The sequence below is a fragment of the Thalassotalea euphylliae genome, from assembly GCF_003390335.1.
Lineage (GTDB): Bacteria > Pseudomonadota > Gammaproteobacteria > Enterobacterales > Alteromonadaceae > Thalassotalea_F > Thalassotalea_F euphylliae_B.
Genome location: NZ_QUOU01000001.1, coordinates 4,382,172 through 4,439,842, shown reverse-complemented (window position 1 = coordinate 4,439,842; position 57,671 = coordinate 4,382,172). Strand labels below are relative to the sequence as shown.

The window sequence follows — 57,671 nt, the reverse complement described above, 5'->3', positions numbered from 1 at the left end:
TATCTTAGTGCAGCAAATTCGCCGCGCCATTCAAATGTTTTTAACCTCAAGCGGCCACGAAAAAGTGGACTACTTAATTATCTCTGGCGGCACAGCGTTAGTTGAAGGGGTGCAAGAGTTATTAACGGAAGAGTTGGGGATTTACACCGTTGTCGCCAACCCATTTGAAGGGCTAGAACTCGGCGGTGATGTCAATGCGACTGAATTAGAACAAGTCGCGCCTCAATTGATGGTTGCAGCGGGATTAGCGTTAAGGAGTTTTACGCCGTGGCATATATAAACCTTCTGCCTTGGCGCGAAGAAGCGCAGCAGGCGAGAAAGAAAGAATTTGTCAGTATATTAGCCTTTGTCGGGCTTTTTATGTTTCTTATAGTCTTTGCGATCAGCAGTTACTATCAAGCCCAAATTGACGGGCAGGTTACTCGTAATCAGTTCTTAAAAAATGAAATTCAAATTCTCGACGTGCGCATTGCTGAGATTAAAACCTTAAATGAAAAGAAAGAGGCATTGCAAAAGCGTATCAGCGTCATCGAACAGCTGCAGCGCAGTCGTAATGTGGGTACTCAAGTACTGGATGAAATTGCCAAAATTATTCCTAACGGTATTTATCTCACTAAGTTAGAAAAACAAGGCAACATCATTCACCTAACGGGTAAAAGCGAATCAAACAACCACTTAGCCAACATGATTCGCGAAATTGAGTTATCCGATTTATTCACCGATGCAACGCCTGAGTCTATTATCACCGATGAAGAAGCAACCAAGTTGTTAAGTGATTTTAAAATGCGCGTTACCATTAGAGGTCTCGTTGGTAACCTTGATGCTGCGGTTGATAATGCATTTCAAGGAGGCAAGTAATGGAATTTGATTTTCGTAACTTTGCCGAACAGTTTGACAACCTTGAACTGGATAATATTGGCGAATGGCCTATTGCTGCCAAAATCGTACTGACGATTTTCACCGCTATCGTGGTTTCTGCCTTGTCGTATATTGCATTAGTTAGCGATAAAATCACTATGCTTGACCGCGTTCAAGCGGAAGAAATCACACTCAAGCAAGAGTATGAGTCTAAGTATCACGTGGCCGCAAACTTAGAGTTGTTCCAACAGCAAATGGTCGAGGCAGAGAGCATCTTCGCAAACCAGTTACGTAGTTTACCAGAAAGTCACGAAACGCCGGGTCTACTGGATGATATTACTTTTGTTGGTACGACCAGCGGTTTAGATTTTGTCAAACTCAATTGGCAACCGGAAATCACTAAAGAGATATATATTGAGTTACCAATTGATATTGAAGTGCTTGGTGCATACCACGAATTTGGTAGCTTTGTCAGTAAAATTGCTGGCTTACCGCGGATCGTAACGCTTCACGATTTCACCATTGATATCGCGCAAGTGAGTAATGAAACACTTAACTTGAAGCTGCAAGCGAAAACATATCGTTATCAGGAGGCCGGTCAATAATGAAAAGGTTAGCCTTACTCTCACTCTTGGTACTGACGGGGTGTTTTGATGACACCAGTGATTTAAAAATTCATATCGCTAAGGTCAAGGCCAATGCCAAAAGCTATATCGAGCCAATGCCTGAAGTGCCTACCTTTAACCACTTCAAATATGCAGCGGTAGATTTGAGAAGCCCTTTTGTCGCACCGCGACCAGAGGTTATTCAAGAAAAGCTTCAACAAATATCGGGTTGTTTGAGCCCAGATCCACGTCGACGTAAACAGCCACTAGAAAAGTTTGCGTTGGGTGACCTTGTGATGCGAGGCACACTCGGCGAAGGTGGTGTCACTTGGGCTTTAGTGGAAGCATCAGATAGTACGTTACATCGCGTATCGATAGGCAATTACGTTGGCTTATACAATGGCCGTATTACTCAAGTTGATAACGAAAGCGTAAAAGTGATTGAGTTGACTCCAGACGGCGCTGGCTGTTGGGTTGAACGTGAAACCGAAATCGAAATGATAGAACTGGACAGTCAAAGGTAAAGGAAGTAGTGATGCTATTTAATACAACAATAATTAATAAGGTTTTTGCCGTTGCTCAGCGGATAAAAATTGTTATTGCTATGTGCTTTTACCTCCTCTGTTCGACGGCTACTCACGCGTCAGACTTGATAGGTATTGCATACAACACCATTCACAATGATCAAATCGAAGTTGTATTTTCGTTCTCAGAGGAAATTCTCGGGCAACCTCCCGTAAAGACCTCGGTTAACCCTGCGACAATTGAAGTGAATTTCGGTAGCCCAACGTTTGACGATGATTACGCTGAAACGATTGTTGACCACGCAGGTGTTGAAACCATTGACATTAGTCGCGTTGATGGCGATATGGTCGCGACGATTAACTTAGACAAGCTTTCTGTCTTTGATGTTGCGATTGAAGGTGACCAATACGCCATTACGGTAACCTATGGCAAGGCCGCAGAAGTTGTAGAGCGGGTAGCACCAGCCGGCGAAGAATTCATTAACAAGGTACAAGCCATTGATTTCCGCCGTGGTGAAACCCAAGGCGAAGGTCAAGTGATTATTGAGCTTGGTGACAGCGTTGTTGCTGCTGACGTCTCGGATCAACTGGGCAAGGTCGTGGTGGAGTTCTACAACACGCAAATCTTTGAAGACATGCTTTACAAACTAGATGTGACGGATTTCGCCACCATAGTCACTGGCATAGAGACTTTCCGCGAAGGTCGCAATGCTAAACTGGCGATTGAAGTGGACGGTAACTTTACGTTTGAGCACGATCAGCAAGAAAATGTCTTCATAGTGAACGTTCGCAAGCAAGAAAAACCGGTGGGTTACTTAGGTGCAGAAGAAGACTTTAGCGGGCGTACCATTGCGCTTAACTTCCAAGACATTTCGGTGCGCACTGTGCTGCAAATTATTGCTGACTATAACGAGTTCAATTTGATTACCAGCGATACTGTCACAGGTAATATCACGCTGCGTTTAGACGGTGTGCCTTGGGATCAAGCTTTAGACATTATCTTAAAAGTGAAAGGTCTAGATAAACGTATGCAGGGTAATATCTTGATGGTTGCGCCAAGTGATGAACTAGCGGCGCGCGAAGCCAAGAACCTGCAAGCACAACAACAAGTTGAGGAACTTGCACCACTTTATTCAGAATACTTGCAAATTAACTATGCTAAAGCATCAGAGCTGGCGGGCTTAATTAAGAATAAAGAAAACAGTATTTTATCTTTGCGTGGCACAGTGTCAGTTGATGAGCGCACGAATACCTTGCTTGTTCGCGATACGGCCAAGAGCATTGAAGATATCAAGCGTATGATTGATATCTTAGACATTCCCGTTCGCCAAGTGGTGATTGAAGCGCGTATGGTTACAGTTACCGATGACATTAATGAGCAGTTAGGCATTCGCTGGGGGGTCACAGACACCGATGGCGAATACTCGACCGCGGGTAGCTTGACGGGTGCCAACTCTGCCGGTAACGGCGTGACGCCAGATATTGCTGATCGCTTGAACGTGAATCTACCTGTTGGTAACCCGGCTGGCAGTATTGCATTTCAAATTGCGCGTTTAGCAGATGGCACTATATTAGATTTAGAATTAAGTGCTTTAGAGCAAGAAAACAAAGGCGAAATCATCGCCAGCCCACGCATTACCACGGCAAACCAAAAAGAAGCCTTTATTGAGCAAGGTGTTGAAATTCCGTATCAAGAAGCCGCTTCAAGTGGTGCAACGTCGACCCAGTTCAAGAAAGCGGTATTAAGTTTGACGGTGACACCACAAATAACACCTGACGACAATATCATCTTAGATTTAGGGGTTACCCAAGATACCGTGTCTGATATTACCGCTGGCCAAGCGCCAGCAATTGACACACAGCGCATTGGTACGCAGGTTCTTGTTAAAAATGGTGAAACAATCGTATTAGGTGGTGTTTACCAGCAATCTATTATTAGTGCGGTATCTAAAGTGCCTGTACTTGGTGATATCCCGTATTTTGGTTGGATGTTTAGAAATACCAATAATTTCAATGAAAAGAAAGAGTTGTTGATATTCGTAACGCCGCGTATTGTCACAGAACACTTCTAAAAAGCCCTAATAAATCAAGTAAGTGGCGTAATTTTTAGTCACTTACTTGCATTCTCCCGCCAACAATTGCGATAATTACGCCCTTGAAATTTTTGAGAGGAGTTTCCTCTTACCTATTCACACTATTTTTTACGAGAATTAAGTAAGTCTAATGGCAGAAAAACGTAATATTTTCCTAGTAGGCCCGATGGGCGCTGGTAAAAGCACTATCGGTCGAGAATTAGCAGATAAGCTTCACTTAGAGTTTTTCGATTCAGATCAAGAAATTGAACGTCGTACAGGGGCTGACATCTCTTGGGTTTTTGACTTAGAAGGCGAAGAAGGCTTTCGTAAAAGAGAAGAAACTGTCATTGATGACCTTACTGAAATGCAAGGTATTGTGTTAGCGACTGGTGGCGGGTCTGTGATTAGCTCACAAGTGAGAAATCGTTTATCAGCGCGTGGTATTGTGGTTTATTTGGAAACGACCATTGATAAGCAAGTTGCACGTACACAGCGTGATCGTCGTCGTCCACTACTTCAAACATCGGAAGACCCTCGTGTTGTGTTAGAGAACTTGGCCGTTGAACGCAACCCTCTGTATGAAGAGATTGCTGATGTTATCGTTCAAACAGACGATCAAAGTGCCAAAGTTGTTGCCCACAAAATTGTTGAACGTTTAGATTTCTAATGACTTCCTTACGTGTTGAGCTGGGTGAGCGTAGTTACCCGATTTATATTGCGCCCGGACTTCTTGAGCAGAGCGGTTCACTTGCTCAACACATCAAATCAAAGCGCGTTTGTATCGTTTCTAACGATATAGTGTTTCCATTATACGGCCAGCAACTGCTGTCTGCGTTAAGCGACTTTCAAGTCGACTACCTAGTGTTACCTGATGGTGAGCAAGAAAAGAACCTTGCAAATTTTGATCGTATTATGAGTCATCTCTTAGAGCAGGGACACGGTCGTGACTCGACACTCATCGCACTGGGCGGTGGTGTTATTGGTGATATTACCGGCTTTGCGGCAGCTTGTTATCAACGGGGTGTTGACTTTATTCAAGTACCGACGACTTTGCTATCACAAGTCGATTCTTCAGTAGGCGGAAAAACCGCGATCAACCATCCGTTAGGTAAAAACATGGTCGGTGCTTTTTATCAGCCCAATGCCGTGCTAATTGATTTAACAACGTTACAGACATTACCGCCGCGCGAATTTGCAGCGGGTATGGCCGAAGTCATTAAATATGGTATTTTAGGCGACGCAGCGTTTTTCTCTTGGTTAGAAGAGCACAAAGTAGGCATCAAAGCGCAAGACCCTGAATTGTTGCAGCAAGTGATTGCTCGCTGCTGTCAATGTAAAGCCGATATTGTTGCCGAAGATGAGAAAGAAGCAGGCAAGCGAGCCTTGCTAAACCTTGGTCATACCTTTGGTCACGCTATCGAAGCAGAGCAAGGATATGGCGTTTGGTTACACGGTGAAGCAGTGGCCGCTGGTATGGTAATTGCTTCTTCACTTTCTGTAGAACGAGGCTTGCTATTAGCGTCAGAACTACGTCGCATTGAGCAGTTAATTGCTTACTTTGACTTACCGACAGCTTCTCCTGAGGACATGGGATTAGATGCCTATCTCAAGCACATGAAGCGAGATAAGAAAAATGTCGCTGGTCAACTGCGTTTTGTCCTCCCAACTGGCATTGGCCGTAGTGAGGTTGTGGGTGATGTGACGATTGAGGAGCTAAAGCAACTTTTGGATTAATAGATACCCATGCTATTTCAAAGTGCTTGTTTCAGTTGGAATTAGAAGTGGTTTAGGTAAGGCATTGATTGCAGAGAATGGTCGTTCCCTTGTCAAAATCAATAACGCAGCATAAATCGCTTATAAACCAACCCTTTGGGCGCTTCACAGGAACTCACTCTCAGCGTTGCAGCTTATTAAAAGGGAGTAACCATTCCTGCAAGCTGCGCCTTGATATTGAGCCCCTGTGATAGCGCTGAAGTCAAGCATCTTGAAGCAGCATGGGTATAATAACTGAGGTGATTCAGTTCGGATGGCTCCATGATGGCTTTAGCAACCAGTGACAACCCAACAACGGATAAGAATGTGATGTCAATTAGCACCAATGCTCGCATTGACTACATCTTAAAGTTTTCTCGCCACACCGTTGTTGTACTCGATGACCAGCAATCTGGTTTTGGCTCTATTGCTGGCACCTTTTTAGCCTCGCTTTCTGAACAAACCAACGCCGCACTTGTTCCTGTCTCTAGCAAACTCAATGACGTTCAGATTCGCGCTCGTATCAATGAACAGCTATTTCCGGGGGAGGCGTTTGACCCCGAAATATCGCTCACGCAAAGCGTTATTGAACACTATATTAATCAGCAACTCCCGATTGCCATTGTTATTGAACAGGCACACCACTTATCACTGCAAATTGTCCATGAATTAACACTGCTTTCGGAGCTTGCTAAAAAATCTGGTCGTGAAATTGCGGTTGTGCTGCTTGGTCAACCAGCGTTAGGTAAGTTAATCACAACCAACTACAGCTTGTTTAATAAAAAGCTTTCGATGATCTCAGCGGCCAACGGCCAGTTGTTGTCGGCCAATGCGGAGCTCTTTAAGTCACAAGTTACCTTTCTTGCGCTAACCCCTTTTAACAAGCTGGTAATCGCGCTCGTTGCGTTATTGGCGCTGACTTTTGTGACGCTTTATTTTCTCTATCAACGGGATGCTATGTCGTTCAGCAAGCTTGCTGAACCAACGACGACCTCTGCTGAGTCAAATCGCTCAACCCCCACGAAAGAGGCTAGCGAAACAAACGCGAGTGATGCAGATACTGTTGTGTTGGCGAATGGAAAAAGCTTATCAGATAGCAATGCCGATATAAGTGCAGTACCAGCAAGCCCTCAGGACATTCTGCAAGCCATTCTAGCAGAACAAAGCGTAGCACCTGAGCCAGCGGCTGCACCAGTTGACGTATTAACAGCACTTGCTGCTGTTGATGACAAGCCTGCTCAAGCGAGTTTTACTCAATCACACCCTACTCAGCAGGCTTTGCCTTCTGGTAGCGTCGCGGCAGCGGAAAAAGCTCAGGCGAGCGCAGCGAATATTGAGCATAGCGAGCGGGAAGTGAGCACCTTGCGCAATGAGTTTGCTGATGGCAATGAGCGCAATCGTTTAGCAACCGCAGCTCAAAAATCGTCACATCAATTTGATGTTTCTCAACAGGGCGTTGTCATTCAGTTTGCGAACTTAGCGCTACAGCAAGCGTTAAAAAGTGGCAAGCAACCCAGTGAATTGGCACGCTCATTTGCACAGCGCTATCAGCTCACTGATTACCAGTATTACACGCGTATGCTTAACAGCCAGCCTTATTTGGTCATTACCTCGAAGACCTATATACAGCGCGACCAAGCTGTGTTGGCGATGGCTGCGCTGGACGAAGCATTGCAGCAAGCTGGTATTTGGATCAAGTCGACGGCAACCGTGCAAAAGGAAATGGCGGCGGTGAGCCGTTAAGCCCAAAAAACATTGGTCTTGAGCGCCATTCGAGCTACAATCCCCAGTCGATTTAATGGTAGTAGTGGAATTGTTGGCTGAATGACCAATAAAAATAGAGCATTTTTAAAATGGGCAGGTGGCAAATATACCTTGTGTGATGTCATCAACAAAATGCTCCCCAAAGGCGAATGCTTAATTGAACCTTTTGTTGGTGCAGGGTCTGTTTTCTTAAATAGCAATTTTTCACGCTATATCTTAAACGATATCAACCGCGATTTGATTAATCTGTATCAAATTCTTAAAGATACGCCAGAGCAATATATTACTGACGCTGCTAAATTGTTTGTAGAGCAAAATAATCAGGCCGATGCTTATTATGACTTGCGCAAAACCTTTAATGAAACTGACGATATCTACCAGCGCTCACTGCTATTCCTTTATTTAAACCGCCATGGCTACAATGGTTTGTGTCGCTACAATAAGTCAGGCGGTTACAACGTGCCTTTTGGCAAGTACAAGAAGCCTTATTTTCCCGAAAAAGAACTCCAGCTTTTCGCTGAGAAAGCGCAACGAGCGACTTTTGTGTGTGAAAACTATCGGGATACTTTTGCCAGAGCCCAGCAAGGGGATGTCATTTATTGCGATCCACCGTATGTACCACTCAGTAAAACGGCGAGTTTTACGTCTTATGCTGGCAATGGCTTTGGCTTAGATGAGCAAGCTGATTTGGCGAATGCTGCCGAAGAAACGGTCGCACAAGTCAAAGGCTCTAGTGTCTTGATCAGTAATCACGACACCATTTGGACGCGTAAAATCTACGAACACGCACACCGCATCCGCAAATTAAATGTTGCGAGAACGATCAGCCAAAAAGCCAGTAATCGCAAGAAAGTCGGCGAGTTGATGGCATTGTACAAATAACCTCAGCTCTGGATAACTAATGCGCTTCTAGCAGCTATTTTTACTGCTACCAGCGTTAAATTTACTTGCAATAGACTAGCTATTGACGCGCAAATTTGCCTTGCTATCAGCAAAAATCTCTTGCTAGAAGATAACGATAAACACAAATATTTGAATTAATTATTCACTATTTCTTATCCAAACCTGAGGTTAAATAGCGCTAGTTGTTTTTTCGTGCTAGCTAATCCAGCGCTTCGCTTGCTGTCATACTCAGTGTTTCTTGGAACTAGGCGCGCTTAACTCGGCATTATTAAGGCGACCGCCAACACTAGCCCCATAACAAATAACACCACAGCAAATAGCCCAACAAGAATGAACTGAATTGGTTTTCCTTTGCTGAAATCTTGTTGATGATTTGTGCTACTTTGCACCCCAAAAAATGCAGCGCCAACACTTTTTAAGGTCTGCCACCAGGTTAATTTATCTTCACGATTTTCCATCTTGTCACTCACATCTGAGCGATGAGTTTGACGTTAAGTATGCAGAAGCGCTCAAAAAATGACAATAAGTGCCCTGAGAAGGCGGGAGTGTTAAGGGAGTTGGTTGGCACCTACATGAGTTTTTGTAGGTGCCTGAGAGATGCTTACTCTTTATCTTTGATTAAAAAGTAGTGCCCCAGCTAACAACGAATTTAGTATCGTCGTCACCAGAATCTTCATCTGCTCTAGAGACACTGAAGGTAAAGTCGCCTTTGCTAATATCGACTTGTAAGTGACCATAGTCGCTATCGCTGCCAGCGTCGAAATCATAGTAACCGTAGGTTAGGCCGACACTGTATTCCTTCGCGACTTCAAAACCGTAACCCACACTGTAGTAGATATCACCCGTGTCGAATAAAGAGCCGTCGTCCACTTGGCTGTTTACTGTGTAAGCAACGCCAAAGCTGAAATCTGCATAGCTACCATTAAAGTAAACTTCGCCAAAATCACCATCGTCCAGGTCTGCGTAGTGATACAGGATGTAGCCGACATCGTAGCCAAAATCGCCAGACTCACCGCCAAACCCTAAGTAAAAATCAGTTTCTGCGCCATTGCCGTCACCGAGCGAGCCAACCCAAGTACCAGCATAAAAGCCGCTATCATCGCTGTAATCAATACCACCTGATACAGATGCTGAATCAGCGCTTTGGCTGACACCACGCCACAAGTAGTTACTTGTGGCACCAATATTAGCCTCGACAGCTGCTTGTGCTTGATTCGGTACAAACATCATTGTTGCTAAACTCGAAGCAATCGCCATTCCCATTAGTACTTTTTTCATATGTATACTCTCTATGTTTTTATTGTTGTTGAAAGCAGTGCAAACCAAATGCCTAATTTGAGTAATTGCTTGAAAATTGAATTAAAGCATTTAAAAACATGGGTTTAAGTGTTTTTGTGAATCTCCTTTCATTTATTCTGGTTGACGCTGTTGCGCACAAATAGTGCAGCGCTAGTGAAAGAGTGTCCAAATGAGTGCATGAAAAGTATACGTTTGTGGTGGCTTTCACTTCAATAATGCACGCGCATTAGGTAAAGTAGCGCTGATTTTCTGCTAGGGTAAAAGTATGTCTTCATTTTTAATTGCACCGTCTATTCTCTCAGCTGATTTCGCCAGACTTGGTGATGATGTCGCCCGTGTACTTAGCGCTGGTGCTGATGTGGTTCATTTCGACGTGATGGACAATCATTACGTGCCTAATTTGACCTTTGGCCCTATGGTCTGCCAGTCACTTCGCGACTACGGCATCACTGCACCAATTGATGTGCACTTAATGGTGAAACCCGTTGATAGTTTAGTGCCAGCCTTTGCGAAAGCGGGTGCTGATATTATTACTTTTCATCCAGAAGCCAGCGATCACGTTGACCGCACCTTGCAGTTGATCAAAGACAATGGCTGTAAGGCCGGCCTTGTTTTGAACCCCGCAACGCCACTGAACGTGCTTGATCACGTTATGGAGCGATTAGATGTCATCTTGTTGATGTCTGTTAATCCGGGTTTTGGTGGGCAGTCTTTTATCCCGACGACATTAGACAAGTTGCGTTTGGTTAAGCAACGCATTATCGAAAGCGGACGTGATATACGATTAGAAATTGATGGTGGCGTAAAAGTCGATAATATCGCTGAGATTGCCGCTGCAGGTGCCGATATGTTCGTTGCAGGCTCGGCAATATTTTCACAGCCAGATTATCGCACTGTCATTGAACAGATGCGTGCAGAACTGGCTGCTGTCGAGCGAAAGTAAAAAGCTATCTGGCAGTAATGAGTCAGCAAGTCAAAGTAATTTAAGTTATAGAGAGCAAAATGAGTAAACCAATTGTATTAAGTGGCTGTCAGCCATCTGGCGAATTGACGATAGGCAACTACCTAGGCGCACTCAAGCAGTGGGTTGGTATGCAAGATGATCATGAGTGCTATTACATGCTTGTCGATCAGCATGCAATTACCGTTCGTCCTGACCCTGCTGCGCTTAGAAAGGCGACATTAGATGGCTTAGCTTTGTACCTTGCCTGTGGTGTTGATCCACAAAAGAGCACCATTTTTATTCAGTCGCACGTGCCAGAGCACGCACAGCTGAGCTGGGTACTAAATTGTTATACCCAAATGGGCGAGCTAAACCGGATGACCCAATACAAGGACAAGTCACAAAAGTCTGAAGCGAATATGAACTCTGGCTTGTTTACGTATCCAGTGTTAATGGCTGCTGATATTTTGCTTTACAATGCTGATCGCGTGCCTGTCGGCGATGATCAAAAGCAACACTTAGAGCTGGCTCGCGATGTCGCCACCCGCTTTAATAACTTATACGGTGATATCTTTACGGTACCTGATCCACATATTCCGGAATTTGGTGCCCGCATTATGAGTTTGCAAGATCCTCTCAAGAAAATGTCAAAATCAGACGACAATGCCAACAACTTTATTGGCTTGTTAGAAGACACTAAGAAAATCACTAAGAAAATCAAACGTGCCGTAACAGATTCTGACGAGCAAGCGCGTATTTACTTCGATGTTGCTGAAAAACCGGGTGTGTCTAACTTGCTGTCACTATTATCTTGTGCAACAGGTAAGTCAGTTGAAAGTTTAGTGCCAGAATACGAAGACAAAATGTATGGTCACCTTAAAGGTGATGTTGCTCAAGCTGTGGTTGCACTATTAGAGCCAATTCAAGCGCGTTACCAAGAATACCGCGAAGACCAAACATTCTTAAACCAAGTGATGCGTGACGGCGCTGAGAAAGCTTCTGCTCACGCAAGCAAAGTATTAACGAGTGTTTATGATGCAATAGGGTTTGTTGCTAAGCCTTAGCAGCGATAACAACCGTGCGATGTTACGGTTGTCGTGATAACAAAGCATTAAAAAAGCGAGTGAAGGTTGCCATTGAGATAACCTTACTCGCTTTTTTGTTTTACTACTTTTCTACTTTAATCCAAATTAGCTTCGCTAAATCAGGTATTAGGGCACCACTACTTTTGTGCTTTAAGTGATTGCTGCCGGGTTTTCTCAAATAATTTTTCAGCATCGGTTAAAAACTCATCAACGTCACTGCTGGCAGATAACAAGAAGTTTGGCGGCATAATCGTCGCGTCATATTGTGGCCGCGGATTAAATTCAGGTTGCTTACTAAAGTGAATGAGCGCGCTACCACCGAAGAAAATTAGGGTTAAACTGGCGGCTGTTGCAAGGCGGCGGCGATCGCTCATATGGAAGCCGATATAGCAATTTAGCCAAAACATGGTAAAGGCAACAGCAATGGGCAGTAGGTAAGTTAACCACGCAACAGGCCAATTACCTGAGGTGTTGAAGTTCACCAAGGCTTGCACTATGTCGGTTAACATCAGTAGCAAGAAAAACACAAAACAAGTGCCGATTTGGTGCAGTACTCTGGCATCGTTTTTGGTTAAGTGCGACACCATAGACACAAGTGCCGGCCAGATAGAAAAGACCAATGCCATACCAATAGCAGGTACCAAAAGCTGGGTAAAGTTAACTTCTTTTCCTTTATCCAAATAAGTTAACCAGCCAGAAGCTAAGGTAAACAGCATAATGCTGACAACGATAACCAATGGGTTACGAGCCAAGTTGATTAAAGTTTCAAACGCGCTAAAAGGTACACTAGCCGATACTGGGTGATCAGGAAACACCAAGCGTATTTGGCTGTTGCCCAGTGCAATAACGTCACCTGATTTTACGATATGACCATTGGCAACCGTTTTACTTTGTCCAAGAAAAGAGCCATTGAGGCTATCGTGATCGGTGACGATCCAATGCTCACCATCGTAGTTGATGGATAAATGTTGAGGGCAAACATGGGGGTCACTCACAATAATGTCATTGTTATAGGCTCTACCCACTTTTACTGAGCCGTTATTGTATTTGTGGCGACCAATTAACTTGTGCCCTTTACTCAGCTCTTCGACGATTATTTCCATGACACTGACTCCATAAACTGCTTGGTAAAGGCCAATGCCATTGCTTTTTCAACACCCGCAATGGTGAAGTGACTGATCAGCGCTTGGGTATTTTTATCCACTGATAGTCCCAAATAAAGTACGTCGTATAAGTCTGGAAACTTTTTGTAATTTCGTGTGCACAAAATACTTTTGTTGTTAATTAGGTTAGAAGACGGCATCACAATATCGTGATGACACGCGAACTCTGTGACATCGTCTTTGGTGGCTTTGTTATTCGCCGCCGCGCGAGCGATTTGTCGCTGATATAAGTGATAGAACTTCAAGTCACTAATTTTATTGGTTTCCATGTATTGAAATTGCATTTCAATACCGCCGGTAAAAAAGTTGTTGTCGATAAAGGTATCTTCATCCATCGCGCAATTGGCCATCGCCGAATAAATTAACGCGTCTTGCTTGTCGGCATTTGATTCCCCCCAACAACGAATAAAAGGGACATCAATGGTTGGAATAATGCCGTTGCCTAACATTTTTTTGTGCCATTTGCTGGTCAGTAATGTCTCTACCATGGCTTGCTGATTGGCGGTCAGTTGCTCCGCCATTTGTTGCTCTATCGTCTCAGGTGCCGCTTGTTGGTAGTCATGAAACAATTTGGCCAGCTTGTCATGCGGCACTAAAAAGCCAATCTGATTGCCTGAAGTTGCAACGTTTACACCCACGACTTGCTCTGTTTTATTGACCACAGGGCCACCACTCATCCCAGAATTCACTGAACCCGTAAAATGGATTTTATCAATAAATGACTCTTTCTTGAGGCCATTGTAAGTACCTGGCACGACAATCATGCCCAGATCGTGAGGGTTACCTAGTGAGAAAAGTTTTTCGCCTTTCGTTGGTGCTTGCTCGGCAATGGAAAAAAATGACATGGGCGCTGAAACTGCTCGTTTGACCAGCGCTAAATCATTGATCACATCAACACTGGCTAATGTTAGTTGCCCTTTATTTCCTTGGTGATCCAAATACTGAATTTGATACTTTTCTGGGTATTGTGCGTGGCCGGAAATAACATGGTAATTGGTCGCAATTAAGCCATCAGCTGTGATTTGAAAGCCCGAGCCGATAGTGGATTTTTCACCGCTCGCCTTATCAATCAGTCGAATTTGGTAGAGCGAGGGGGCAAGCTGTTTGAATATTGTGCCTGCCTGCTCAGCAGCGTACAGCTTAGTCAGAGAAAATAGCGGGCTGACAATAAACAGCAGTGTAATTAATACCTTCATTAATACTTCCGTTACTTAAAGATAGTCTCATTGTGCCAAGTATTTATAGTAACCAACAGCTTTTAAACGAAAAAAACGATAAATCACCGTTTTAGCCGCAAACGTGTTGTGGAGATTATTGAGCATACGAAGCAAACGCGAGTTTTGAGTCAAAGCCGCGGTAAATCGATGACTGCCATTTTTTACTCAGCTGATTAAACAAATATCAAATAAATGGTTGAAAAGCATACAGTTAATTGTCTGCATTCTTTACAGATGAAAATTTTTTGTTCAAATGTGCTTTTATAAGTGGTTGAAATTAAATGAAATGTTTTCTCTGGTATGACCTTTGCTGATTGTCGGTTGTCTTATCAAGCAGCAAGGAGCAGTAAATGCTTAAAAAACAAAAACTAGGACTCGCGTTTCTCTTTTCGTTTCTAACTTTTTCTCAGCATGTATCGGCATCGCTTATTCAAGGGTGGGGCGTTCAAGCGAACGCTGGTAGTGCAAGTAACTGCAGTGCAGGAAGTTGTACGAGTGCAAACGGCGGTAGATTCGCCGGGGAAAATGACGGTGGAGAGCATCAAACAACAGCAACATTGGAACATGACCTTTACGGTTACGGCAGAGCATATGCTGATTTATCCGGCTCTGGTTACTTGCCAACATTAAAAGTGTTTGCCAGTTCAGAGTTTGGCAGTCGTGGCACGGCCAATGCGTTTGGCGTACAGCGTTTTACTTATGAAGGCGCTGATAATCACACCATCGACTTAGATTACAATTTGCATGGTTCAATTACTGAGTTTAGTTCGCGTAATTATTTACAACTGCGTGCAGATGTTGGTGTATTAATTGGTGATAGCCTGGAATGGTACCCTGATTTTGCTTCGCTCTACTTTGAATTTGGTGGCGATTTAGAGCCTGGTGGCAACGACAGTGAATTTATATCTTCCGGTGCAGATGTCAATATGCCTGGCCGCTTGTCGTTTGATATTGATAATGGTCAGTCTTTTTATGTGATTACTTCGGTATCAGCTCGCGCTTATGGTGGTGAAGCAGATGGTTGGAATACACTGTCGCTTAGCTTTTTAGACACCTCGGGATTAACCGCAGCATCAGCTGGCTCACTTAATAATCAGTCCACAACCGCAGTGCCACTACCTGCCACTTGGTTAATGTTATTACTGCCATTGGCTATGCTGGTACGTCGCCAAAAATAAATACCGACTCGGCTTATCATTTTTAGGGTGGTGTTATTTCCACCCTAATTTATCCTCAAACTCACTGTCGAGTTTTTTGGCAAAGTCTTTCGCTTGAATGGCCACTTTTTCTAATTGCTTATCTTCTTCTGTTTGTGCCGTGTATGCCGGAACGGGTGTGGGGTAACCCGTATCGTCAACCGCCATAAAGGTGATAAAACAGCGATTAGTGACCGCTTGCTTACCTGTTTTTGGATCACCCGCTTTGACGACCACATAGATATGCATGCTCGATTTACCCGTGTGCACAATGCGCGCCGTAAGGCTAATTAACTGTCCCACTAAAATAGGGCGAATAAAGCGAATAGCATTTGCGGATACGGTGACGCAATAGTGCTTACTCCACTGTGCAGCACAAGCATAAGAAGCTTGGTCAATCCATTTCATCACCATTCCACCATGCACTTTTCCGCCAAAATTTACGTCGGTTGGTTCAGCGAGAAAACGAAATTCAACGGTGTTACTTGTTGTGTTATCAGTCGTCATAAATAGCCCTATTTATGCCTAATTTGGAGTCAATGATAGCCGATAATCTGCTAGTTGCGCGTTAATTGCAATGCTTACTCACGGTTACCCATAGGTATGACAGTCAGAGGACAACCATAAATGTTGTGTAAACAATTGTTCATACGCCAGTCATGAAGGCGCCACGTAACTGTCATTTTTCTCTCTTATATTCGGTTGGCTGCTGGGGCGAGATTCATAAAAACGTCTAAATAGGCCAACACATAGCCCCTAAAAGCAACTTCAAACATATAACAAACTTCAGAGGAACGAGATATGTACTCTCGATGGATGCTTCGCTCGCTAATAGCTTCGCTCTTAGCCACGAGCGCACACGCTGCCGTGCTACCAGAGATACAAAAATCAAGTGCGTGGTACAGCAATGCAGAGCAAGTGATCAATACCAAGCTTCAACAAAACACCAAAGACAAAGCGAAAAATGTCATTTTGTTCGTTGGTGATGGCATGGGGATTTCTACCTTAACGGCGGCGCGTATTTTACAAGGACAAATGGCTGGCCAATCAGGGGAAGAGGGCTACCTGTCATTCGAAACATTCCCCTATTCAGCACAAGTGAAAACCTACAATGTCGACGCACAAACACCGGATTCAGCAGGCACCATGACCGCAATGATTTCCGGGGTAAAAACGGATGTCGGTGTGATTGGTGTCGATGAAGACATCGAACGCGGTAATTGCGCGACGGTGAAAGGTAATGAACTGGTCAGTGCCGTTGAGCTTGCTGAAATTCGCGGCTTATCAACGGGGGTTATCTCTACGGCGCGAATTACCCATGCAACACCTGCGGCGACCTATGCAAAATCGGCAGACCGCAACTGGGAAGACGTATCAGATATGCCAGAGGCAGCCGCTGCTGGCGGCTGTGAAGATATTGCTTCACAGCTTGTTAATTTTGAAAAAAACCTAGAAATGCGTTTTCCCGGGATTGATGTCGATGGTATCGAAGTTGCCATGGGCGGCGGTCGTCGCCATTTCTTACCAAAAGACGCTGCCTTCAATAGTGCCGATGCCCGTAGTGAAGTCGAAGGTGATCGCACCGATAGTCGCGATCTCACGGCAGAGTGGCAAGCAACTTATGAACATGGTGCTTATGTGATGGACAAGGCGGGGTTTGATGCTATCGACCCTGCAACAGCGACCAAGGTACTTGGCTTGTTTAACGAATCACATATGCAATACGAAGCCGATCGCGCTAATGATATTGCCGGTGAGCCATCGTTGTCAGAAATGACGAGCAAAGCGATTGATATTTTGGATAACAACGACAAAGGTTACCTCTTAGTCGTGGAATCAGGTCGTATTGATCACGGTCATCACGCCGGTAATGCGTACAATGCCCTTAATGACACTGTTGAATTTGCTAAAGCGGTACAAGCGGCTGCCGATGCCACCAACCCAGAAGATACCTTAATTCTGGTAACTGCGGATCACAGCCATGTGTTTACCATCGCGGGATATCCTAAGCGCGGTAACCCCATTTTAGGCAAAGTTGTTGCTGTTGGGAGTGACGAGCCAAGCTTGGCTTCTGACGGTATGCCATACACGACACTGGGTTACACTAATGGCCGTGGTTTTGCTGATTTAGGCAGCGAAACTAACGCCGATGCAATTTACGGTATTGACCCCAATGCTGGTCGCAAAGACATTACTGCGGTTGACACTACTACGCCTGGTTTTCACCAAGAAACCACTATTCCACTGAGTTCAGAAACCCACGCCGGTGAAGATATTTCACTACATGCGAAAGGCCCTGGCGCGCATTTAGCGCAGGGCGTAGTTGAGCAAAACGTGGTCTTTCATTTAATCAATCAAGCACTTGGCTTGTTAAACGACTAGGAGTAGTGACATGAAAACTTTGAAACTTTTATCGTTGTCAATTTTGGTCGCCTTAGCAGGCTGTGATGGTGACGACGGCCGAGATGGTACAAACGGGGCTGATGGCGCCAATGGCTTAAATAGCTTAGTGGTGCAAACGCCTTTGGCTGTCGGCAACGCCAACTGTTTAAACGGTGGTGTGCAAATTGATTCTGGCTTAGATGATAACGGCAACAACACGCTTGAATCGGGTGAAGTTGACGCCACTGAGTTTGTCTGTTCACCAACAATTACCAACGTGACTGGCGGTGCAGCTGAGGTTACCAGCACAAATACCTGGTTTAGCCAAGCTAAGCGTCGAGTAGAAATCGCGCAAAGCCGCGCTGAGGCGATTGAAATAGCGAAGGGCCAAGCGAAAAACGTGATCTTATTTGTCGGTGACGGGTTGGGCATTTCAACCATTACGGCAGCGCGCATTATGGCGGGGCAGCAAGCAGGTTTAGATGGCGAAGAATACGAATTAAGTTTCGACAAATTCCCGTATTCAGGTTTTGCAAAAACCTACAATGTTGATGCACAAACTCCTGACTCGGCAGGTACTATGACCGCGATGATGTCTGGCGTGAAAACCGATGTCGGCGTAATTGGCGTCGCAGAGGGTGTCTCTCGTGGCGATTGTTCATCGGTATCAAGCCAAGAGTTGGTTACCGCACTGGAGATGGCTGAAATTGCGGGTAAATCAACGGGCGTTATTTCAACCGCGCGAATCACCCATGCAACGCCAGCAGCTACCTATGCCAAATCTGCCGATCGCAATTGGGAAGATGTGTCGGATATGCCAGCAGAGGCGGTGGCGGCAGGTTGCCAAGATATAGCTGCGCAATTAGTTAACTTTGAAACTAATCTCGAAGCACGTTTCGCCGGCTTAGATGTTGACGGTATTGAAGTGATGTTTGGCGGTGGTCGCCGTCACTTCCTGCCAAAAGACGCCGCGTTCAACACCGCCGATGCAGTCAGCAGTGTTGAGGGCGATCGCACCGATGGCCGCGATTTAACGGCTGAATGGCAGGCAAAATACACAGCGGGTCAGTATGTTATTGACCAAGCAGGGTTTGATGCGATCAATCCGGCAACCACTGAGCGCGTGCTTGGGTTATTTAACGAATCTCATATGCGTTATGAAGCAAACCGCAATGAAGACGCGTTAGGTGAGCCATCGTTAACACAAATGACCGCCAAAGCGATTGATATGTTAGCTAACAACGACGATGGTTTTTTCTTAATGGTTGAATCGGGGCGTATCGATCATGGTCACCATGCTGGCAGTGCTTACAATGCCTTAACGGATACCATTGAATTTGCCAAAGCGGTTGATGCCGCAGTAAAAGCAACAAACCCAGAAGACACTTTAATTATCGTCACGGCCGATCATAGCCATGTCTTTACCATTGCGGGTTATCCCAAGCGCGGTAACCCAATTCTAGGCAAAGTGGTGAGTGTTGGCAGTGAAGAGCCGAGCTTAGCGGCGGATGGCTTACCTTACACTACGGTTGGTTACACCAATGGCCGAGGCTTCAAAAATCTCGGTAACGAAACCAATGCTGATGTCGCCTACGGTATGGACATAGTCAACGACCGCCAAGACTTAACGACTGTGAGCACTGAGTCTTCGGGGTTCCATCAGGAAGCACTAATCCCGCTGAGCTCTGAAACGCACGCAGGCGAAGATGTTGGTGTCTATGCTATGGGGCCAGGCGCGCATTTAGTGACGGGGACAAACGAGCAAAGCTTGATTTTCCACGTGATGAATCACGCCGCTGACTTTGTAAATCAAGCTGACAGTGCGCTTGAATAAGCTGTCAGCTCGCTCAGCTATACAAAATTAATGTAAAAGCAAAATAAAAGGATACGGGAGGCGAGCTTCGCCTCCCGCAATTATTATGAATATCAAGAAAACCGTCACTCTTTGTTTGCTTGTCGCCAGTACTCAGCTAGCGGCATTTGCACACCAACAGTCAATCTCGAATGCTAGCCCAAAGCGCTGTCAGGCCGAGCAATTGATTGCTCATTATGAGCAGACATTTGGGGAGCACCATGAGCATGCGAACATAGCTACTCACAACCCTAACCATAATCACAATCAGGCTCAACAGCAAAAAAGCACAGTTCAACAGCTCACGTTATTGCGTAAAGGTAATCGCGTTGCTCATTACAACCCTGAACAAAAAGTCGCTAATATCTGGTACCTCAATCGCCACAAGCAACAACAACTGACACGTGTCTTTGAGCGATATCAGCAAGGTATTGAATATCAGGCAGATGAACTTAAAGCCCAACAGCAGTGGCATTATGTGCGTACGCTCGTTGATCACGCATTGCTTGCAAGTATGAGTCATCAAAAAGCCTCAGGTGCTGGCTGCCAGCGCCTCGAACACTATACGCTTGCTACGGCAACACATGAATTTCAACTGCAATGGTTACCAGCATTAGCACTGCCGCAATCATTAGTGGTCACAGATAAGCAGACGCATCAAACCAGCCGTTTACAGCTAGTGGATATTGAGTATGGTGATAAAGTTGTTGAGCAATTTACCGTGTGGGATGCGTTGCCAACCACTGACTATGCCGACGTTGGGGATAATGAAAACAATCCGTTTTTAGCGAAAATGATCAATCAGGGGTTTTCAGGTAGCCCAAATGCACACGCACATCACCACCATTAATAAGGTGGTGATGCACCGCTAAAATATACGTGCTTTTACTTGCTTTGGTGCAGGCTAGGGTATTACTGGGTTTTTGCGAGGTAGTAGCCAGGTTTGACCTCAGATTTCACACAGGTATGAATTGACCTGTTCGTGCCGAGCGTCTTTAGCGGACGACATTTTAGTTTTTGTGCTTTGACGCCATATTTTTCCACATACATTGCCGCTTCTTGGGAGGCGATTTTTAGAAATTTTGGATCTATGTTTTCATCTAGCCAATTGAGAGGTTTTTGCCAAGCTTTGGTTTTTTGCTCATTGGCAACGGTCAGCCAAGCATAACTTTTCAATAAGTCTTGTTGTGTCCCTTGGCTACTTAGATACATTACACCGACCATATATTGAGCTTTTTTATCCCCAAGTTTAGCCATCGCCTCTAAAGCAGGCAGGGCTTTTTCATAGTCTTTTTTCTTGTACAGCGAAATTGCCTGTTCGACATCTTTTTCATAATCTTCAATAGCGACTAGGTTACTATTATTTGACAGTGCGAAACTGACAGGCGCAGTGGCAAGTAGCACGGCAAGCGAGCCGCCAATAAGCACTTTACGCATTAATAAGGTTGTGTTTTGTCTAATACTCATCCTGATATCCTTGGTTGATGATCCATCTGCACCTAGTTTAACGAAGACCTTCGTTAACATGAATGTCGAAATGTAACAGGGTGTTTATTACTGTCATTCGAGTCATAAATATTGGTAAGATCCCAGCTATACCCCAAGATTTTTCGATTTTGTGAATGCGCTTTTCCATTGTTAAGCGGCTAACCGCTGCCATTACTTCAGCTACTTTTCTGAGCTTGTTTACTTCGCTAAATGTTTCGGCTAATGCAACATTTGCATTGGAGACTGAGCCAGAATTTGGTGTGCTTTCTGGCTTTAAAGGCAGTGAATTATGTACTGTCGCAGCCAATACACAATCTTATATCAAACACCACCCAGACGATGTCAAAGCGGTGCACGATGGCAGTGCAGTGATAGGCAATGATATGTCGCTAGCGCGCGTTAACGAGACACTGGCGTTTTTATGTGAAACCTATCGCAGTGACGTGCGAGCAGGGCGACAAAGCCGACTGCACAATAGCGAGTTTGTCAAAGCGAATTTCGAGTTTATTCGCTGGTTACCAGACAAAAAAAACGCTGATCGCATTGCGAGTAGCAGCACGAATAAGGTGAAAACACGACTGCTCAATGATATCCCAGCGCAGCAATTATTTGTAACCAAGTACTACGCTAAGCTGCTTGATGGCAGCAGCGTGCAAAGTGGCCGCTACGATCAGGCGCTTTATCAGCTACCGGATGATGAACAAGGGCTTTCGAAACGAGCGGCAGAGGCGAAAAAAGCTGAACTCACACGCTATCAGTTTACGCGACAACAAGTGATCGAAGGTGCGCTACTTAAAGGCAAGTTAGCCAAGCCTTTGGTTTGGGTTTCAGAAGAAGCCTTGCACGATGTGTTGTTGCAGGGCACAGGTGTGTTGCAAGTTGATGGTAAAACCCGTTATTTCAATGTGCATCGCAACAATGGTATTGCCTACGATTACCACATTGGAAAACGCGAACAAGCGCGCTATTGGTATTTTGCCGAAGTGCCAAGTATTTTGGGTTATGGTCAAGACTTGCCTGATAAAATCGCGATTAAACCACAGGTCAGTTTAGCGGGTAACGTCAAACAATTAGGGCTAGGTAAATTAATGTTACTGAGTTATCACACTGAGCGTAACGGTTTGCCGCCTAAACACGAAGCGCGTCTAGCTGTATTGGCCGACGAAGGAGGCGCGTTTGACGATAACTTGTTCCAACTCGATCTGCTCGCTGGTAATTATCGCGGCTGGCAAGATTATTATGCGGCGAATAAACACCTGCCTGATTATGCCGACGTCTGGATTTTATTGAAAAAACAATAACCGCAACTGGGTGTGACAGGCTTCACACTTGGGTGCAATGAAAATGCCTGTTTATATAAAACTTTTACTCACTTAATACGCTGGCTTACTTAATATTTTGGCTCGCTTGAACCTATGGCTCATTTAAAAATATGGCTCGTTTAAAACAAACATACGCTGCTAATGGCTTTTTTGGCATTGGCATTATGAATAATGTTGATGAAATTAACATTGGCACCCTTTGGCGCTCTGCTTATATTCTTGGCGCCTCATTTATTTTTACGGTTGACAAAAAATACAAGAAACAAACCACAGATGTGGTTAATGCTTGGCAAAAAATTCCACTTTATCATCATGATACTATTGAAGATTTACTTGCTAATTTACCGTACGACACTCCGCTTATTGGGGTCGAGTTAGACGAACAAGCTCACGATATTATTGGCTTTGAACATCCCCATCGTTGCGTTTATTTACTCGGTAATGAACAGTCGGGTCTACCTCCACAAGCGCTGGCTAAGTGTCATCGGTTGATTCAATTACCGGGTGATTACAGCTTAAATGTCTCGGTAGCAGGCAGTCTGGTGATGTATGACCGCCTTGCCAAGCTTGGCTAGTGTTACTTGGCTGGTGTTACAGTAAATTAGCGTTAGTCGAACAATCCCCCATCAGCATAAACGGAATTATCCATAAAGTTTAGCCAAGAGTTGGCGTGGAACAATCGCCATCTGATGCGCACGGCCAATGCTGCCGCTCAACTCAGGGACGAGTAGCTTTGGCGTGGTCTGCACTTTTGATAGTGAAGCCCATCATATGGGGCATTTTGATGACATTTTTTTATAGTGAAATATTATTGAGATCCAAGTGAAATAAATCCAAACATTTCATTCTAAATAAGATGATATTTATTCGCATTTGCATTTGTCTTTGTGCTAGTATGCTTTAAAAAATTTACATAATTTTACACATGAGCATTTTCTCTTCTATAACTAGTCAGGATGTGCTCAAAACTAACAACAAGGTTAATATAGAAAATGAAAAAGTCTCTTCTAACTACAGCTATTTTGGCTTCGTTAACGCTTTCTGCCTGTGGCGGTAGCAGCGGCGGGTCTGACAATACAGATCCAGTAACTCCTGCACCAACACCTAACACAGCACCAACTGATATCGCGATTGACAACAGCAGTGTTGATGAGAACTCAGCTGGCGCCGTTGTCGGTAAGCTTTCAGCAACTGACGCTGAAGGTGGCGCGATGACATTCACAGTAGACAGCGACATGTTCGCCGTTGATGGTGACGATTTGAAACTTGCTGCTGGCTACGCGGCTAACTACGAGCAGGCAAAAACAATGACAGTGAATGTTACTGTTGCCGATGCTGATGGCGAGACTTTTTCAAAAGACTTAACGGTTAATGTTAACGATGTATTAGACGCTTACAAATTTGACAGTAAGTTTGTCAGTGATGCATCAGGTGTTAACTACGGCGGCCAAACGGCTCGCCAAGCGCAAATCGCGCAGCTTAACTACTACATTGCCAATAGTTTACAAACCGACCTAGATGCCACTAATGGCCCATTAAGAACACGTCAAGACGTTATCAACAAGCTTTACTCTTTCTTCCATTTAGGCAAAGTTGGTGATGGTGTAGATACGTCAGCGACAGATGACTTAGGCCAAGCATACACGTTATATGATTACGACACTAACCAAGCCAATACGGGTGCTGGCTTACAAATTAGCTTTATCGACGATGCAGAGCAAGCAACAGTAGGTGCCATTTCAGGTAGTCATAAAGACTTACGTGGCAAGCTCGCGGGTAACGATGCGTCGCGCATGCACAAAGACTGGAACGATGGTTCAAGCTTTGTGGGTTGGACTGACGGTATGACACCAACCAAGCTAGTCGCTGAGTTCTTCAAGCAACTAGCGGATAACGCGGAAGTTCAGTTAAATGATGACCTTCGCCGTGATGAAGCAACGGGTGAAGTTGTGAATACGGTTTACATCAACACTGACGGTACTGACTTAAAGCAGCTTATCCAAAAATTCCTATTAATGGGTGTTAACTTCTCGCAAGGTACTGACGATTACTTAGACGAAGGTATCGGCCAAGATCGCGATAACACAGAAGCACGCAGCGCTGGCGCGACAGATTCGTTACTAGAGCACGGTTACGATGAAGGTTTCGGTTACTTCGGTGCGGCGCGTGATTACATCGAGTACTCAGATGACGAAATTGCGAAAAAAGGCGGTCGTGATGACTACCAAGGTAAGCACGACACTGATGAAAATGGCACGATTGATTTGCGCTCTGAGTACAACTTCAGTGCTTCAGTAAATGCCGCTAAGCGTGACCGCGGTTCAGTTGATAACTCGATGCCAACCGATTTCACCAAAGACGCGATGGAAGCGTTTATTGCCGCACGTGAAATTATGCGTACCAACACAACGATCAGCGACGAACAACAAACCATGATCGAAACGTACCGTGACCAAGCGGTGATGGCATGGGAAAAAGCAATCGCAGCGACTGTTGTTCACTACATTAATGACGTAACTGATGATCTAGAAAAATCAGGTACAGCGGATTACAACTCTGCTGATGTTGCTAAGCACTTCTCAGAAATGAAAGGTTTTGCGATTGGTTTACAATTTAACAAGCGTTCACCATTAACAGCTGCGCAGTTTGCTGAAATTCACAACTACATGGGTATCAAGCCAGTATTATTGCCTACCGGCTCGGCTGATATGACAGCGGTTAACGCTTACATTGCTGACTTAGACAAAGCTCGCGCTATTTTCCAAGCGGCTTATGAATTTGATGCTGAAAATGTTGAGAACTGGTAATTTAAAAAGTAATCAATAGGTTAAGCTAATTGAAGCCTTGGACTTTCGGGTCCAAGGCTTGTTTTGTTTTTATTGCCGGCAAATTTGTTAGATCTCAGTGGCGATAGAAACGAGTGGTAACATACAAAAAGGTAGACATATGTCGGTTAATACTAAACGCGCGTTATTACCTCTTGCCATCGCCAGTGCGCTTGTTTTAAGTGCTTGTGGCGAAAGCACCAGTAGTAATGCAGGCCCTGATTTTAATAGCGGTTCAACACCCGCGCCAACACCACCAACAACGCCACCTACGACACCGCCAACAACACCCACCCCGAGCTTTGAGCAGCGCGCTTTGTTAACAAACCTTGCGGACAACGTGATCAGCCCAACATTTGAGCAATTTGTGCAAGTCACTGGCGATCAAATGCAAGCCGTAGCCGGTTACTGTCAGCAGGAAATCGCAGCAGGACAGGGCAATGCAACGAGTGAGCAAGTCAATACGGCGCGAATGGCAGCACAAGCAAGTTGGCGTAGCAGCATGAATGTTTGGCAGCAAGCCGAGGTCATGCAAGTTGGGCCACTGATCGGCAACAGCGGATTTTTGCGTAATAAAATTTACGCTTGGCCACTGGCAAGTTCATGTAACGTTGATTTTGAAGTGATCAACTTCCGCACTGGTGAAATTAATGGACAGCCATACAACATCGCCAATCGCGCTGCCAGCCGCAGAGGCTTAGCGGCACTTGAGTATTTGCTGTTTAACGACAACCTAGACCACAGCTGTACCGTTGGTGCTCAGCCACAAGGTTGGAACAGCGAAACTGAGCAAGCGCGCAAAGAAGCACGTTGTTTATTCGCTGGTGAAGTGGCCAGAGACTTGAATACGAGCGCACAAGAACTTGTTGCTGCATGGGATGGCGACAATGGCTTTGCGGTTGAATTAAAGCAAGCAGGCTCCGCTGGCAATCAGTTCGGTACTGAACTTGAAGCCATTAATCGCATCAGCGACGCAATGTTCTACATCGACACGGCAAGCAAAGACAACAAGCTCGCTGCTCCGCTCGGCTTATTTGCCAATGTCTGTGGCGCAGAGGCTTGCCCAGAAGCGGTTGAATCCGTGTACGCCAATAATTCGCTAGACAATATTGAAAACAACTTGGTAGCTTTCCAAAAGCTATTAACTGGCGGTGAAGGCATTGGCTTTACTGACTTTTTAATTGATCAAGGTGATGCCGCGACGGCAACAACGATGACTGCGGACGTTGAAACGGCAATCAGTGATATTCAAGCGTATCAGCAAACGTTAGCGCAAACACTGACTGACAATGAAGCACAAGTGACAGCAAGCCACGCGCGCGTAAAAGCGGTAACTGACACGCTAAAAGTAGACTTTATCAACAGCTTAGCACTTGAACTACCAGTAACTTCTGCGGGAGATAACGATTAATCATGATGGCAACAATGACGTATAAAAAAGCGATAAGAAAAACGAGCCTAGCGCTCGCCATTGCTGCGGTTGTCTCGCCGGTATTTGCTGATGAGACACCAGATGATGAAAAGCCTGCTGAATATTACGAGCGCATTCAAATTTTAGGTAATGACAATAGCTTGCGGACCGAGCCAGGTTCAACCACGGTAATTGGTGAAGCTCAGTTAGAAAAATTCAAGTTCAACGATATTAACCGTGTACTTTACAGCGTACCTGGCGTAAATATTCGCGAAGAAGACGGTTTTGGTTTACGTCCTAACATTGGTTTTCGTGGCGCGACACCTGAGCGTAGCCAGAAAATTACGGTGATGGAAGACGGCATTCTGATCGGCCCAGCACCTTATTCAGCGCCAGCGGCATATTACTTCCCGATGATGAGTAAAGTGACCTCGGTCGAAGTGTCGAAAGGCCCCGCAGCCACTAAATATGGCCCAAATACTGTTGCCGGTGCGATTAACTTAGTTACCCGCCAAGTACCTCAGGCCAAAGAAGGCTCGATTGACTTAGCGGCGGGTAGCGACGGTTTTGGCCGCGCAAAAGCTTATTTTGGTAGCACGAATGGCGACTTTGGTTATGTGGTTGAAGGCGTGCATTTGCGCTCTGATGGCTACAAAGAGCTTGATGGTGGCGGTGATACCGGTTTTGAAAAAAACGATATCATGGTCAAGTTTAACTACGATCTTTCCGGCGGTGGTTACAGCCAAGTGGTTGAATTGAAGCTGGCTTATGCTGATGAAGAGTCAGACGAAACGTACTTGGGCTTAACCGACGCAGATTTTGCTAAGAACCCGAATCGACGTTACGCTGCCGACCAATTGGCATTGATGGACTGGGAACACAAGCAGTTTATGTTTACCCACTTTATCGGCAACGACACCTTTGATGTCACGACACGTGTTTATCACAACGATTTTGATCGCTCTTGGTTCAAACTGAATCGCTTCAAAGGTGGCTTAGTTAATCGCGACTTGCAAGAGATCTTAGCTAACCCTGAAGATGAAGTGAACGCTCGTTTTTATCAAATCTTGACTGGCGAGCAAGACTCAGTGCAGGAATTTGAAAAGCTATTAGTGGGGGATAACTATCGCGAATTTTACTCGCAAGGTATTCAATCTGAGCTTTACTACAACTTTGAACTAGCGGGCTATAAGCACCAACTGAACGCAGGTGTTCGCTTTCACAAAGACCAAATTCGTCGTCGTCACACCGAAGACGCATTCTTTATGCGCGCTGGCAATTTAGTCTCTGATGGTTCGCCACAAGTCGCTACAACCAGTAACCGCGAAACCAGTGAAGCACTGGCGGTATTTTTAAAAGATACCATTTACGTGAGTGACTTTGAGTTTACCTTAGGTATGCGCGGTGAGTTTATTGATTCTGAATATCAAAATGAAGCCGCGGGCCGTGAAGGTGACTACTTGAACAAAGATTCGAGAATTTGGTTGCCAAGTGCCAGCGTGTTCTACAAATACTCTAGCGAATTAGGTTTCTTTGCCGGTGTGCACGAAGGTTTTGTACCGACGCGCCCACAAGAAAGCCCGGAAGTGGATATTGAAAACAGCGTTAACTATGAAATTGGTACCCGTTTCCACAATGGCAACTCTCAGCTTGAAGCCGTTGTGTTTTTCAACGACTTCGACAGCCTAAAAGAAAGTTGTTCATTCTCAGCAGCATCAGCTTGTGGCGGTAACTTAGATGCCGAGTTTAACAGTGGTGAAGCCAGTGTTCTGGGGCTAGAGTTTGCGGCCTCACACACCTTTGCAACTGACTGGGGCTTTGATATTCCAACGTCTGTTACCTACACCTACACAGACGGTGAATTTGATACCAGTTTTGTTTCAGACTTCCCAATGTGGGGTACTGTTGAGGAAGGGGACGCACTACCTTACTTACCGGAAAATCAGCTAACGGTTAGCCTCGGCTTAGCCAGTAACGACTGGGAAGTGAGCTTAGTTGCCCGTTATATCGATGAGATGTTAGAAGCTTCTGGTGACGGTGTCGTGTTATCGGGGGTTACTACGGAATCCTTGACGGTTGTGGATATGTCCGCTAGCTACGACTTTGGTGATTATGGTAGTGTTTACTTAAAACTAGATAACGTATTTGATGAACAGGAAATTGTGAGTCGTCGCCCATTTGGTGCACGTCCAACAAAACCACAACAAGCGATTGTTGGCTATCAATATAGTTTCTAAACAAGCGCTCGCTTGAAGATGGCGCTATTAACTGTTTATCTTTTCATCGGTTGAAAGGTTGATGGTTTGACAGGTTGATAGTCTGAAAGCTAAATAGCGCCAAAGCTCAGCTCCTAGCACTATGCTAGGGGCTACATTTTTAACAATTAACCAACGTTTATTGTGGTTAATTTACGTATTGATACTGGCAAGGCGATAAAACAATAACAAGGAGCAAGCGCGTCAGTATTGGAATTGATAATGTTAGATTTTTTTCTCAGCAATTTTAAAGAATTATCTCTGTATGTGCTTGATGCCAACAAGCGCATTTATTGGGGCTATATTGCCTCTTCTATTGCCTTAGCTACGTTAGTATTCTGGCGTGTCAGTAAACAACGGCAAACGTCACCACTGGCCGAAACGCATTACAACGCTGAGCACCTTGCTGGCAAATCTGCGATTAGGCGCTTTTGGCATTTCCTCTTTCCCGCTTCCATTTATCTGAGCCAGTCGGCTAAAAACGACTACGCTTTGTTTGTTCTCAATAAACTACTTAAAGCGGCGTTATTTCCGCTCGTTGTTATCACCATGGTGCCGATTGCGCTGGGCATATCGTCAGCACTGGAAAGTGTGTTTGGCGTTATTGAACATATTCAGCTCTCTGCCGCCACCACTATGCTGGTATTCACGGTATTGCTGTTTATTGTTGATGACTTCACTCGTTTTTTATTGCACTACATGCTGCACAAAATTCCGTTTATGTGGGAATTTCACAAGGTGCATCATTCGGCAAAAGTATTAACCCCGTTTACCATTTATCGCTCGCACCCAGTAGAAAGCTACTTGTATGCCTGCCGCATGGCGTTAACCCAAGGCACCGTTGTCGGCTTGTGTTACTTCCTGTTTGGCCCAACGCTGAAAATGATCGACATTGTTGGCGCTAACTTATTTGTCTTTGCCTTTAATATCATGGGCTCTAATTTACGCCACAGCCATATTTGGCTGAGCTGGGGTGATAAAGTGGAAAACTGGTTTATTTCACCGGCTCAACATCAAATCCATCACAGCGACAGCCCTAAGCTGTTTGATGTTAATTTAGGCTCGGCACTGGCCATTTGGGATCGCCTGTTTGGCACTTTGGTCAGAGCGTCGAATGTGAAAAAATTGAGCATAGGTATTGGCGATGAATACGCTGAACACCAAACGTTGCGCGGTATTTATTTACAGCCATTTGCTAAATCTTGGCAGGTGCTAACGCGTTCATTTAGGGCGAACAAGACAGCTAAAAGTAAAGCGAGTAAAAAAGCCACTTCATAGCGGTTTAAGGCTTACAAGGCTTAAACCGCTCAACTTCACCTGCTAGAAGCTTCCCCCTGATTTAGACAATTCGCTAATCCTTTCTACACTTAGTTGTTGATACTTGCTTTGGCCAGCAACAATAAAATCAACAACGAGAGGAAGGTTAGCAACATGCAAAATAGCGATCAGGGTAGTGAAGTTAGCGCTGTTATCGATGAAACGGCGCAAGCCATGAATATCGATGTTAATCAGGTGGAGCATTACATGCAGCTCATCGGTGAGATGGGCATTACATTTGGCACTCAGCTTATTTTGGCGATTGTCGTCTGGATTATTGGCTCGTGGATTATTGGCCGAATCGTCAAATTAATTGATGTCGCCATGACCAAAAAGCAGGTCGAAGTCACCCTGCATCAATTCTTGGTGAGTATTTTTAATATCACCTTCAAAGCTATCCTCGTGATTATTTTTGCCTCGATGATAGGCGTTGAAACCGCATCATTGATTGCCATGTTAGGTGCCGCAGGTTTGGCGATTGGCTTGGCATTGCAAGGAAGTTTGGCAAACTTTGCTGGCGGTATTCTGATCTTGTTTTTCCGACCATTTAAAGCGGGCGATGTCATCGACGCACAAGGCTATGTCGGCCATGTGGTCGAAATTCAGATCTTTAATACCATTTTACGCACCTTAGACAATCAACGGGTGATTATCCCCAATGGCTTGTTATCTAATGGCTGCGTGAAAAACGTTTTTATCGAAGAAACGCGCCGCGTCGATATGACCTTTGGGATTAGTTATGACGACGATGTGAAAAAAGCCAAGGCAGTTTTGCAAGAAGTAATGGATAACGACAGCCGCGTACTAAAAGACCCTGTAGTCGATATCTTCGTCTCTGCCCATGCCGACAGTTCGGTCAATTTTTTGGTGCGTCCTTGGGTAAAGTCGGATGATTACTGGCCTGTGTTTTTCGACAGCCACGAGGCGATCAAAATAGCCTTTGACGAGGCGGGTATCACCATTCCATACCCACAAAGAGATGTGCACCTTATTCAAGCCAGCGAATAAGCGACGAGACAAAACTGGGGCGAGCTACAATTATGTGGCTCGCAATATTTCAGGTTTATAGAGGCTATTTGATTTATTGATAGCGACTTGAGTTGATTATTCCAACAAGTATCCCAACTAATTCGTTAGGAACCATCACTCGCAGCAAGGCACGTGCAAACTACTCATAACCAACTTTATTCCTCCCGCGCTAAGTTGTTTACACTTGGCATGAAAGACTGTGCGCCCTTGATTTTGGCGGCAATTCCGTTTGGTATTATTTATGGTGCGCTTGGGCAAAGCACTGAACTGACGGCATGGGCGGTCGTGGCGATGTCCGTTTTTGTTTTCGCGGGTTCATCGCAATTTATTGCGGTTGGCTTGCTTGCTAGTGGCGCCGCTTGGCCAGTCGTTGTCTTGACGACCTTCTTTGTTAACTTTCGGCATTTATTGTATTCCGCTAATTTACTTCCTCATGTAAAACCCTACTCGCAGTCGATTCGTGCGCCCATGGCTTTTTTATTAACGGACGAGAGCTTTGCCGTGGCGAGTAACTACCTAACGGATCACGGTAAACAAGAGAACTTTCATTGGTACTATTTTGGTGCCGCGTTGTTTATGTATCTGAACTGGCAGGTTTGTACCTTGGTTGGCCTGTTTATCGGCCAGAGTATTCCCGATATGGCGAATTGGGGCTTAGATATGGCCATGGTTGTTGCTTTTATCGGTATCGTCGTTCCGTGCTTACACAACCGCGCGACTTTAGCTTGTGCATTAACCGCAGGCGCTTTGTCGCTCATTACCTATGATTGGCCGCATAAAACCGGGCTACTGTTCTCAGCCGTTGCCGCGATTTTGGTTGCTATGTATCTAGAAGCGAAAAGCGCTCAACAAACCAACGCTGTTGGTCGCGTCGAGCAAGGGGCAAACAAATGAATGAAGTGTTACTCATCTTAGGTATGTTCGTCGTAACCTTTGGTATTCGCTACGTGTTGTTTGCGGTGGCTGACAATATCGAATTCCCTGACAAGCTCAAACGAGCGCTGAACTATGTCCCGATTGCGGTGTTAACAGCAATCATTTTTCCGGCGGTGTTTATGCCCAAAGGGGAGCTGTTTGTTAGCACAGATAACCCTTATATTGTTGGCGCTATCGTTGCCGTGGTAATCAGTTTTTGGCGCAAAAATATGTTATTAACTGTGGTCACCGGGTTAGTGGCATTTGCCGCTTGGAAGTGGTTACTGATCGGCTAAAATACGCAGACTAAGTTTCATTGCGTTAAGGCAGGTTAAAGATGATTGAGTTAGAGCAAGCTTGGCATAATTTTGCCCCCAGTTGTGAGCGCAATAAAGCGGTTATTTGGCAAGCCATAGCGCCTTTTTTAGCGGATAAAAAGTCACTGCTAGAAATTGGCAGTTTAAGCGGTCAGCATGCCTGCTTTTTTAGTGCACCGCTGCCTGAGTTGACATGGCAATGCAGTGATATTTCGTTCAACCTTGCACCGCTATCCGCGAATATTAAGCAACATGGCAGTGCAAAGGTCTTGCCGCCAATTGAGCTTGATGTAGCCAACAATCAGCATTGGCCTCGTCAGCCATTCGATGTTATTTACACCGCCAACAGCCTGCACATTATGAGCTGGCAACACGTGGTTGCATGTTTTGCCAATATGCCAAGCTCAGCAAACGCTGGTACCTTGTTTATTGCTTATGGGCCGTTTAACTTTAACGGTCAATATTCCAGTGAGAGCAATGCCGAATTTGATATCTGGCTAAAAGAGCGAGACTCACAAAGCGCCATTCGCGATTTTGAAGCGGTTGACGCATTGGCACAGCAAGCAGGCATGAGCTTAGTGACCAATATTGATATGCCAGCGAATAATCAATTGCTGGTGTGGCAGTTTAGTTAAGCTAGCTAGGTTCGTTGAGCGAATTGGGCGAGTTGAGCGTTAATCGTCGATAACAAATTATTTACTTTAATAACGCTGAAATCCGCTATACTGGCGCTATTCACCTTAACTATTAGGTATTGTTTTCTATGGCTTTTCGAACATTGGCTAAGTTTGTATCTTGCTCGCTCTTACTGGTCGCAACTCATGGCTATGGACAATCGGAAATGACCGACGCTCACAAAGCCTGGCTAATGGATGAGTTCGCGCCAAAGCATCAAGCGCTGATCCCTAAAGTGGCCGTTGCGGATATGTTTTTTGGCTGTAACCTTGAACGCAAGGTTGACCCTGTTCCGTATCAACTAGGAAAAATTATCGAGCAGATGGACAAGGGCTTGCTGGCGGAAAAGCTTAGTGCCTGTTTAGCGGGAGAAAACGCGCAGTCTGACGCTGCCCTTAATTTCGGTTTAGTTGGCTGCTTTCACGATCAATTCTCTGAGCTGAGTGACGCTGACCGAGAAAAAAGAATGACACTGGTGACCAACGCTATTAGCCGATTATCTCGTGAGCAACGCCAGAAAAGTTTTACCAAATGTGTCACTGAACAAGCGATCAGATATATCAAGTAGCGCTGTTTTAGGGGGCTGCTAGTATGTTTATCGGCAGTCTTTCTAAAGCTGTGCGTTTATTCCTTTACCCCTCTTCATACTGTTATTTGAGTCACTTCTTGTTGCACTCGTTGTGAGTCGTTAGCGTGTCGGCTTATCACCTAATGCTTTAAATGTTTCATATTGATTCCTTTTTGATATATATGTTCAGGTTACATATATCCAAAACTTAATACTTTGTAACATTCTCGGTTTTTATTCGTAAAAGTTATCACTTATAGTGAAGCTATTACGACCGCTTTAGAGGCCAAAATGATGGGACAGGAAACTCAAAAAATACTCGTAGTTGATGATGATATGCGTCTTCGTGCTTTGCTTGAACGCTATTTGGTTGAGCAAGGTTTTGTCGTGCGCTCGGCGGCAAATTCTGAGCAAATGGATCGCCTGCTTGAACGCGAGAATTTCCATTTGTTAGTGCTTGACTTGATGTTACCTGGTGAAGATGGTTTGTCGATTTGTCGGCGCTTGCGCCAAGATGGCAATAATATCCCTATCGTTATGTTGACTGCTAAAGGTGATGAAGTCGATCGCATTATTGGTTTAGAGCTAGGTGCTGATGATTACATGCCTAAACCGTTCAATCCCCGTGAATTGTTGGCACGTATCAAAGCGGTTCTACGCCGTAAAATTCAAGAAGCACCGGGCGCGCCGTCAATGGAAGAAAACGTGATTTCATTTGGCGAGTACACACTAAACTTAGCGACGCGTGAAATGGTTAAAGGGGAGTTGAATATGCCACTGACCAGTGGTGAGTTCGCCGTGCTAAAGGCGTTAGTCACTCATCCGCGCGAGCCACTTTCTCGTGACAAACTAATGAATCTTGCCCGTGGCCGTGATTACTCTGCACTTGAACGCAGTATTGATGTGCAAGTGAGCCGTTTGCGCCGTATGTTGGAAGAAGACCCCGCAAAACCTCGTTATATTCAAACCGTGTGGGGCTTGGGATACGTGTTTGTGCCTGATGGCAAAGAGGCCGCTTAACTGTCATGCATACTCGCTTTTGGTTGTCGCTTTAAGGTCCGCATGACGTTATGAAAATATTGCCACGTAGCGCTTTTGGGCAAACGGTTTTTTTAATTGGTTTCTTGCTGTTGATCAATCAGGTCGTCTCGTATTTGTCGATTGCCTTTTACGTGATCACGCCGAATCTTCAACAAATAAACGAGCTGTTGGCCAAGCAAGTGCGCGTGGTTTTCATTGATATCAAAGACGCTGATTTAAGCCCGGCTATGGCCGAAGCTTTTCAACGTGAAACGGGGATTGGTGTTTACCGTGAAAAGGATGCGTTGCGCTTGGGGTTAGCAGAAGCGGTATATGTTGAATTTCGCTCTGCACAAATGTCTGACTTGCTTGATGGGCCTGCTGAGGTGCGAGTAACGCAAGGTGACGAATATCTGTTCTGGATAAGACCGCCACAAGCCCCCAGCTTATGGATCAAAATTCCGCTGTCGGGCATAGAAGAGCCTGATTTCTTACCTTTAATTATCTTCTTAATTATCCTTGGGATGCTGTCAGTTGCTGGTGGTTGGCTGTTTGTTCGCAACCTCAATCGACCGCTGCGAGCATTGCAAAACGCTGCGGAAGATGTCGGGCGAGGCGAGTTTCCGGAGCCGCTAGAAGAGGAGGGGACAACCGAAATTATGGCGGTAACCCAAGCGTTTAATCATATGTCGAAAGGGATCAAGCAGCTTGAAGATGATCGCAACTTACTGATGGCGGGTATTTCTCATGACTTGCGTACGCCGCTAACGCGTATTCGCCTGAGCGCTGAGATGATGTCTGAGCAGGATGATTACCTCAAAGACGGCATCGAGGGCGATATTGATGATATGAATGCCATTATCGATCAATTTATTGATTACATTCGCCATGACAGCAAAGACAAAGCTGAGATAAGTGACCTGAATGTGTTAGTCGACGATGTCGTTCATGCGGAAACACCAAGTGATCGCAGTGTTACATTTACCGCCGGGGACGTGCCTCCTATGCCACTGCGCTATATTGCGATTAAGCGAGCGGTAGCCAACTTAATTCAAAACGCCATTCGCTATACCCAAGGCAATATCCAAGTGTGTACAGGCATTGAAGACAAACACTTTGCCCATATCAGTGTCTGTGACGAGGGCGCGGGTATTCCTGAAGCCGAGATGGAGCGTTTATTTCAACCTTTTACTCAAGGTGACAAAGCGCGAGGGACAGAAGGCAGTGGTTTGGGGCTGGCAATCATTAAGCGCATCGTCGATACACATGGCGGTAAAGTCCAGTTAATCAATCGCGACAGTGGTGGCTTGCAAGCGAAAGTCTTATTACCGCTTAATCACAAATAGTGTGACTATGTACTTATTGCTCTGTTGTCTCTGGTGATAAGTTATAGGTTAGCGCTTAGAAGCTAGCATCACTAGCGCCGATAAACGGCGATCTTCTCTAGCTGTTTCTCAAGTAGCTGGTGGGCGAAGGAATTACCTTTCAATTGAGCCTGTTGGCGTTTGTATTTTATTTTTCTCACAAGTGCTTGTTGGTTTGTTTTGTTCATCCGAGATACTGTGACGGGAATACGTTCGAAGCGCGCTGAGGTTTCCGCTTTGATCTGCGTAATGCGATTATCAATATCAAAAAATTTAGCGGTTAGACTGTGATCACCTGTTTGTCGTTTTAGCTGCAGATAGTGGGGTAAGCTGCTAATGAGCTGTTCATCGCTCCATGACTTAATGGTCAATTTATTGCGCCGCGTTAACCAAGCACACAACAACAGGAACAATGCAAACTTTATCAGTAATAAATAGACCATAGTTACTCCCTTAAATCATGCTTGTCCTAGCTAATACCAATGTCAATAAATGCTTGATCGTTCTGGCTGGTTAAAACGCCCATCAACTGTATTGTTATTTTTGACATTAGCGCAACGAGTTACCAAAAAATAACGCCTTGTTCGTGAGCCATTTTCCTATACCGTAATTGATCAATTCATTATCTCAACTGGTATAAATACTAGTTTAAAATTTGAGAAACCACCAAGTGACAAGTTGTACGTACTCAGTAATTAATGAGTTAAGTGACGGGAGTTGTGTCGCTAAAACGGGGTGACATATACGGTTATCGGCACTATGTATTTCTTTGATATTAAATGCTTATTAAGTCCTGAAAACATAAGGAAAATTTAGGCATAAAAAAAGGCCGCTAAACTAGCGGCCTTAGGGGATTTGTCATATTTCCTAAGTTGGTGACTTACAACTGAGGGCCTGATGCCACCAGTGACTGACCGTGATCTGTGTCGGTAAATTTGGTGAAGTTGTTAACAAAACGACCTGCTAGGTCTTTCGCTTTACCTTCCCAATCAGCAGCATCTGCGTATGTGTTACGCGGGTCAAGAATATTGCTGTCGCAGTGTTGTAACGCTGTTGGTACGCTCAAGTTGAATAGCGGCAGCTCAACCATTTCTGCATCTTCGATAGAGCCATCTAAAATCGCATCAATAATGGCGCGTGTATCTTTAATTGAAATACGCTTGCCCGTGCCGTTCCAACCAGTGTTCACTAGGTAGGCTTCCGCACCTACCGCTTCCATACGCTTACGCAGTACATCAGCGTATTGAGTTGGGTGAAGGCTCAAGAACGCCGCACCAAAACAGCTTGAGAAAGTTGGTGTTGGCTCAGTAATACCGCGCTCAGTACCCGCAAGTTTAGCGGTGAAACCAGATAAGAAGTAGTACTCGGTTTGCTCTGGCGTTAACTTCGCTACTGGTGGTAGTACGCCAAATGCATCAGCTGTTAAGAAAATCACTTTCTTCGCATGACCAGCGCGAGAAATTGGCTTAACAATGTTATCAATGTGGTGAATTGGGTACGAAACGCGAGTGTTCTCTGTTTTAGAGTTGTCGTCGTAGTCAATTTTACCATTTTCGTCGACCGTGACATTTTCAAGTAGTGCATCACGGCGGATGGCATTGTAAATGTCTGGTTCGTTTTCTTTGCTAAGGTTGATAGTCTTAGCGTAACAACCGCCTTCGAAGTTGAACACACCGTTGTCATCCCAACCGTGCTCGTCATCACCAATCAGCTCGCGCTTAGGATCAGTTGATAAGGTGGTTTTACCTGTGCCAGATAAGCCAAAGAAAACGGCAACATCGCCGTCTTTACCTACGTTGGCACTACAGTGCATAGAAGCAATGCCTTTTAGTGGTAATAGATAGTTCATCATTGAGAACATACCTTTTTTCATTTCGCCGCCGTACCAAGTACCGCCAATTAACTGCATTTTTTCAGTTAAGTTGAACGCTACGAAGTTTTCTGAGTTCAAGCCTTGTGCTTGCCAGTTTGGATTAGTGGTTTTCGCACCGTTCATGACGACGAAATCTGGCTCGTAGTCTTTCAGTTGTTCTTCGGTCGGGCGAATGAACATGTTTTTTACGAAGTGAGCTTGCCATGCAACTTCCGTAATGAAGCGCACTTTTAAACGCGTATCGTCGTTCGCGCCACAGAAAGTATCAACAACAAATAAGCGCTTGCCTGAAAGTTGGGTTGTCACTAAGTCTTTTAGTGAATTCCACGTTTCTGAGGTCATTGGTTTGTTGTCGTTTTTACCTTGATCTGACCACCACACAGTGTCGCGCGTTGTATCGTCGCGCACTATGTATTTATCTTTCGGTGAACGGCCAGTGAAAATACCTGTGTCTACCGCAACAGCGCCAGACTCTGTGATAACACCTTTGTCATAACCTGAGAGCTCTGCTTTTGTTTCTTCTTCAAATAGAAATTCATAAGAAGGATTGTAAACAATCTCCGCAACATCAGTGATACCGTATTGAGATAGATCAATCGTGTCGTGCAAAGCAGCCATGGCTTTATGTCTCCAGTGTAAAGCAGTTAGGTGAAAAGGTTGCTCAGATTCATTCTGAGGCCATTGATAATAGGTGATAGTGGGCTAAAACAAAAGCAAAAAATTATTGTGAATGAAAGTTTCCATCTTTTATTACATTGAGTGCCTAAATCAGCAGTTTTTTTATGTAATAAAACGACAAAAAGGTAAATTGATATTAATTTATGTCGGTTATAAGTGCACTAAATACAAGGGGCGGGCAAAAAAAAGAGCGCTAATTAGCGCCCTTAATAAAAATTGTCGATTAACTAGTGTTTTACTTCACTTATGTAGGGTGAAAGTTGCTGTTCATCAAAGGCATAAGTAGTTAAACAGTAGTCACATGTCATGCTAATGCTACCTTGCTCGGCGAGAATGTCTTTGATTTCTGCGCTACCTAGCTGCGTAATCGCATTTAAACATTTTTCTTGCGAGCACGAACAGCGATACGTAACCTGTTGTGGCTCGAAGATGCGCACGGCTTCTTCGTGATACAAACGGTGCAACAACTCTTGGGCAGGTAAATTGAAAATTTCCTCTGTTTTAATGGTGCTGGTCAGGTGACACAGGTGCTCGTAGTCTTCGTGTTGCTTGGCTTTATCGTCGCTATCAGGGAGCAATTGAACTAAGCTACCTGCGGCTTTTTGCGCAGCTAAATCGGTAAATAGCCAAACGGTGGTTGGAATTTGATCTGAGGTTTCAAAGTAATGCGCTAAACACTCGGCCAAGGTTGGCTGTTCAAGTGGTACAACACCTTGGTATGGCTCGCCTTTGTTCGGGCGAATGGTAATGACCATAATACCTTTGCCAATGAGCTCGTGTAGCGCAGTGGCTTGAGTTTCTGCCTGTAACTTAGCAACACCACGCATTTCCTGCTGGTCATTACCGTTAATGGCGATGTAGTTGATGGGCGCGTCACCGGCGCCTTGCAGCTGTACGGCAATTTCACCTTCAAACTTCAAGGTCGCAGTTAACAAACACGTTGCGGCTAATAATTCACCTAATAAGGTTTTAACACCCGCTGGGTAGTCGTGATTAGCTAAAATATCTTGGTAAGCTTGGTGAATTTGTACTAATTCACCGCGCGCATGCTTATCGTCAAACAAATAGCGATTTAACACATCTTGAGTTGGCATGAGCTTTTATATCCTTTCTTTAAATTGACGGATTTGTCGGCGTTGTTTCTTATCCGGTTTAGTTTCTGTTGCAGGGCTAAAGTAAGCACCTTGCTTTCTGGCAAGGGTATTGCGCTCGCGAGTTTCAATGCTGGCCTCGGTTTCCTGATACAAGGTTTGTGCAAAAGTTGCGTCGCGACGCTTATCAGCCAACGCCACGACCAGCACTTCTTTCTCATCGAAACCTTGGCGTACTTTAACGCGATCGCCAATAGCAACCGCTTTGCCTGATTTGGTGCGCTGACCGTTGTAAAACACTTTACCGCCATCGATCATTTGTTTAGCAATGGCGCGTGTTTTGTAAAAGCGCGCTGCCCATAACCATTTATCTAATCGAGTCGCTCCCGACTCAGACGACGTTTGTTGTTTACCTGCCATGCTGTTTACCTATCGCAAAAGAGATAATTCTTAACCGAAAAAATTGGCCGAAAGGTATCATAAATCCGACATTTTAGCTATGTACACTGTGCGTTGGTTACAATTATGCACGCTTTTTATGCGCTTCATACGATAAGTGTTGAGCGGGCTAATCCAAGTGTTTTGAATAATTCATTGGAAATAAGAATAGTTTTTACTCTTATATACAATAAAAGTGCGCTAGCTCTCTTGTTGCTTTGTCTTTGCTCAAGTATCATCGGCAATTAATACGGAATTAAAATACATGTTTTACCATGCAGTTGCCTGATAACTTGGCGTCATTCGGCGAGTATTTCAATAAACTACCTCAAGCACAAATCGCAAAAGTGATCAGTCTGATCATTGGCCTTTATATTGCCTATTTACTTGCTCAAATTACTTGGCAGTTAGTGCCAGTCCAACAAACGCCAGCGTTAACCTCGCAGATGACTTCGGGTGCGGCGAGCGCAACACCGGCAACGACATTTAACGTTGAAGGCTTCGTTGCTCTTAATATTTTTGGTCGTTACAACGCGACAGAAGTCGTCGAAGCCTTACCGCAAGTGCAAGAAGCACCTGAAACTAAATTGAACTTAACCCTGTCAGGTGTGGTCGCAGCTAGTGACCCTAAAGTTGCCGCCGCGATTATCGAAAACAGCGGTAAGCAAGAAACTTACGGCGTGGGTGACAAAATTAAAGGAACGCGCGCGCAGCTCCATCAAGTTTATGCGGATCGTGTTATTTTAAAGCAATCAGGTCGGATGGAAACCTTGATGTTGGAAGGTTTTGACTTCAAACAGCAGCCTCGACCTGCTGTCATCAAGCCGTTATCTCGCGCTGATGAAAAGCGCGCGCAACCGTCAGCTCGTGCGACGAGCACAACGGCCAGAAGAGGCCAAACGGTTGATCAGCGCAATAATAAGCAGCTGAGTAAGGCGGTCAAAGCACTAAAAACAGATATTGCCGCTAACCCAGGAAAATTAAGCGATTACCTGAAAATTTCGCCAAAGCGCGCACAAGGTAAAATACACGGTTACCGATTATTGCCGGGTAAGAACCCTGAATTTTTCAAAGCGTCTGGGTTAAAGTCAGGTGATGTTGCCGTACAAATGAATGGCTTGGATTTAACCAATCCAAGTGAGTCGGCACAAGCATTAAGATTATTAAGAGAAACCAGTGATCTGGCACTATTGGTCGATCGCAACGGAGAGTTAACAGAAATACTGTTTAGCATTGCACCATGATATTAAGAAATAAATACCGCCGCCAATCACTGTGGCAACAAGCAGCTCAGCTACATAAGTCTGGACAACACAAGCTCAAGCGCGTGTTTACTCCGCTGGCGATGGCATTGGCACTCAGCCAAGCGCCAATGAGCACGAGCGCATTTGCCGCGCAATTCTCGCCAAATTTCAAAGACACCAATATTGACGAATTCGTCAATATTGTCGGTCGTAATTTGCAAAAAACCATGATTGTTGACCCGAATGTTCGCGGTAAAATCAATGTTCGTAGTTACGATCTGCTGACCGAAGAGCAATACTATCAATTCTTCTTGAACGTCTTAGAAGTATACGGTTTTGCTGCCATCAAAATGGATAACAACATCATTAAGGTTATCCGTAACAAAGACGCTAAAACATCGTCCATTCCCGTGGTTGGCAGTGGCAGTGAATTTATCGGCGACGAGATGGTTACGCGCATTGTCGAAGTGAAGAACGTCACCGTGCGTGAGTTAGTACCGTTGCTGCGCCAACTGTCTGACCAAGCGGGGGGCGGCAATGTCACGAATTACGACCCAGCTAACGTGATCATGATCACAGGCTCTGCGGCGGTGGTGAATCGCTTAGTGAAAATCATTGAGCGAGTGGATCGCGCGGGCGATCAAGACGTTCAGATCATTAAATTAAAATACGCTTCTGCCGGTGAAATGGTGCGTATCATCGAAGCGATGAACAAACCTAAAGCCGGCGCTAAAGCGGGCACGCCAACCTTCTTAGTACCGAAAATTGTTGCTGACGATCGCACCAACAGCGTTATTGTTAGCGGCGAGTCACAAGCGCGTGAGCGCATCACTAAACTGATCTCGCGCTTAGACAGCGAGCTAGAAACCAGCGGCAATACCCGTGTTTACTACTTAAAATACGCGAAAGCGGAAGATTTAGTGGATGTACTGGAAGGGGTGAGCAAATCGATTGAAGCGGAAGAAAATGCCGCTAAATCCACGAAAACATCGCGTAACCAAAAACGCAATGTCAGTATAGACGCCCACAAAGAGACCAACACCTTAGTGATTACTGCGCAGCCAGATATGCTGCGCTCACTGGAAGCTGTCATTCGTCAATTAGATGTTCGCCGCGCGCAAGTCTTGGTTGAAGCCATTATTGTTGAAGTGTTCGAAAGCGACGGTGTGAATTTAGGGGTTCAGTGGTATAACGAAAATGGCGGCTTTACCCAGTTTACCAATGGCCCTGTACCGATCAGTGCGGCAGCGGCTGCCGCGATTAATGCGCGTGGTGAAGACGGTACAACAGTAACAGTAACGAACTCAGATGGCGGTTCAACGACTACAGTAAACCCTGCCACCGATGGCGATTATACCTTGCTTGCGCAATTGTTAGGCTCAGTGAACGGGGCAATGTTCGGTATTGTTGACGGCGACTGGGGGGCAATTTTACAAGCCGTGAGTGCTGATACAAACTCGAATATCTTAGCCACGCCAAGCATTACCACATTGGATAACGAAGAAGCCTTCTTTATTGTCGGTCAAGAAGTGCCGATTATTACTGGCTCCACGACAGGTAATAACAACTCAAACCCATTCCAAACCGTTGATCGCCAAGAAGTGGGGATCAAGCTTAAAGTGACACCACAAGTGAATGAAGGTTCTGGCGTACAGCTGACGATTGAGCAGGAAGTTTCGTCGGTCAGTGGTGCAACCGGTGTTGATATCTCGATTAACAAGCGCGAAATTAAAACCACCGTCATGGCCGACAATGGCGATACGGTAATTTTAGGTGGCTTGATTGACGAAGACGTGCAAGAAAGTGAGCAGAAAGTACCGTTACTCGGTGATATTCCGATCCTTGGTCACTTGTTTAAATCGACCAGTAACTCGGTGCGCAAGCGCAATCTGATGGTCTTTTTACGCCCGACGATTATTCGCGATGGCACCTTGATGAACGAAGTGACCAAGGCGAAATATAACTATATTCGCGCTGATGAATTGCGCAAGCGCGAAGAAGGCTTGAGCCTGATGGACGGCAGCAAGTTGCCAATTTTACCTGAGTGGAATGATCAGCTATCACTACCCCCTAGCTATGAAGAATATATGCAGCGACGCGAGCAGAATAAAGATATGAGCAAGGACATGACTAACGATGGCAAAGAGGGTGGTGACCACTAGTTATGTCGTCAACGCTTGAAACATCATCGCCAGCACAAACTGCTAGCTCGCTGGCTGAACAAGGGCTTGAGCAAAGGGATGAGCCGATGTCAGAGGCTAGGCTAGAACCTGTGTCAGAAAGTACAACACTCAGTGAGTTGGGCGCGACTAAGCAACTGCCATTTGGTTTTGCCAAACGTCATCACGCCTTAGTTGTGAGTAGTGAGCAAGGTTACGAGCTTTATTGCGTGGCCACTACTGCGCCGGAAGTGTTATTGGAAGTTCGCCGCTTTTTAGGTGAGTCATTCGACGTTATCGTCAAAGCGCCAGAAGAATTTGAGCAATTGCTTACTGAGGCTTATCAGCGTGACTCTTCGGAAGCTAAACAGATGATGGAAGATATTGGCAACGAAGTAGATTTGTATTCGCTTGCCGATGAAATGACGGAAACCGAAGACCTACTGGAAAACGAAGACGACGCGCCGATCATCAAATTGATCAATGCCATGCTTTCTGAGGCAATCAAAGAAAATGCCTCTGATATCCACATTGAAACCTTCGAACAAGTGCTGCAAATTCGTTTCCGCATTGATGGTGTATTACGTGAAGTGCTCAAGCCAAATCGCAAACTGGCATCGCTGTTGGTTTCGCGTATCAAGGTAATGGCAAAATTGGATATTGCGGAAAAGCGCATCCCACAAGATGGCCGAATTTCACTGCGCATTGCTGGTCGTGCCGTTGATGTGCGTGTTTCGACCATGCCAACGGGTCATGGTGAGCGCGTGGTACTGCGTTTACTGGATAAGAATGCCGCTCGTCTCGATTTACAAGACCTTGGCATGACAGACACTAACCGTCAGCGTTTTGCCGAATTAATTGATAAGCCACACGGCATTATTTTGGTGACCGGCCCAACGGGCTCGGGTAAATCAACTACCTTATACGCTGGCCTTAGCCAAATAGATAACCACCAACGCAATGTCTTAACGGTGGAAGACCCCATTGAATACGCCATTGAAGGCATCGGTCAAACCCAAGTGAATACGAAAGTGGATATGACCTTTGCCCGTGGTTTACGTGCGATCCTTCGCCAAGACCCCGATGTGGTAATGGTGGGTGAAATCCGCGATTTGGAAACGGCGCAAATTGGCGTCCAAGCCAGTTTAACCGGTCACTTAGTACTTTCAACACTGCATACCAACACCGCCGCAGGTGCTATCACACGTATGGAAGATATGGGCGTCGAGCCTTTCTTACTGTCGTCGAGTTTGTTGGGTGTATTAGCACAGCGCTTAGTCCGTACCCTTTGTCCACATTGTAAAGAAGCACACCTACCGGATGAAGAAGAGTGTAATTTACTCGGGTTAAGCAATGACCAAACGCAAATATACCGCGCGGTGGGCTGTGGTGAATGTAACTTTAAAGGATACAAAGGCCGTACGGGGATTCATGAATTACTCTTTGTGGACGACAAAGTACGCGAGCTAATTCACAACGGCCAAGGTGAGCAGGTGATTGAAAAATATATCCGCCAAAGTACGCCGAGTATTCGCCGCGATGGCTTTGACAAAGTATTGATGGGCATAACCACCTTGGAAGAAGTGCTGCGTGTCACGCGTGAAGATTAATGGAATTTAATTGATGGCCGCATTCGATTATTTAGCCGTAAATGCTAAAGGGAAAAACGTCAAAGGGGTGATTGAAGGTGACACACCGCGCCACGCTCGCAGTTTGCTGCGTGAGCAAGGTTTGATGCCGATAGAAATTACCCCGAGTTTGAGTAAAAAAACCGATCGCGCAGCGGGTAAAGGCCATCGCCGAGACAAGGTTTCAGCCGCTGATTTGGCCTTGCTTACCCGCCAACTGGCGACTTTGGTTGAATCTGGTCTGCCGCTGGAAGAGTCGTTAATGGCGGTGGCAGAGCAAAGCGAGAAAAACCGTCAAAAAAGTATGATCATGGCGGTGCGTACTAAAGTCACCGAAGGCTATAGCCTCGCGGAAAGCATGGCGGAATTTCCGCAAGTTTTCTCACACCTTTATCGCGCTATGGTGGCGGCTGGTGAAAAATCGGGTCACTTAGATAACGTGTTAAATCGCTTGGCTGATTACACCGAGCAACGCCAACAATTGCGCTCGCAAATGACGCAAGCGCTGGTTTATCCGGTGATCATGACGATTGTTGCCATTGCGGTTGTGGCAGTGCTATTAACCGTTGTGGTGCCAAAAATTGTTGGCCAGTTTGAAAAAATGGGGCACGGTTTACCGGGTAGTACTCAGTTTTTAATCAGCGCCAGTGATTTTCTCAGTAATTATGGCCTCGCAATACTGCTGGTGTTCTCACTGATGATGGTAGGCTTTAGTCAGCTACTGAAAAAGCCAACATTTCGCTTTAGTTTTCATCAGCGATTAATTGCGATGCCAATGATCGGTAAGGTCTCACGTGGGCTGAACACCGCGCGCTTTGCTCGCACCCTCAGTATTTTAACTGCCAGCGCGGTGCCACTGCTGGAAAGTATGCGCATTGCCGGCGAAGTGCTTGATAACTTGTATATCAAGCAAAAGATCAAAGAGTCAGCTGATATGGTGCGCGAAGGTACAAGTTTACGTGTCTCGCTTGAGCAAACGAAGCTGTTTCCGCCGATGATGCTTCATATGATAGCCAGTGGTGAAAAAAGTGGTGAGCTTGAGCAAATGCTTGGCCGCGCGGCTGACAACCAAGATCGAGAATTTGAAGCCTTGATGAACATTTCCATCAAGGCATTTGAGCCTGCGTTAATGGTTACCATGGCAGGCGTGGTACTCTTTATTGTAATGGCGATTTTACAGCCAATATTACAGCTAAATACGTTAGTAGGAAATTAGATATGCATTCAGTTCAACATTCAACAAGGCACTCAACTAGACAAGCCGGCTTTACTATTCTTGAAGTGATGGTGGTGATTGTCATCATCGGCTTAATCGCGACTATGGTGGTGCCAAACATTATTGGTAGCCAAGATCGCGCTAACGTGCAAAAAGCGGTTGCCGATATCACCTCGTTAGAAACCAACCTTAAAATGTACAAAATGGATAACTACAATTATCCAACCACAGAGCAAGGGCTAGAAGCCTTAGTGTCAGAAACGGATGTTGAGCCATTGCCACGTCGCTTTCCTGAAGAAGGTTACATCACCCGCTTACCAAGTGACCCATGGGGTAATGAATACCAGCTATTGAACCCAGGGGAGAATGGCAAAATTGATATTTTCTCAATGGGGCCTGACGGTGAAGCGGGTACCGATGACGATATTGGTAACTGGAACTTAACGGACTTTCAGTAATTACGAATCTTATAAGCGCCAAGCTGACATATGCCCTCGCTTGGTGCACTTAACTCCTTATCAAGCATACGCAACTTACCACTAGCATGTTTAAATACCCATCTTCATCACGCACTGCTGGCTTCACGCTGATTGAAATGATGATGGTGATCGTGATTGTCGGTATGCTTGCCTCTGCGATTCAGTTCACGTTCCGTGGTAACCAAAGCGATAAACAGCTTGCCAAAGAAAGCCAGCGTTTTGCTGGGCTGTTTGCGCTCGCCAGTGAGTATGGCATGCTTAATAACATCGAGCTTGGCCTGTATATTGAAGAGCAAAGCTATCGCTTTTTGGCGTTTGACGGCGAACAATGGGTGGAACTCAGTGATGCTGAAACTCTGGTGCCTGTCGAGCTGCCGGAAAATATGGGCTTATCACTGACCTTGGATGACTTACCTGTCGAGCCATCTTTGCTGACAGACTTACAATTGGTACTCGCAGAGCAAGACGATTTCAAAGAAGATGAAGAATTACCCCCGCAGCCACAAGTGTTAATGCTCTCTGGCGGCGACATTACACCGTTTAGTGTTAACTTTTATTTTCTCGATGAGTTTGCTGATTCACAAGTTGAGTACAAGGTTACTGGGCTTTATTCGACGCCACTGACCATTGAAGGCCCCATCAATGAACCGAGGGGCTAGCTAATGGCGAGTGTTTTTTACAGATTAAAGTGCTACAATTCAACGCCCTACACCTTACACATCAATAAGCGTGGCTTTACTTTAATCGAGGTGATGCTGGCGATGGCGGTATTTGCCATTGCGGGTGTCGCACTGTTGGGGGCGGCGCAGAGCAATTTTGACAACTTATCACGTCTTGAGCAAAAGACAGTCGCCAACTGGGTGGCTGCCAATCAATTAACCGCCGCCAGCTTAGATACCGACACTTGGCCGCCGCGCAACAACCGCAAAGGGCAAGTTGAAATGGCTGGCACTACCTGGTTCTGGCAACAAAAAGTGGTGCGCACACAAGATGCCAATTTACGTCAAATCACCATTGAAGTACGTCAACAAGCCACCGACGAAAAGCCACTGACTGAGTTAACCACGTTTTTGGCGAGGACAGTTAAATAATGTCCCCTCGCCAAGCAATCTCTAGCCCTCAGAAACAAGGCTTCACCCTGATTGAAGTGCTCATCGCCATGGCGATTTTTGCCATGGTCAGTTTAGCGAGCTTTACGATTTTTGATACCGTATTTCGCAGCGACGAACAATCACGCGCGAAGAATGAGCGCATTAACGAGCTTAACCGTGCCTTTATCGTCATTGAGCGCGACATGTTACAGCTCACTCGCCGTACCATGCGCATCAATGGCGAGGCGCCGAGCAATCGCTTTTTACACTTAGATGATCAGGGCTTTTTTTCTGAAACCAATGCCTTGGCATTTGTTCGTGCGGGCTGGTCAAACCCGAATTTATTGCTACCGCGCAGCGATTTGCAATCTGTCGCCTACCAACTTAGCGACAACACCTTAAACCGCTTGCACTTCACCTTTGTTGACCCTGTTGTTGGGCAAGAGCCCAAAATTAGGCCACTGATCACGCAAGTTGATGATGTTAAATTTGAATTCTATCAAGCGGGCAAATGGCAGAAAGAAATTCAAGGAAACAACTTACCCCAAGCGCTGGCGTTGATTATTCAAACCCAAGATTTCGGTGAAATTCGTCGCCAATTTTTAATCGCAGGTGATGCGCCAAATAGTAATGCTCTAACTGGATCGCAAAGTGGTGGTGGCAGTGACAATGGCTAATGTTAACACGCCCAGCAATATACGCGGTGTTGCGCTTATCACAGTGTTACTTGTGGTTGCATTGGCGGCGATTCTTGCCACGGAAATGACCGCCCGATTGCAAGTGCAATTACAGCGCAGTGCTAATATTCAATTTAACCAGCAAGCTTATTGGTATGCCATGAGCGCTGAAGCGTTAGCAAAGCGAGTGCTCCAGCTTGACAATGAGCAAGATGAAGACGTGACGAACCTCAAGCAACAGTGGGCGCGTGGCGAAAACACCTACCCTGTGGATAATGGGCAAATTACCGGTGCGATATACGATTTACACGCCTGTCTCAATCTCAATGCTCTACGAGCACAAGGCGCAGAGGCGGGCGATGGCAGTGGCGAAGGTCAAAATAAATCGCCACAGCGTCAAGCGCTAGAGCGTTTGTTGGTTAAGCTAAACATTGAAGGCGTCGGCGATTTTGAAGCAGAATACATGGCAGATGCGCTGACCGACTGGCTTGATGAAAATGATCGACTAAGCAGTAATGGCGGCGCGGAAGATAACGATTACGCTGGCCGAGCATTCCCACATTTTGCCGCCAACCATTACTTGGCCAGTGTCACTGAATTACGGGTAATTGAACACTTTACGCCAGCGATAATCGCGGCTATCAAGCCTTATGTTTGTGTGGTGCCGCAAAGTGATCGCCATCAAATCAATATCAATACCCTGACCCAAGAGCAAGCTGTGTTGCTGTCGGCGTTACTGAATATTAGCCAAGATGAAGCCAACAACATCATTCGCGCCCGCGATGAAGAGGGTTTTGACGAAGTCGAAGCATTCTACAACTTACCGGAAGTAACGCAGCTCAATATTAGCGAACCGCTAAAACAACAGTTTGTTGTTGATAGTGAATACTTTACACTAAAGGCTAACGCTGAATTTAATAGCAGTTACTTTAACCTGACCTCAACCTTGCAAGTGATTGACAACAAAACAGTCAACGTCGTTAGTCGCACCATAGGACGTTTTTAAATGAGCGAAACTTTATACATTCGTCTTGCCAGTAAGCCAGAGCAAGCGATTTCGTGGCTGGTTTGGTCGACAAATCAACAAGAAATTATTGCCAGCGGTGAAGTGCCAGATGCACAGGCATTAACTTCGATTAGCGACAAAGCCCGTCAGCGCCAAGTAGTTGCTATTGCACCGGGCAGTGATGTGCTGTTGAAAGCCTTGACAGTGCCAGCGAAGTCGACAAAAGCGATGCGCCAAGCCGTGCCTTACATGCTCGAAGATGAGTTAGCGCAAGATGTTGATGAGTTGTTTTTTGCCTTTGCCGATAAAGTGCATAGCGACAGCGAGCACAACTGCCATGTGGCGATAATTGAACGTCAGCTTATGCACGCTTGGCTTACGCAACTTAACAGCGCTGGCATTAAGTGTCGTGTGATGATCCCTGAAACTTTATTGATGCCACTTGAGGGTGATAAGTGGAGTGTTATTGCTCATCACGGCCAGTTAGTGATCCGCCAAGGCGTGTGGCAGGGGGCTACGCTCGATGAGCGCCAGTGGCAGTTTATGGCGCAGCATTGGCAACAGATGGATCCTGTGCCGAGTTTTGTGCATTACTCGCCGATCCCCGCTTTGCCAGTGACAATTGAATGTCAAGAAGCGCCAGCCGAATTACCATTGGCACTATTTGCCGCGCAATCTCAACGGGATATCAATTTATTACAGGGTGAGTTTGCGGTTAAAACGGAGCGCTCACCAGCGGTTAAGTACTGGGCTATGGCAGCATCGCTTGCGGTGGTTGCGCTGCTATTGCAACTGGGGGTTAAAGGTAGCCAGTGGTATCAGCTAAATCAAACAACGGCGCAACTAGAGCAAGAGATAATCGATACGTACAAGCAAGCGTTCCCGAACACCAAACGAGTGCGCATTGCGACGATTAAGTCTCAACTGAGACGCAAAGTGGCCGAAGTCAGTGGCGGCGGCGCAGAGGCAAGCTTTCTCCCGATGCTAGCTAAGCTAGAGAGCGCCTTTAAGCAAGTTCCTGAGCTACAAACCAGCGCCTTGCGCTACGATGGCAAACGCAATGAACTGCGTTTGCAAGCGGAAGCGAGCACCTATCAGGCGTTCGACAAATTTAAAAATGCGCTCGAAAAATCGCGTTTAGCGGTGACCCAAGGGGCGCAGAATAATCAGGGTAACCGCGTGACCGGTTCCTTTAGTATCAAGGAGTCGTAATGAAACAGTGGTGGCAACAATTACAAACCCGAGAGCAACGCTTAGTGTTAGCGATGGCAGCCGTTGTTTTGGTGTTTATTCTGTTTCAAGGTGTGTGGCAGCCGATCCATCAAGGGGTCGACAAAGCTGAGCAAAAGCTGACGCGCACGCAAGAACTTTATCAGTTTGTGCAAACCAATACCGCTAAGGTCAATGGCTTGGCAGGGACCAATCGCTCAATCAGCCCAGGTGGCAGTTTGTCTAGCCTTGTTAACCGCGTTGCGGGTCAATATCAAATTTCAATTGCCCGTATTCAGCCGCAAGGCGATAACGGCGTACAAGTATGGATTGATGAAATTCCATTCGAACAGTTACTGCGTTTGTTAAATACCTTAACCGAACAGCACGGCTTAATGGTGAGCAATATTGATATCACCACAGGTAATAGTCCAGGGACTGTCAAAATTCGCCGATTGACATTAAGCCGCTAACCGCACAAATCACGCTCCGCCAAGTAGAAATAGAAAAAATGACCATAAAAGTAAAAATCGCCATTGCAGCACTGGTAGTTGCTGCCTACCTAGTTTTTGTGGTGGCGTTAACGCCTGCCGCTGTCGTTATCGGCCACAACAAATTACCCAAAGGGCTGGCGCTGGGTGAAGTGAGCGATACGATTTGGTCACCGAAAATTAGTGCCGTGCGATATCAAGGGGTGACTGTTCACCAAGTCGATGTTGCTGTCAGTCCTTGGTCATTGCTGACCTTGTCATTAGGCGCTGATGTCAAATTTGGCAGCCGTTTAAGTGACGGACCACAAGGGCAGGGGCAAGTATTATTAAGCAGTGATGCACTTAGCGTTGAAAATTTATCCGTGCAGATGCCAGCCAGCGAAATTGTCCCGTTATTGCCCTTGCCGATCCCACTTGATGCGTTTGGGCAAGCGGAGTTAATACTCGACGAACTCATTTTGGTGGGCGATCAATGTCAGCATGGTCAAGGCCAACTGACTTGGCAGCGCGCTGCGGTTAATGCCCTCGAACAAAGCATTGAACTGGGCAGCTTTACGGCTGAGCTATCGTGCCAGCAAGGCAAGCTAGCGGTCAAAGTGCTGCCTAATAATCGCTTGGGGCTGCAATACACCGCACTGGTTGGCTTAAATGGTCAACTCTCCGGTCAAGGCTACTTAACGCCGGGTAACAACTTCCCAGCGCAGTTACGTGAAGTCTTACCTTTCCTTGGTAATCCAGATGCGCAAGGCCGCTACGCACTCAAGTTCTAGCAGCGGATAACGCGCAGTTCATTTTCTGCTGGCGATTAGCTTAGCTGCTGCGGTTTACCTGTCATTACTCTACGCGTTATCAATGATCGGATTCGCCAATATCGCCTTAGTCAGCACTCGATAGTCAGTAATGGCAGGGTAATCAACAATAGTTCGAGCAGGCTGCTGGCTATCTGGGTTTGCCACTGCCAATAAATGTTTAATGCCAAAGGTTTTGGCCGAGTCTAAAATCGGCAGACTGTCGTCAACAAACAGGGTTTGTTGACAATCAAACCGTTCAACCACCTGTAATTGTTGCCATAGCGATTGTGACTCTTTACTCACACCAAATTCATGGGTCGAGTATAGCTTGTCAAAATACTTATCGAGCTGAGTGCGCTCTATTTTAAGTGATAAACTGCCGGGGTGGGCATTGGTCACCATCACCACGCGGCGGCCACTGCTGCGCAATGCACGTAAAAACTCATCAGCGTCTTCGCGCAGAGCAATTAAGTGCATTAACTCGCGTTTTAATTCGGTAATGGGCAGCTGAGTTTGCTCAGCCCAATAATCCAGGCAATACCAGGCTATGGTGCCGTGCACCTTTTGATAATGATCGGTGAGTTTGGCACGCGCCTCGTCTGTTGATATGCCGACACTTTCGCCATAGCGTTTGGGTAAGTGCTCTAACCAAAATCGGTTGTCGTAATGAAGATCGAGGATCGTTCCGTCCATATCCAGCAGTACGGTTGAAATTTCTGACCAATCGAGCATAGATTTATTCCATGAAAACATCTTATTATGGCATTATAACGACAATAGGTTGTGTGCATAACCAACTTTCGCTTAGCTATACTCACTAGGTATTATGACTATAAAAAACCGCTTACCTGAAATTACGGATCGTCGCATGGTGGCGAAAAGTCGTTTTTTCGCGATTGAACAAATTGATCTAGCGTTTAGCAATGGCCAAACTCGTGAATACGAGCGCATGGCGGGGGCTGGTCGCGGTGCCGTTATGGTGGTTCCTATGCTTGACAAAGATACCATGATATTGGTCAGAGAATACTGCGCCGGTACGCACAGTTACGAATTGGGTTTTCCAAAAGGGCTGATTGACGCTGGCGAAAGCGGTGAGCAAGCAGCGAATCGCGAACTGCAAGAAGAGATAGGCTATGGCGCAGAGCAGCTCGTGCATATTCACGATGTTGCAATGGCACCGGCATTTTTTAACGCGCATATGAAAATCTATCTCGCCACCGGGTTATACCCGTCGAAACTGGAAGGTGATGAACCTGAGCCGTTGGAAGTGGTCACTTGGCCGCTAGCAGACTATCAATCACTGCTGAGCCAAGGCGATTTCAACGAAGCTCGTTCAATTGCTGCGTTGATGTTAGTGCGCGATCAGTTGACGAAACAACAGGAGTTAAAATGACACAACAACACTCGCTAAGTCCATTGTTAAAAATCGCAATAGATACTGCAAAGCTCGCAGGCGAGGAAGTGATGTCGTTTTATCGAAAGCGCAATTTCACCGCAGAGATGAAAGCTGATGACAGCCCGGTGACGAGCGCTGATTTAGCTGCAAACGCCACAATTATGGCTGAGCTAAAGCGCTTAACGCCAGATATTCCGATTATTTCTGAAGAAGTAGGTGCATTGCCTTTAGCGGAACGCAGCCAATGGCAACGATACTGGTTGCTTGACCCCATAGATGGCACGGGTGAGTTTATTATTGGCAGTGGCGATTTTGCCGTTAATATCGCGTTAGTCGAAAACGGCTGGCCTGTTATTGGCGTTATTCACGCACCAGATCATCACCTAACTTACTACGCTGAACAAGGCTTTGGCGCCTTTAAAGACAACGGGCAATCGAGTAAACAGATTCACGTTGCGCATTATGATCAGTCACGGCCAGTAAAAGTGGCGATTAGCCGTCGCCAAGAGCTTGGCTTAATGGGGCAATACTTAAATACCAACTTCAATTTTGAGTATATTGCTTTGGGTAGCTGTTCGCTGAAAAATTGTTTAATTGCTGAGGGTGGTGCTGATTGCTATTTGCGTATTGGTCCAACGGGTGAATGGGATACGGGCGCTAGCCAATGTATTTTGGAGCAAGCTGGTGGCACGATCATCGATAGTGAGTTTCAACCGCTGAGCTACAATGAACGCCACTCGTTAATGAATCCAGATTTTTTAAGCTTGGGGGCTGGTGAGTTTCCATGGCAAGAGATCATTAAACCACATCGTGCCGAGCGCGAGCTTTAATGATGGTTTACGCGATTGTAAGCGTGAGCGCAAAAAGCGCTACAACAATCAACTTCAAGGAATAGTGATGCGACGTTTAGTTACTTTAACAACTTTTTCGGCTCTGTTCAGTTTGCTGGTTACGCTGCCGACATTTGCTGGCTGGCAATTAAGCGATGAAGCGTCTCAACTTAGTTTTGTGACGACGAAAAATAGCGATATTGCGGAAACGCACAGCTTTGAGAGCCTTAGTGGTGACATCAATGCTCAAGGGCAGGTGAGTTTTCATATCAACCTTGCCAGTGTTAATACCGCCATCGCAATTCGCGATCAGCGAATGCAGAAGTTGTTATTTGAACTTGATCGCTTTACTACAGCTGAATTCACCGGCAAGGTCGATATTCGTTTTATTGAAGCTTTACCTGTTGGGCAAATTAAGTATTTGCCGTTAGCGGGTGATATTCGCCTTCATGGCAATAAGCAGGCGGTAACAACGAAAGTGCAACTGATCAAACTGGCGAGCAATCGCTTTGCTGTTAATACGGTTAAGCCAGTATTGTTAAATGCCAATCAATATGGCTTAGTTGCCGGCATAGAGAAACTGCGAGCAATCGCAGGGCTAAATCTTATTAGCAATACCGTTCCTGTTACGTTTAACTTAGTGTTTGAATACCAAACAAACTAACCCTGCGAGACAAGCCTATCAACCTTGCTTAGCGTTAGCCAACGGGTACAGTAGATCACCTTGTTTGTTTTTTAATAGCTCAGCAATCGGCATTGGGCGGGCGTACAGGTAACCTTGTATCGCATCGCAGCCTAACTCTCTTAATTTGGCTAATTGGGCTGGTGTCTCAACGCCTTCTGCAACGACATTCAGATCCATGTTTTGCGCCAGCATTATAATATATTTGACCAATTGTTCGTCTTTGTCGGAGTGATTCAGTCTGTTAATAAAATGCTTATCTATTTTTAGTCGGTCGGCACCTAGATCGCGTAGACGAATTAACGAAGAGTACCCGGTACCAAAGTCGTCAACCGCAATCGTAATACCAAGCTTTTTAAGTTCCGATATCAGGCTAATTGCTCTATCGAAATTGCTGATTATCGCTGACTCGGTGATTTCAAGCTCAAGCTGCTCGGCGGGAAAGCCAAGCTTATTGAGCAAATTACTAATGAGGGGAACTAAGTTCTCTTGGTGAAACTGTCGCGGAGAAAGGTTGACCGATAACGTTTGGCCATGAGTGAGCACGGGTTGCATTTCAGTCAGTGCTTGCTCTAGTACCCAAAAGCCAATTTGTTCGATTTGCCCAGTTTCTTCGGCAATGGTAATAAACTCTGCGGGATTGATAAACTGTCCATCTTTTTGCCAACGTAAGAGTGCTTCGTAACCCGTTAATTGCTCTGTTTTTAGGCTGGCTTGAGGCTGATATTGAACGTGCAATTCACGTTGACTAATTGCCGTTTTTAAACCTGTTTCTATGTAATAGCGTTGTGTTAATTGTTCACGTATTTGGTGGTCGTAGAAGGTAATGTCTCCCTTTCCCAGCTTTTTCGTGTGATACATCGCGGAATCGGCAGCTTTGAGCAGTTCAGTTTGGCATGTTGCGTCTTTTGGATACAGCGCAACACCGATACTAAAGGTGACTTTGACCTCATTGAAGTCGAGTAAGTAGGGCCGTTGTTGTACTTCGCGTAATTTTGTCGCCACAACTTCTAAATCAGCCTGCTCTGCATACGTGATAAGCAGTAAAAATTCATCGCCTCCCAGTCGGCCAACCGTATCATTGACACCAACACACTGGCGTAATCGGTTACCCACTTGCTTGAGTAATGAATCACCTAAGCTATGGCCATAAGTGTCATTGATAACTTTGAAATTATCAAAATCAACAAAAGCTACCGCCAGCTTTTTACCGCTCTGTTGATAGTTGTGCAGTAAGATGTTGAGCCGGTCAGTCGCCAGCGCGCGGTTGGGTAATTGAGTGACCTCATCAAAAAAAGCGAGTTCGGATATTTGTTGGTTTAGCCTTTTGATATCTTGCAAGCGTCTAAACGTATAGATACTGCCAATGACGCCTAAATAAAAGATAAAAAGTACTACTTCATCGAGATCCCATTCTTCATGTGCTCGAGTAAATTCAAATAACCATTCAAACGCATCAATGTCAGCGACTAAGGTGATAAGGGTTATCCCTATCACGATTAAGGAGGCAATAATAAGTTCAATGCCAGCGCGTTTTCTTAGCTGTTTGGATAGCGTTGTTTGGCCTGGCAATGTAAAAGCGCTCCTTGCTAAGACGGTGTAACTTCTATAAAGACAATAGAAATAATCACGAAAAATATCAATAGCTTTTCCGTTATTTATTGATTTTAGATAAATTAGTGGCCTTGATTTGAGGGAAGGTTTCGGCCATCTTTCAAAGGGCTTGTCAAAGCGGCCGTATTATTCCCATTCGATTGACCAGATAACCGTAACTCCCCAACCGGCGATATTGCTACTTAGACCAATAGGTATACCTAACTGAACTTCTTGGTCATTGTCATATTGCCAAACTGCGCTGAGCGCAATTTGCCATGCTTGGTCATCATTTTCTGTTTGCTGCACCGGGTTTTCTTGTACTTCATGTTCAACCGCATCATACCAGTTTAGTTCGACGGCTGTGGCAAGCGCTGCGTGCTGATAGAGCCAAGCGATAGCCACTTGGTATCTGCTTTCATCGTCTTCAAATTCGGTGATAAAAGAAGTTTTGAGTTGGTGGTTGCTGGCAATTTGGGTCAAATAAATCAGATCAACTTCCCAGCCATCTTCTTGAGTATCCGCGACCTCAGTTGCAGCGGTATCAAAAGATTTTTCTACAGCTAGGGATAAGTAGTAATTATCTTGGGCTAATAGCCTATACAAGGCGCTTACCTCGACATTACCAATGCCATTGATATGCTTGTCTTGATCAGGCTTGAGATAAGCGTAAGGCAATTCCAAACCTAAGGTTAATCGAGAGCTTATGCCGTATTCGAGCTCGGTAGCGAGTATGGATAATTTACTTGCTGGTTGCCTAAGGTATTGATTGGAGACAGCCCATTGCCACTCGCCATGCGCTTGATTATCGCCACTGTTGCTCAGGAGCAATTCTTGGACAAAAGGCGATAAGTTCTCTTCGTCAGCATAAGCTGTTGAAACTAAGGTTAATGCACCTAAGGTTAAGCCCCATAATGCCTTTTTATTCATTTTACTTCCCTGCAACCAACGGCTTAGTCGTACTTCTTATCGCTG

Annotated in this window: 56 protein-coding genes (1 of these 56 only partly in view); 43 read left to right on the top strand and 13 right to left on the bottom strand. The window is 45.5% G+C overall.

The genetic code is table 11. From position 1 onward, the window contains the following. The 9 genes from DXX93_RS19305 to DXX93_RS19265 form a co-directional block, all read left to right on the top strand. A protein-coding gene (locus tag DXX93_RS19305) for a pilus assembly protein PilM (protein WP_116009537.1) crosses the window boundary here: on the top strand, positions 1 to 280 show its final stretch. Its footprint begins 800 nt before the window's first position; the window shows 280 of its 1,080 coding nt (coding positions 801-1,080); its start codon lies off the left edge, out of view; it ends in the stop codon at positions 278 to 280. Then, positions 268 to 858: a PilN domain-containing protein gene (locus tag DXX93_RS19300; protein ID WP_116009536.1), complete on the top strand. Its 591-nt coding sequence runs from the start codon at positions 268 to 270 to the stop codon at positions 856 to 858. Before DXX93_RS19305 ends, DXX93_RS19300 begins: the two co-directional genes overlap by 13 nt. After that, the gene (locus tag DXX93_RS19295; RefSeq protein ID WP_116009535.1) at positions 858 to 1,463 is read left to right on the top strand and encodes a type 4a pilus biogenesis protein PilO; all 606 of its coding nucleotides are present in this window, start codon (positions 858 to 860) and stop codon (positions 1,461 to 1,463) included. The genes DXX93_RS19300 and DXX93_RS19295 overlap by 1 nt, the downstream gene beginning before the upstream one ends. After that, complete coding sequence (locus DXX93_RS19290) at positions 1,463 to 1,987, top strand: pilus assembly protein PilP (protein ID WP_116009534.1); 525 nt, start codon at positions 1,463 to 1,465, stop codon at positions 1,985 to 1,987. Before DXX93_RS19295 ends, DXX93_RS19290 begins: the two co-directional genes overlap by 1 nt. An 11-nt stretch (positions 1,988 to 1,998) precedes the next feature. Then, the gene (locus DXX93_RS19285; RefSeq protein WP_116009533.1) at positions 1,999 to 4,059 is read left to right on the top strand and encodes a type IV pilus secretin PilQ; all 2,061 of its coding nucleotides are present in this window, start codon (positions 1,999 to 2,001) and stop codon (positions 4,057 to 4,059) included. 151 nt (positions 4,060 to 4,210) lie between these two features. Continuing rightward, complete coding sequence (aroK, locus tag DXX93_RS19280) at positions 4,211 to 4,729, top strand: shikimate kinase AroK (protein ID WP_116009532.1); 519 nt, start codon at positions 4,211 to 4,213, stop codon at positions 4,727 to 4,729. Further along, on the top strand, positions 4,729 to 5,796 hold the full coding sequence (aroB, locus tag DXX93_RS19275; RefSeq protein ID WP_116009531.1) for a 3-dehydroquinate synthase: 1,068 nt from the start codon (positions 4,729 to 4,731) through the stop codon (positions 5,794 to 5,796). Before aroK ends, aroB begins: the two co-directional genes overlap by 1 nt. Positions 5,797 to 6,096: 300 nt before the next feature. Continuing rightward, on the top strand, positions 6,097 to 7,557 hold the full coding sequence (locus DXX93_RS19270; protein ID WP_116009530.1) for an ATP-binding protein: 1,461 nt from the start codon (positions 6,097 to 6,099) through the stop codon (positions 7,555 to 7,557). 81 nt (positions 7,558 to 7,638) lie between these two features. Beyond that, positions 7,639 to 8,460, top strand: coding sequence for a Dam family site-specific DNA-(adenine-N6)-methyltransferase (locus DXX93_RS19265; RefSeq protein WP_116009529.1), 822 nt, complete (start codon positions 7,639 to 7,641; stop codon positions 8,458 to 8,460). 275 nt (positions 8,461 to 8,735) lie between these two features. On the opposite strand, the gene DXX93_RS19260 is transcribed toward DXX93_RS19265, so the two are convergent. Beyond that, the gene (locus tag DXX93_RS19260) at positions 8,736 to 8,939 is read right to left on the bottom strand and encodes a DUF2970 domain-containing protein (protein WP_116009528.1); all 204 of its coding nucleotides are present in this window, start codon (positions 8,937 to 8,939) and stop codon (positions 8,736 to 8,738) included. Between the two features lie 160 nt (positions 8,940 to 9,099). Next, on the bottom strand, positions 9,100 to 9,759 hold the full coding sequence (locus DXX93_RS19255) for a TorF family putative porin (protein WP_116009527.1): 660 nt from the start codon (positions 9,757 to 9,759) through the stop codon (positions 9,100 to 9,102). A gap of 286 nt (positions 9,760 to 10,045) precedes the next feature. On the opposite strand from DXX93_RS19255, the gene rpe reads away from it, so the two are divergent. Together rpe and trpS are read left to right on the top strand one after the other, a co-directional pair. Next, positions 10,046 to 10,723 carry a ribulose-phosphate 3-epimerase gene (gene rpe / locus DXX93_RS19250; protein WP_116009526.1) on the top strand — a complete coding sequence of 226 codons (678 nt, stop codon included), beginning with the start codon at positions 10,046 to 10,048 and terminating at the stop codon, positions 10,721 to 10,723. Positions 10,724 to 10,782: 59 nt separating this feature from the next. Further along, positions 10,783 to 11,787, top strand: a complete 1,005-nt coding sequence (gene trpS / locus DXX93_RS19245; protein WP_116009525.1) for a tryptophan--tRNA ligase — start codon at positions 10,783 to 10,785, stop codon at positions 11,785 to 11,787. 158 nt (positions 11,788 to 11,945) lie between these two features. Here the strand turns inward: trpS and DXX93_RS19240 are convergent, their stop codons facing one another. Together DXX93_RS19240 and DXX93_RS19235 are read right to left on the bottom strand one after the other, a co-directional pair. Further along, complete coding sequence (locus DXX93_RS19240; RefSeq protein WP_116009524.1) at positions 11,946 to 12,911, bottom strand: FHA domain-containing protein; 966 nt, start codon at positions 12,909 to 12,911, stop codon at positions 11,946 to 11,948. After that, positions 12,902 to 14,167, bottom strand: coding sequence for a S1 family peptidase (locus DXX93_RS19235; RefSeq protein WP_116009523.1), 1,266 nt, complete (start codon positions 14,165 to 14,167; stop codon positions 12,902 to 12,904). Before DXX93_RS19235 ends, DXX93_RS19240 begins: the two co-directional genes overlap by 10 nt. Before the next feature lie 371 nt (positions 14,168 to 14,538). On the opposite strand from DXX93_RS19235, the gene DXX93_RS19230 reads away from it, so the two are divergent. Then, positions 14,539 to 15,366, top strand: coding sequence for a hypothetical protein (locus tag DXX93_RS19230; protein ID WP_116009522.1), 828 nt, complete (start codon positions 14,539 to 14,541; stop codon positions 15,364 to 15,366). A 33-nt stretch (positions 15,367 to 15,399) separates the two neighbouring features. Here the strand turns inward: DXX93_RS19230 and DXX93_RS19225 are convergent, their stop codons facing one another. Continuing rightward, on the bottom strand, positions 15,400 to 15,891 hold the full coding sequence (locus DXX93_RS19225) for an acyl-CoA thioesterase (protein ID WP_116009521.1): 492 nt from the start codon (positions 15,889 to 15,891) through the stop codon (positions 15,400 to 15,402). A gap of 294 nt (positions 15,892 to 16,185) precedes the next feature. Between DXX93_RS19225 and DXX93_RS19220 the strand changes: the two genes are divergently transcribed. From DXX93_RS19220 to DXX93_RS19210, 3 genes are all read left to right on the top strand, one after another. Continuing rightward, positions 16,186 to 17,766, top strand: a complete 1,581-nt coding sequence (locus tag DXX93_RS19220) for an alkaline phosphatase (RefSeq protein ID WP_116009520.1) — start codon at positions 16,186 to 16,188, stop codon at positions 17,764 to 17,766. Between the two features lie 10 nt (positions 17,767 to 17,776). Further along, positions 17,777 to 19,600, top strand: a complete 1,824-nt coding sequence (locus DXX93_RS19215; RefSeq protein WP_116009519.1) for an alkaline phosphatase — start codon at positions 17,777 to 17,779, stop codon at positions 19,598 to 19,600. Positions 19,601 to 19,685: 85 nt separating this feature from the next. Then, a complete protein-coding gene (locus DXX93_RS19210) occupies positions 19,686 to 20,468 on the top strand; it encodes a hypothetical protein (protein WP_116009518.1) in 783 nt (260 codons plus the stop codon). Positions 20,469 to 20,530: 62 nt separating this feature from the next. On the opposite strand, the gene DXX93_RS19205 is transcribed toward DXX93_RS19210, so the two are convergent. Then, positions 20,531 to 21,085, bottom strand: a complete 555-nt coding sequence (locus DXX93_RS19205) for a sel1 repeat family protein (protein WP_116009517.1) — start codon at positions 21,083 to 21,085, stop codon at positions 20,531 to 20,533. A gap of 155 nt (positions 21,086 to 21,240) precedes the next feature. Here DXX93_RS19205 and DXX93_RS19200 point away from each other — a divergent pair, with 155 nt between their 5' ends. The 13 genes from DXX93_RS19200 to envZ all read left to right on the top strand — a co-directional run bounded on the left by DXX93_RS19200 (position 21,241) and on the right by envZ (position 36,106). After that, positions 21,241 to 22,407 carry an MltA domain-containing protein gene (locus DXX93_RS19200; RefSeq protein WP_116009516.1) on the top strand — a complete coding sequence of 389 codons (1,167 nt, stop codon included), beginning with the start codon at positions 21,241 to 21,243 and terminating at the stop codon, positions 22,405 to 22,407. 131 nt (positions 22,408 to 22,538) lie between these two features. After that, positions 22,539 to 23,003: an RNA methyltransferase gene (locus DXX93_RS19195; protein WP_116009515.1), complete on the top strand. Its 465-nt coding sequence runs from the start codon at positions 22,539 to 22,541 to the stop codon at positions 23,001 to 23,003. A gap of 417 nt (positions 23,004 to 23,420) precedes the next feature. Beyond that, a complete protein-coding gene (locus DXX93_RS19190) occupies positions 23,421 to 25,235 on the top strand; it encodes a cadherin repeat domain-containing protein (RefSeq protein ID WP_181902272.1) in 1,815 nt (604 codons plus the stop codon). 139 nt (positions 25,236 to 25,374) lie between these two features. Further along, a complete protein-coding gene (locus DXX93_RS19185; RefSeq protein WP_116009514.1) occupies positions 25,375 to 26,664 on the top strand; it encodes an imelysin family protein in 1,290 nt (429 codons plus the stop codon). Between the two features lie 14 nt (positions 26,665 to 26,678). Next, positions 26,679 to 28,901 (top strand): TonB-dependent receptor family protein, encoded by a 2,223-nt coding sequence (locus tag DXX93_RS19180; protein ID WP_116010055.1) that lies wholly within the window; start codon positions 26,679 to 26,681, stop codon positions 28,899 to 28,901. A gap of 240 nt (positions 28,902 to 29,141) precedes the next feature. Continuing rightward, a complete protein-coding gene (locus DXX93_RS19175) occupies positions 29,142 to 30,197 on the top strand; it encodes a sterol desaturase family protein (RefSeq protein WP_116009513.1) in 1,056 nt (351 codons plus the stop codon). A gap of 213 nt (positions 30,198 to 30,410) precedes the next feature. Beyond that, complete coding sequence (locus DXX93_RS19170) at positions 30,411 to 31,244, top strand: mechanosensitive ion channel family protein (protein WP_116010054.1); 834 nt, start codon at positions 30,411 to 30,413, stop codon at positions 31,242 to 31,244. 153 nt (positions 31,245 to 31,397) lie between these two features. Next, a complete protein-coding gene (locus DXX93_RS19165) occupies positions 31,398 to 32,159 on the top strand; it encodes an AzlC family ABC transporter permease (protein ID WP_258872719.1) in 762 nt (253 codons plus the stop codon). Further along, on the top strand, positions 32,156 to 32,476 hold the full coding sequence (locus DXX93_RS19160) for an AzlD domain-containing protein (protein ID WP_116009512.1): 321 nt from the start codon (positions 32,156 to 32,158) through the stop codon (positions 32,474 to 32,476). The genes DXX93_RS19165 and DXX93_RS19160 overlap by 4 nt, the downstream gene beginning before the upstream one ends. A 41-nt stretch (positions 32,477 to 32,517) precedes the next feature. Further along, positions 32,518 to 33,132 (top strand): DUF938 domain-containing protein, encoded by a 615-nt coding sequence (locus DXX93_RS19155; RefSeq protein WP_116009511.1) that lies wholly within the window; start codon positions 32,518 to 32,520, stop codon positions 33,130 to 33,132. 128 nt (positions 33,133 to 33,260) lie between these two features. Then, positions 33,261 to 33,740, top strand: coding sequence for a hypothetical protein (locus DXX93_RS19150; protein WP_116009510.1), 480 nt, complete (start codon positions 33,261 to 33,263; stop codon positions 33,738 to 33,740). A gap of 291 nt (positions 33,741 to 34,031) precedes the next feature. Then, positions 34,032 to 34,760, top strand: a complete 729-nt coding sequence (ompR, locus tag DXX93_RS19145; protein ID WP_147302726.1) for an osmolarity response regulator transcription factor OmpR — start codon at positions 34,032 to 34,034, stop codon at positions 34,758 to 34,760. A 50-nt stretch (positions 34,761 to 34,810) separates the two neighbouring features. Continuing rightward, positions 34,811 to 36,106 carry a two-component system sensor histidine kinase EnvZ gene (envZ, locus tag DXX93_RS19140; protein WP_116009508.1) on the top strand — a complete coding sequence of 432 codons (1,296 nt, stop codon included), beginning with the start codon at positions 34,811 to 34,813 and terminating at the stop codon, positions 36,104 to 36,106. 71 nt (positions 36,107 to 36,177) lie between these two features. Here envZ and DXX93_RS19135 read toward each other — a convergent pair whose 3' ends face one another. From DXX93_RS19135 to DXX93_RS19120, 4 genes are all read right to left on the bottom strand, one after another. Then, entirely contained in the window at positions 36,178 to 36,567 is a 390-nt protein-coding gene (locus DXX93_RS19135; RefSeq protein WP_116009507.1) for a hypothetical protein, read from the bottom strand. 437 nt (positions 36,568 to 37,004) lie between these two features. After that, a complete protein-coding gene (gene pckA, locus DXX93_RS19130) occupies positions 37,005 to 38,615 on the bottom strand; it encodes a phosphoenolpyruvate carboxykinase (ATP) (RefSeq protein ID WP_116009506.1) in 1,611 nt (536 codons plus the stop codon). A 287-nt stretch (positions 38,616 to 38,902) separates the two neighbouring features. After that, positions 38,903 to 39,769 (bottom strand): Hsp33 family molecular chaperone HslO, encoded by an 867-nt coding sequence (gene hslO / locus DXX93_RS19125; RefSeq protein ID WP_116009505.1) that lies wholly within the window; start codon positions 39,767 to 39,769, stop codon positions 38,903 to 38,905. A 6-nt stretch (positions 39,770 to 39,775) separates the two neighbouring features. Further along, positions 39,776 to 40,186 (bottom strand): RNA-binding S4 domain-containing protein, encoded by a 411-nt coding sequence (locus DXX93_RS19120; protein WP_116009504.1) that lies wholly within the window; start codon positions 40,184 to 40,186, stop codon positions 39,776 to 39,778. Positions 40,187 to 40,479: 293 nt separating this feature from the next. Here DXX93_RS19120 and gspC point away from each other — a divergent pair, with 293 nt between their 5' ends. From gspC to DXX93_RS19060, 12 genes are all read left to right on the top strand, one after another. Beyond that, entirely contained in the window at positions 40,480 to 41,448 is a 969-nt protein-coding gene (gene gspC, locus DXX93_RS19115; RefSeq protein WP_116009503.1) for a type II secretion system protein GspC, read from the top strand. A 101-nt stretch (positions 41,449 to 41,549) separates the two neighbouring features. Then, complete coding sequence (gene gspD / locus DXX93_RS19110) at positions 41,550 to 43,610, top strand: type II secretion system secretin GspD (protein WP_181902315.1); 2,061 nt, start codon at positions 41,550 to 41,552, stop codon at positions 43,608 to 43,610. Between the two features lie 86 nt (positions 43,611 to 43,696). Further along, on the top strand, positions 43,697 to 45,217 hold the full coding sequence (gene gspE / locus DXX93_RS19105) for a type II secretion system ATPase GspE (RefSeq protein ID WP_181902314.1): 1,521 nt from the start codon (positions 43,697 to 43,699) through the stop codon (positions 45,215 to 45,217). Between the two features lie 13 nt (positions 45,218 to 45,230). Continuing rightward, on the top strand, positions 45,231 to 46,451 hold the full coding sequence (gspF, locus tag DXX93_RS19100) for a type II secretion system inner membrane protein GspF (protein WP_116009500.1): 1,221 nt from the start codon (positions 45,231 to 45,233) through the stop codon (positions 46,449 to 46,451). A 2-nt stretch (positions 46,452 to 46,453) separates the two neighbouring features. After that, the gene (gene gspG, locus DXX93_RS19095) at positions 46,454 to 46,909 is read left to right on the top strand and encodes a type II secretion system major pseudopilin GspG (RefSeq protein ID WP_116009499.1); all 456 of its coding nucleotides are present in this window, start codon (positions 46,454 to 46,456) and stop codon (positions 46,907 to 46,909) included. 86 nt (positions 46,910 to 46,995) lie between these two features. After that, positions 46,996 to 47,589, top strand: coding sequence for a type II secretion system minor pseudopilin GspH (gspH, locus tag DXX93_RS19090; RefSeq protein WP_116009498.1), 594 nt, complete (start codon positions 46,996 to 46,998; stop codon positions 47,587 to 47,589). A 3-nt stretch (positions 47,590 to 47,592) separates the two neighbouring features. After that, the gene (gspI, locus tag DXX93_RS19085) at positions 47,593 to 48,021 is read left to right on the top strand and encodes a type II secretion system minor pseudopilin GspI (RefSeq protein WP_116009497.1); all 429 of its coding nucleotides are present in this window, start codon (positions 47,593 to 47,595) and stop codon (positions 48,019 to 48,021) included. After that, on the top strand, positions 48,021 to 48,698 hold the full coding sequence (gspJ, locus tag DXX93_RS19080; RefSeq protein ID WP_116009496.1) for a type II secretion system minor pseudopilin GspJ: 678 nt from the start codon (positions 48,021 to 48,023) through the stop codon (positions 48,696 to 48,698). The genes gspI and gspJ overlap by 1 nt, the downstream gene beginning before the upstream one ends. Next, a complete protein-coding gene (gspK, locus tag DXX93_RS19075) occupies positions 48,691 to 49,704 on the top strand; it encodes a type II secretion system minor pseudopilin GspK (RefSeq protein ID WP_116009495.1) in 1,014 nt (337 codons plus the stop codon). The genes gspJ and gspK overlap by 8 nt, the downstream gene beginning before the upstream one ends. After that, positions 49,705 to 50,916 (top strand): type II secretion system protein GspL, encoded by a 1,212-nt coding sequence (gene gspL / locus DXX93_RS19070; protein ID WP_116009494.1) that lies wholly within the window; start codon positions 49,705 to 49,707, stop codon positions 50,914 to 50,916. Further along, on the top strand, positions 50,916 to 51,386 hold the full coding sequence (gspM, locus tag DXX93_RS19065) for a type II secretion system protein GspM (protein WP_116009493.1): 471 nt from the start codon (positions 50,916 to 50,918) through the stop codon (positions 51,384 to 51,386). The genes gspL and gspM overlap by 1 nt, the downstream gene beginning before the upstream one ends. Positions 51,387 to 51,424: 38 nt before the next feature. After that, the gene (locus tag DXX93_RS19060) at positions 51,425 to 52,174 is read left to right on the top strand and encodes a type II secretion system protein N (protein ID WP_116009492.1); all 750 of its coding nucleotides are present in this window, start codon (positions 51,425 to 51,427) and stop codon (positions 52,172 to 52,174) included. A 69-nt stretch (positions 52,175 to 52,243) separates the two neighbouring features. On the opposite strand, the gene yrfG is transcribed toward DXX93_RS19060, so the two are convergent. Next, positions 52,244 to 52,927, bottom strand: a complete 684-nt coding sequence (gene yrfG / locus DXX93_RS19055; RefSeq protein WP_116009491.1) for a GMP/IMP nucleotidase — start codon at positions 52,925 to 52,927, stop codon at positions 52,244 to 52,246. A gap of 94 nt (positions 52,928 to 53,021) precedes the next feature. Here yrfG and nudE point away from each other — a divergent pair, with 94 nt between their 5' ends. From nudE to DXX93_RS19040, 3 genes are all read left to right on the top strand, one after another. Then, positions 53,022 to 53,588 carry an ADP compounds hydrolase NudE gene (nudE, locus tag DXX93_RS19050; protein WP_116009490.1) on the top strand — a complete coding sequence of 189 codons (567 nt, stop codon included), beginning with the start codon at positions 53,022 to 53,024 and terminating at the stop codon, positions 53,586 to 53,588. Then, positions 53,585 to 54,421 (top strand): 3'(2'),5'-bisphosphate nucleotidase CysQ, encoded by an 837-nt coding sequence (gene cysQ, locus DXX93_RS19045; RefSeq protein WP_116009489.1) that lies wholly within the window; start codon positions 53,585 to 53,587, stop codon positions 54,419 to 54,421. Before nudE ends, cysQ begins: the two co-directional genes overlap by 4 nt. A gap of 67 nt (positions 54,422 to 54,488) precedes the next feature. Further along, the gene (locus DXX93_RS19040) at positions 54,489 to 55,085 is read left to right on the top strand and encodes a YceI family protein (protein ID WP_147302725.1); all 597 of its coding nucleotides are present in this window, start codon (positions 54,489 to 54,491) and stop codon (positions 55,083 to 55,085) included. 18 nt (positions 55,086 to 55,103) lie between these two features. Here the strand turns inward: DXX93_RS19040 and DXX93_RS19035 are convergent, their stop codons facing one another. Further along, entirely contained in the window at positions 55,104 to 56,675 is a 1,572-nt protein-coding gene (locus DXX93_RS19035; RefSeq protein ID WP_116009487.1) for a putative bifunctional diguanylate cyclase/phosphodiesterase, read from the bottom strand. Between the two features lie 168 nt (positions 56,676 to 56,843). Then, the gene (locus DXX93_RS19030) at positions 56,844 to 57,626 is read right to left on the bottom strand and encodes a hypothetical protein (RefSeq protein ID WP_116009486.1); all 783 of its coding nucleotides are present in this window, start codon (positions 57,624 to 57,626) and stop codon (positions 56,844 to 56,846) included. Positions 57,627 to 57,671: the final 45 nt, after the last annotated feature.

Excerpts from the sequence above, each read along its gene's own strand:
- gspE (WP_181902314.1), top strand. The coding sequence starts at position 43,697 with ATGTCAGAGGCTAGGCTAGAACCTGTGTCAGAAAGTACAACACTCAGT.
- DXX93_RS19205 (WP_116009517.1), bottom strand. The coding sequence starts at position 21,085 with ATGAGTATTAGACAAAACACAACCTTATTAATGCGTAAAGTGCTTATT.
- gspH (WP_116009498.1), top strand. The coding sequence starts at position 46,996 with ATGTTTAAATACCCATCTTCATCACGCACTGCTGGCTTCACGCTGATT.
- gspJ (WP_116009496.1), top strand. The coding sequence starts at position 48,021 with ATGTCCCCTCGCCAAGCAATCTCTAGCCCTCAGAAACAAGGCTTCACC.
- gspC (WP_116009503.1), top strand. The coding sequence starts at position 40,480 with ATGCAGTTGCCTGATAACTTGGCGTCATTCGGCGAGTATTTCAATAAA.
- DXX93_RS19260 (WP_116009528.1), bottom strand. The coding sequence starts at position 8,939 with ATGGAAAATCGTGAAGATAAATTAACCTGGTGGCAGACCTTAAAAAGT.
- gspD (WP_181902315.1), top strand. The coding sequence starts at position 41,550 with ATGGCATTGGCACTCAGCCAAGCGCCAATGAGCACGAGCGCATTTGCC.
- DXX93_RS19235 (WP_116009523.1), bottom strand. The coding sequence starts at position 14,167 with ATGAAGGTATTAATTACACTGCTGTTTATTGTCAGCCCGCTATTTTCT.
- DXX93_RS19190 (WP_181902272.1), top strand. The coding sequence starts at position 23,421 with ATGAAAAAGTCTCTTCTAACTACAGCTATTTTGGCTTCGTTAACGCTT.
- envZ (WP_116009508.1), top strand. The coding sequence starts at position 34,811 with ATGAAAATATTGCCACGTAGCGCTTTTGGGCAAACGGTTTTTTTAATT.
- nudE (WP_116009490.1), top strand. The coding sequence starts at position 53,022 with ATGACTATAAAAAACCGCTTACCTGAAATTACGGATCGTCGCATGGTG.
- yrfG (WP_116009491.1), bottom strand. The coding sequence starts at position 52,927 with ATGCTCGATTGGTCAGAAATTTCAACCGTACTGCTGGATATGGACGGA.
- DXX93_RS19120 (WP_116009504.1), bottom strand. The coding sequence starts at position 40,186 with ATGGCAGGTAAACAACAAACGTCGTCTGAGTCGGGAGCGACTCGATTA.
- DXX93_RS19185 (WP_116009514.1), top strand. The coding sequence starts at position 25,375 with ATGTCGGTTAATACTAAACGCGCGTTATTACCTCTTGCCATCGCCAGT.
- DXX93_RS19175 (WP_116009513.1), top strand. The coding sequence starts at position 29,142 with ATGTTAGATTTTTTTCTCAGCAATTTTAAAGAATTATCTCTGTATGTG.
- DXX93_RS19255 (WP_116009527.1), bottom strand. The coding sequence starts at position 9,759 with ATGAAAAAAGTACTAATGGGAATGGCGATTGCTTCGAGTTTAGCAACA.
- cysQ (WP_116009489.1), top strand. The coding sequence starts at position 53,585 with ATGACACAACAACACTCGCTAAGTCCATTGTTAAAAATCGCAATAGAT.
- DXX93_RS19220 (WP_116009520.1), top strand. The coding sequence starts at position 16,186 with ATGTACTCTCGATGGATGCTTCGCTCGCTAATAGCTTCGCTCTTAGCC.
- ompR (WP_147302726.1), top strand. The coding sequence starts at position 34,032 with ATGATGGGACAGGAAACTCAAAAAATACTCGTAGTTGATGATGATATG.
- DXX93_RS19215 (WP_116009519.1), top strand. The coding sequence starts at position 17,777 with ATGAAAACTTTGAAACTTTTATCGTTGTCAATTTTGGTCGCCTTAGCA.
- DXX93_RS19225 (WP_116009521.1), bottom strand. The coding sequence starts at position 15,891 with ATGACGACTGATAACACAACAAGTAACACCGTTGAATTTCGTTTTCTC.
- gspF (WP_116009500.1), top strand. The coding sequence starts at position 45,231 with ATGGCCGCATTCGATTATTTAGCCGTAAATGCTAAAGGGAAAAACGTC.
- DXX93_RS19295 (WP_116009535.1), top strand. The coding sequence starts at position 858 with ATGGAATTTGATTTTCGTAACTTTGCCGAACAGTTTGACAACCTTGAA.
- DXX93_RS19180 (WP_116010055.1), top strand. The coding sequence starts at position 26,679 with ATGACGTATAAAAAAGCGATAAGAAAAACGAGCCTAGCGCTCGCCATT.
- DXX93_RS19270 (WP_116009530.1), top strand. The coding sequence starts at position 6,097 with ATGATGGCTTTAGCAACCAGTGACAACCCAACAACGGATAAGAATGTG.
- DXX93_RS19290 (WP_116009534.1), top strand. The coding sequence starts at position 1,463 with ATGAAAAGGTTAGCCTTACTCTCACTCTTGGTACTGACGGGGTGTTTT.
- gspG (WP_116009499.1), top strand. The coding sequence starts at position 46,454 with ATGCATTCAGTTCAACATTCAACAAGGCACTCAACTAGACAAGCCGGC.
- DXX93_RS19265 (WP_116009529.1), top strand. The coding sequence starts at position 7,639 with ATGACCAATAAAAATAGAGCATTTTTAAAATGGGCAGGTGGCAAATAT.
- hslO (WP_116009505.1), bottom strand. The coding sequence starts at position 39,769 with ATGCCAACTCAAGATGTGTTAAATCGCTATTTGTTTGACGATAAGCAT.
- aroB (WP_116009531.1), top strand. The coding sequence starts at position 4,729 with ATGACTTCCTTACGTGTTGAGCTGGGTGAGCGTAGTTACCCGATTTAT.
- trpS (WP_116009525.1), top strand. The coding sequence starts at position 10,783 with ATGAGTAAACCAATTGTATTAAGTGGCTGTCAGCCATCTGGCGAATTG.
- DXX93_RS19040 (WP_147302725.1), top strand. The coding sequence starts at position 54,489 with ATGCGACGTTTAGTTACTTTAACAACTTTTTCGGCTCTGTTCAGTTTG.
- DXX93_RS19285 (WP_116009533.1), top strand. The coding sequence starts at position 1,999 with ATGCTATTTAATACAACAATAATTAATAAGGTTTTTGCCGTTGCTCAG.
- gspM (WP_116009493.1), top strand. The coding sequence starts at position 50,916 with ATGAAACAGTGGTGGCAACAATTACAAACCCGAGAGCAACGCTTAGTG.
- DXX93_RS19170 (WP_116010054.1), top strand. The coding sequence starts at position 30,411 with ATGAATATCGATGTTAATCAGGTGGAGCATTACATGCAGCTCATCGGT.
- DXX93_RS19155 (WP_116009511.1), top strand. The coding sequence starts at position 32,518 with ATGATTGAGTTAGAGCAAGCTTGGCATAATTTTGCCCCCAGTTGTGAG.
- DXX93_RS19200 (WP_116009516.1), top strand. The coding sequence starts at position 21,241 with ATGCGCTTTTCCATTGTTAAGCGGCTAACCGCTGCCATTACTTCAGCT.
- DXX93_RS19135 (WP_116009507.1), bottom strand. The coding sequence starts at position 36,567 with ATGGTCTATTTATTACTGATAAAGTTTGCATTGTTCCTGTTGTTGTGT.
- DXX93_RS19230 (WP_116009522.1), top strand. The coding sequence starts at position 14,539 with ATGCTTAAAAAACAAAAACTAGGACTCGCGTTTCTCTTTTCGTTTCTA.
- gspI (WP_116009497.1), top strand. The coding sequence starts at position 47,593 with ATGGCGAGTGTTTTTTACAGATTAAAGTGCTACAATTCAACGCCCTAC.
- pckA (WP_116009506.1), bottom strand. The coding sequence starts at position 38,615 with ATGGCTGCTTTGCACGACACGATTGATCTATCTCAATACGGTATCACT.
- rpe (WP_116009526.1), top strand. The coding sequence starts at position 10,046 with ATGTCTTCATTTTTAATTGCACCGTCTATTCTCTCAGCTGATTTCGCC.
- DXX93_RS19150 (WP_116009510.1), top strand. The coding sequence starts at position 33,261 with ATGGCTTTTCGAACATTGGCTAAGTTTGTATCTTGCTCGCTCTTACTG.
- gspK (WP_116009495.1), top strand. The coding sequence starts at position 48,691 with ATGGCTAATGTTAACACGCCCAGCAATATACGCGGTGTTGCGCTTATC.
- DXX93_RS19030 (WP_116009486.1), bottom strand. The coding sequence starts at position 57,626 with ATGAATAAAAAGGCATTATGGGGCTTAACCTTAGGTGCATTAACCTTA.
- DXX93_RS19160 (WP_116009512.1), top strand. The coding sequence starts at position 32,156 with ATGAATGAAGTGTTACTCATCTTAGGTATGTTCGTCGTAACCTTTGGT.
- aroK (WP_116009532.1), top strand. The coding sequence starts at position 4,211 with ATGGCAGAAAAACGTAATATTTTCCTAGTAGGCCCGATGGGCGCTGGT.
- DXX93_RS19195 (WP_116009515.1), top strand. The coding sequence starts at position 22,539 with ATGGCTCGTTTAAAACAAACATACGCTGCTAATGGCTTTTTTGGCATT.
- DXX93_RS19240 (WP_116009524.1), bottom strand. The coding sequence starts at position 12,911 with ATGGAAATAATCGTCGAAGAGCTGAGTAAAGGGCACAAGTTAATTGGT.
- DXX93_RS19210 (WP_116009518.1), top strand. The coding sequence starts at position 19,686 with ATGAATATCAAGAAAACCGTCACTCTTTGTTTGCTTGTCGCCAGTACT.
- DXX93_RS19060 (WP_116009492.1), top strand. The coding sequence starts at position 51,425 with ATGACCATAAAAGTAAAAATCGCCATTGCAGCACTGGTAGTTGCTGCC.
- gspL (WP_116009494.1), top strand. The coding sequence starts at position 49,705 with ATGAGCGAAACTTTATACATTCGTCTTGCCAGTAAGCCAGAGCAAGCG.